Annotated in this window: 51 protein-coding genes and 1 pseudogene (2 of these 52 cut by a window edge); 21 read left to right on the top strand and 31 right to left on the bottom strand. The window is 50.4% G+C overall.

The window, feature by feature from the left end:
- Window positions 1-167 carry the 3' portion of a molecular chaperone DnaJ gene (dnaJ, locus tag ACJJI4_RS16870; RefSeq protein ID WP_282931314.1) on the top strand. It extends 958 nt beyond the left edge of the window, so the window shows 167 of its 1,125 coding nt (coding positions 959-1,125); its start codon lies off the left edge, out of view; its stop codon occupies window positions 165-167.
- A gap of 125 nt (window positions 168-292) precedes the next feature.
- Here dnaJ and ACJJI4_RS16865 read toward each other — a convergent pair whose 3' ends face one another.
- Window positions 293-742, bottom strand: a complete 450-nt coding sequence (locus ACJJI4_RS16865; protein ID WP_282931315.1) for a hypothetical protein — start codon at window positions 740-742, stop codon at window positions 293-295.
- Window positions 743-974: 232 nt separating this feature from the next.
- Here ACJJI4_RS16865 and dapB point away from each other — a divergent pair, with 232 nt between their 5' ends.
- The 7 genes and pseudogenes from dapB (at window position 975) to greA (ending at window position 9,464) form a co-directional block, all read left to right on the top strand.
- Complete coding sequence (dapB, locus tag ACJJI4_RS16860) at window positions 975-1,790, top strand: 4-hydroxy-tetrahydrodipicolinate reductase (protein WP_444891981.1); 816 nt, start codon at window positions 975-977, stop codon at window positions 1,788-1,790.
- A gap of 224 nt (window positions 1,791-2,014) precedes the next feature.
- A pseudogene (locus ACJJI4_RS16855) lies at window positions 2,015-2,299 on the top strand (ATP-dependent zinc protease family protein); the annotation flags it as partial.
- A gap of 129 nt (window positions 2,300-2,428) precedes the next feature.
- Window positions 2,429-3,337 carry a 30S ribosomal protein S6--L-glutamate ligase gene (gene rimK, locus ACJJI4_RS16850; RefSeq protein WP_413665891.1) on the top strand — a complete coding sequence of 303 codons (909 nt, stop codon included), beginning with the start codon at window positions 2,429-2,431 and terminating at the stop codon, window positions 3,335-3,337.
- A 168-nt stretch (window positions 3,338-3,505) separates the two neighbouring features.
- Window positions 3,506-4,081 (top strand): YfiR family protein, encoded by a 576-nt coding sequence (locus ACJJI4_RS16845; protein WP_444925863.1) that lies wholly within the window; start codon window positions 3,506-3,508, stop codon window positions 4,079-4,081.
- A gap of 330 nt (window positions 4,082-4,411) precedes the next feature.
- The gene (gene carA, locus ACJJI4_RS16840; RefSeq protein WP_444891979.1) at window positions 4,412-5,560 is read left to right on the top strand and encodes a glutamine-hydrolyzing carbamoyl-phosphate synthase small subunit; all 1,149 of its coding nucleotides are present in this window, start codon (window positions 4,412-4,414) and stop codon (window positions 5,558-5,560) included.
- Window positions 5,561-5,672: 112 nt separating this feature from the next.
- Window positions 5,673-8,900, top strand: coding sequence for a carbamoyl-phosphate synthase large subunit (carB, locus tag ACJJI4_RS16835; RefSeq protein ID WP_444925862.1), 3,228 nt, complete (start codon window positions 5,673-5,675; stop codon window positions 8,898-8,900).
- An 87-nt stretch (window positions 8,901-8,987) separates the two neighbouring features.
- Window positions 8,988-9,464, top strand: a complete 477-nt coding sequence (greA, locus tag ACJJI4_RS16830) for a transcription elongation factor GreA (RefSeq protein WP_282931320.1) — start codon at window positions 8,988-8,990, stop codon at window positions 9,462-9,464.
- 50 nt (window positions 9,465-9,514) lie between these two features.
- Here greA and ACJJI4_RS16825 read toward each other — a convergent pair whose 3' ends face one another.
- The 12 genes from ACJJI4_RS16825 to ACJJI4_RS16770 all read right to left on the bottom strand — a co-directional run bounded on the left by ACJJI4_RS16825 (window position 9,515) and on the right by ACJJI4_RS16770 (window position 21,394).
- A complete protein-coding gene (locus ACJJI4_RS16825) occupies window positions 9,515-10,390 on the bottom strand; it encodes a hypothetical protein (protein ID WP_413663268.1) in 876 nt (291 codons plus the stop codon).
- A 447-nt stretch (window positions 10,391-10,837) separates the two neighbouring features.
- On the bottom strand, window positions 10,838-11,719 hold the full coding sequence (locus ACJJI4_RS16820; RefSeq protein WP_444925861.1) for a hypothetical protein: 882 nt from the start codon (window positions 11,717-11,719) through the stop codon (window positions 10,838-10,840).
- 295 nt (window positions 11,720-12,014) lie between these two features.
- Window positions 12,015-12,905, bottom strand: a complete 891-nt coding sequence (locus ACJJI4_RS16815) for a hypothetical protein (RefSeq protein ID WP_444925860.1) — start codon at window positions 12,903-12,905, stop codon at window positions 12,015-12,017.
- A 306-nt stretch (window positions 12,906-13,211) separates the two neighbouring features.
- Window positions 13,212-14,096 carry a hypothetical protein gene (locus ACJJI4_RS16810; RefSeq protein ID WP_444925859.1) on the bottom strand — a complete coding sequence of 295 codons (885 nt, stop codon included), beginning with the start codon at window positions 14,094-14,096 and terminating at the stop codon, window positions 13,212-13,214.
- A gap of 410 nt (window positions 14,097-14,506) precedes the next feature.
- Window positions 14,507-15,388, bottom strand: coding sequence for a hypothetical protein (locus ACJJI4_RS16805; protein ID WP_444925858.1), 882 nt, complete (start codon window positions 15,386-15,388; stop codon window positions 14,507-14,509).
- Window positions 15,389-15,632: 244 nt separating this feature from the next.
- Window positions 15,633-16,652 (bottom strand): hypothetical protein, encoded by a 1,020-nt coding sequence (locus tag ACJJI4_RS16800; protein ID WP_444925857.1) that lies wholly within the window; start codon window positions 16,650-16,652, stop codon window positions 15,633-15,635.
- A gap of 448 nt (window positions 16,653-17,100) precedes the next feature.
- Window positions 17,101-18,123 (bottom strand): hypothetical protein, encoded by a 1,023-nt coding sequence (locus ACJJI4_RS16795; RefSeq protein ID WP_444925856.1) that lies wholly within the window; start codon window positions 18,121-18,123, stop codon window positions 17,101-17,103.
- A gap of 489 nt (window positions 18,124-18,612) precedes the next feature.
- A complete protein-coding gene (locus ACJJI4_RS16790) occupies window positions 18,613-19,155 on the bottom strand; it encodes a hypothetical protein (RefSeq protein WP_282931328.1) in 543 nt (180 codons plus the stop codon).
- Window positions 19,156-19,213: 58 nt separating this feature from the next.
- Window positions 19,214-20,086 (bottom strand): CsgG/HfaB family protein, encoded by an 873-nt coding sequence (locus ACJJI4_RS16785; protein WP_444925855.1) that lies wholly within the window; start codon window positions 20,084-20,086, stop codon window positions 19,214-19,216.
- A 32-nt stretch (window positions 20,087-20,118) separates the two neighbouring features.
- Window positions 20,119-20,538: a curli assembly protein CsgF gene (locus ACJJI4_RS16780; protein ID WP_282931330.1), complete on the bottom strand. Its 420-nt coding sequence runs from the start codon at window positions 20,536-20,538 to the stop codon at window positions 20,119-20,121.
- Complete coding sequence (locus tag ACJJI4_RS16775; protein WP_282931331.1) at window positions 20,538-20,966, bottom strand: CsgE family curli-type amyloid fiber assembly protein; 429 nt, start codon at window positions 20,964-20,966, stop codon at window positions 20,538-20,540. The genes ACJJI4_RS16780 and ACJJI4_RS16775 overlap by 1 nt, the downstream gene beginning before the upstream one ends.
- Complete coding sequence (locus tag ACJJI4_RS16770; protein WP_282931332.1) at window positions 20,963-21,394, bottom strand: response regulator transcription factor; 432 nt, start codon at window positions 21,392-21,394, stop codon at window positions 20,963-20,965. Before ACJJI4_RS16770 ends, ACJJI4_RS16775 begins: the two co-directional genes overlap by 4 nt.
- Before the next feature lie 869 nt (window positions 21,395-22,263).
- Here ACJJI4_RS16770 and ACJJI4_RS16765 point away from each other — a divergent pair.
- The 4 genes from ACJJI4_RS16765 to ACJJI4_RS16750 all read left to right on the top strand — a co-directional run bounded on the left by ACJJI4_RS16765 (window position 22,264) and on the right by ACJJI4_RS16750 (window position 26,040).
- On the top strand, window positions 22,264-23,700 hold the full coding sequence (locus tag ACJJI4_RS16765; RefSeq protein WP_444925854.1) for a hypothetical protein: 1,437 nt from the start codon (window positions 22,264-22,266) through the stop codon (window positions 23,698-23,700).
- 163 nt (window positions 23,701-23,863) lie between these two features.
- Window positions 23,864-24,655, top strand: coding sequence for a glycerophosphodiester phosphodiesterase family protein (locus tag ACJJI4_RS16760; RefSeq protein WP_444925853.1), 792 nt, complete (start codon window positions 23,864-23,866; stop codon window positions 24,653-24,655).
- Between the two features lie 29 nt (window positions 24,656-24,684).
- A complete protein-coding gene (locus ACJJI4_RS16755; RefSeq protein WP_444925852.1) occupies window positions 24,685-24,993 on the top strand; it encodes a hypothetical protein in 309 nt (102 codons plus the stop codon).
- 144 nt (window positions 24,994-25,137) lie between these two features.
- Window positions 25,138-26,040 (top strand): MBL fold metallo-hydrolase, encoded by a 903-nt coding sequence (locus tag ACJJI4_RS16750; RefSeq protein WP_444915581.1) that lies wholly within the window; start codon window positions 25,138-25,140, stop codon window positions 26,038-26,040.
- A gap of 64 nt (window positions 26,041-26,104) precedes the next feature.
- On the opposite strand, the gene ACJJI4_RS16745 is transcribed toward ACJJI4_RS16750, so the two are convergent.
- Together ACJJI4_RS16745 and ACJJI4_RS16740 are read right to left on the bottom strand one after the other, a co-directional pair.
- Complete coding sequence (locus ACJJI4_RS16745) at window positions 26,105-29,224, bottom strand: efflux RND transporter permease subunit (RefSeq protein ID WP_444925851.1); 3,120 nt, start codon at window positions 29,222-29,224, stop codon at window positions 26,105-26,107.
- A 120-nt stretch (window positions 29,225-29,344) separates the two neighbouring features.
- The gene (locus ACJJI4_RS16740; RefSeq protein ID WP_444925850.1) at window positions 29,345-30,463 is read right to left on the bottom strand and encodes an efflux RND transporter periplasmic adaptor subunit; all 1,119 of its coding nucleotides are present in this window, start codon (window positions 30,461-30,463) and stop codon (window positions 29,345-29,347) included.
- A gap of 134 nt (window positions 30,464-30,597) precedes the next feature.
- On the opposite strand from ACJJI4_RS16740, the gene ACJJI4_RS16735 reads away from it, so the two are divergent.
- Window positions 30,598-31,230 carry a TetR/AcrR family transcriptional regulator gene (locus ACJJI4_RS16735; protein ID WP_413663250.1) on the top strand — a complete coding sequence of 211 codons (633 nt, stop codon included), beginning with the start codon at window positions 30,598-30,600 and terminating at the stop codon, window positions 31,228-31,230.
- On the opposite strand, the gene ACJJI4_RS16730 is transcribed toward ACJJI4_RS16735, so the two are convergent.
- The 5 genes from ACJJI4_RS16730 to ACJJI4_RS16710 all read right to left on the bottom strand — a co-directional run bounded on the left by ACJJI4_RS16730 (window position 31,211) and on the right by ACJJI4_RS16710 (window position 34,947).
- Entirely contained in the window at window positions 31,211-31,675 is a 465-nt protein-coding gene (locus tag ACJJI4_RS16730) for a GFA family protein (RefSeq protein WP_444925849.1), read from the bottom strand. The two genes, ACJJI4_RS16735 and ACJJI4_RS16730, sit on opposite strands and share 20 nt — an antisense overlap.
- A 58-nt stretch (window positions 31,676-31,733) precedes the next feature.
- Window positions 31,734-32,495, bottom strand: a complete 762-nt coding sequence (locus tag ACJJI4_RS16725) for an ABC transporter permease (RefSeq protein ID WP_413663248.1) — start codon at window positions 32,493-32,495, stop codon at window positions 31,734-31,736.
- Window positions 32,492-33,457: an ABC transporter ATP-binding protein gene (locus tag ACJJI4_RS16720; protein ID WP_444925848.1), complete on the bottom strand. Its 966-nt coding sequence runs from the start codon at window positions 33,455-33,457 to the stop codon at window positions 32,492-32,494. Before ACJJI4_RS16720 ends, ACJJI4_RS16725 begins: the two co-directional genes overlap by 4 nt.
- Window positions 33,458-33,549: 92 nt before the next feature.
- Complete coding sequence (locus ACJJI4_RS16715) at window positions 33,550-34,773, bottom strand: MFS transporter (RefSeq protein WP_444925847.1); 1,224 nt, start codon at window positions 34,771-34,773, stop codon at window positions 33,550-33,552.
- An 18-nt stretch (window positions 34,774-34,791) separates the two neighbouring features.
- Window positions 34,792-34,947 carry a hypothetical protein gene (locus ACJJI4_RS16710; RefSeq protein WP_444915586.1) on the bottom strand — a complete coding sequence of 52 codons (156 nt, stop codon included), beginning with the start codon at window positions 34,945-34,947 and terminating at the stop codon, window positions 34,792-34,794.
- Window positions 34,948-35,031: 84 nt separating this feature from the next.
- Between ACJJI4_RS16710 and soxR the strand changes: the two genes are divergently transcribed.
- Window positions 35,032-35,520: a redox-sensitive transcriptional activator SoxR gene (gene soxR / locus ACJJI4_RS16705; RefSeq protein WP_282931344.1), complete on the top strand. Its 489-nt coding sequence runs from the start codon at window positions 35,032-35,034 to the stop codon at window positions 35,518-35,520.
- Window positions 35,521-35,612: 92 nt separating this feature from the next.
- Here soxR and ACJJI4_RS16700 read toward each other — a convergent pair whose 3' ends face one another.
- From ACJJI4_RS16700 to ACJJI4_RS16690, 3 genes are all read right to left on the bottom strand, one after another.
- The gene (locus ACJJI4_RS16700; RefSeq protein WP_413663244.1) at window positions 35,613-36,338 is read right to left on the bottom strand and encodes a dienelactone hydrolase family protein; all 726 of its coding nucleotides are present in this window, start codon (window positions 36,336-36,338) and stop codon (window positions 35,613-35,615) included.
- Between the two features lie 80 nt (window positions 36,339-36,418).
- The gene (locus tag ACJJI4_RS16695; RefSeq protein WP_282931346.1) at window positions 36,419-36,832 is read right to left on the bottom strand and encodes a VOC family protein; all 414 of its coding nucleotides are present in this window, start codon (window positions 36,830-36,832) and stop codon (window positions 36,419-36,421) included.
- Window positions 36,833-36,915: 83 nt separating this feature from the next.
- Window positions 36,916-37,518 (bottom strand): LysE family translocator, encoded by a 603-nt coding sequence (locus ACJJI4_RS16690; RefSeq protein WP_444925846.1) that lies wholly within the window; start codon window positions 37,516-37,518, stop codon window positions 36,916-36,918.
- A 375-nt stretch (window positions 37,519-37,893) separates the two neighbouring features.
- On the opposite strand from ACJJI4_RS16690, the gene ACJJI4_RS16685 reads away from it, so the two are divergent.
- Window positions 37,894-38,853 carry a LysR family transcriptional regulator gene (locus ACJJI4_RS16685; protein WP_444925845.1) on the top strand — a complete coding sequence of 320 codons (960 nt, stop codon included), beginning with the start codon at window positions 37,894-37,896 and terminating at the stop codon, window positions 38,851-38,853.
- Between the two features lie 68 nt (window positions 38,854-38,921).
- Here the strand turns inward: ACJJI4_RS16685 and ACJJI4_RS16680 are convergent, their stop codons facing one another.
- The 7 genes from ACJJI4_RS16680 to ACJJI4_RS16650 all read right to left on the bottom strand — a co-directional run bounded on the left by ACJJI4_RS16680 (window position 38,922) and on the right by ACJJI4_RS16650 (window position 50,100).
- Window positions 38,922-41,684 carry a nitrate reductase gene (locus tag ACJJI4_RS16680; RefSeq protein WP_444925844.1) on the bottom strand — a complete coding sequence of 921 codons (2,763 nt, stop codon included), beginning with the start codon at window positions 41,682-41,684 and terminating at the stop codon, window positions 38,922-38,924.
- Window positions 41,684-42,130, bottom strand: coding sequence for a nitrite reductase small subunit NirD (gene nirD, locus ACJJI4_RS16675; protein ID WP_444925843.1), 447 nt, complete (start codon window positions 42,128-42,130; stop codon window positions 41,684-41,686). Before nirD ends, ACJJI4_RS16680 begins: the two co-directional genes overlap by 1 nt.
- A gap of 87 nt (window positions 42,131-42,217) precedes the next feature.
- Window positions 42,218-44,755 (bottom strand): nitrite reductase large subunit NirB, encoded by a 2,538-nt coding sequence (gene nirB / locus ACJJI4_RS16670; protein WP_444925842.1) that lies wholly within the window; start codon window positions 44,753-44,755, stop codon window positions 42,218-42,220.
- Between the two features lie 270 nt (window positions 44,756-45,025).
- Complete coding sequence (locus ACJJI4_RS16665) at window positions 45,026-46,807, bottom strand: bifunctional protein-serine/threonine kinase/phosphatase (RefSeq protein WP_444925841.1); 1,782 nt, start codon at window positions 46,805-46,807, stop codon at window positions 45,026-45,028.
- The gene (locus ACJJI4_RS16660; RefSeq protein WP_444907336.1) at window positions 46,797-48,260 is read right to left on the bottom strand and encodes a NarK family nitrate/nitrite MFS transporter; all 1,464 of its coding nucleotides are present in this window, start codon (window positions 48,258-48,260) and stop codon (window positions 46,797-46,799) included. The genes ACJJI4_RS16665 and ACJJI4_RS16660 overlap by 11 nt, the downstream gene beginning before the upstream one ends.
- 180 nt (window positions 48,261-48,440) lie before the next feature.
- Window positions 48,441-49,505: a CmpA/NrtA family ABC transporter substrate-binding protein gene (locus ACJJI4_RS16655; RefSeq protein ID WP_444925840.1), complete on the bottom strand. Its 1,065-nt coding sequence runs from the start codon at window positions 49,503-49,505 to the stop codon at window positions 48,441-48,443.
- 7 nt (window positions 49,506-49,512) lie between these two features.
- Window positions 49,513-50,100 carry an ANTAR domain-containing response regulator gene (locus tag ACJJI4_RS16650; protein WP_413663235.1) on the bottom strand — a complete coding sequence of 196 codons (588 nt, stop codon included), beginning with the start codon at window positions 50,098-50,100 and terminating at the stop codon, window positions 49,513-49,515.
- Between the two features lie 774 nt (window positions 50,101-50,874).
- Here ACJJI4_RS16650 and ACJJI4_RS16645 point away from each other — a divergent pair.
- From ACJJI4_RS16645 to ACJJI4_RS16630, 4 genes are all read left to right on the top strand, one after another.
- On the top strand, window positions 50,875-52,422 hold the full coding sequence (locus ACJJI4_RS16645; RefSeq protein ID WP_444925839.1) for a Re/Si-specific NAD(P)(+) transhydrogenase subunit alpha: 1,548 nt from the start codon (window positions 50,875-50,877) through the stop codon (window positions 52,420-52,422).
- Window positions 52,423-52,437: 15 nt separating this feature from the next.
- Entirely contained in the window at window positions 52,438-53,829 is a 1,392-nt protein-coding gene (pntB, locus tag ACJJI4_RS16640; RefSeq protein ID WP_444925838.1) for a Re/Si-specific NAD(P)(+) transhydrogenase subunit beta, read from the top strand.
- A 213-nt stretch (window positions 53,830-54,042) separates the two neighbouring features.
- On the top strand, window positions 54,043-55,650 hold the full coding sequence (locus ACJJI4_RS16635) for a S41 family peptidase (protein ID WP_444925837.1): 1,608 nt from the start codon (window positions 54,043-54,045) through the stop codon (window positions 55,648-55,650).
- 1 nt (window position 55,651) lies between these two features.
- Window positions 55,652-56,026: a hypothetical protein gene (locus tag ACJJI4_RS16630; RefSeq protein ID WP_444925836.1), complete on the top strand. Its 375-nt coding sequence runs from the start codon at window positions 55,652-55,654 to the stop codon at window positions 56,024-56,026.
- A 34-nt stretch (window positions 56,027-56,060) separates the two neighbouring features.
- Here ACJJI4_RS16630 and yhbY read toward each other — a convergent pair whose 3' ends face one another.
- Window positions 56,061-56,363, bottom strand: a complete 303-nt coding sequence (gene yhbY, locus ACJJI4_RS16625; protein WP_108734403.1) for a ribosome assembly RNA-binding protein YhbY — start codon at window positions 56,361-56,363, stop codon at window positions 56,061-56,063.
- A gap of 143 nt (window positions 56,364-56,506) precedes the next feature.
- Between yhbY and rlmE the strand changes: the two genes are divergently transcribed.
- Together rlmE and ftsH are read left to right on the top strand one after the other, a co-directional pair.
- Window positions 56,507-57,127, top strand: a complete 621-nt coding sequence (gene rlmE / locus ACJJI4_RS16620) for a 23S rRNA (uridine(2552)-2'-O)-methyltransferase RlmE (RefSeq protein ID WP_108734402.1) — start codon at window positions 56,507-56,509, stop codon at window positions 57,125-57,127.
- Window positions 57,128-57,314: 187 nt separating this feature from the next.
- Window positions 57,315-57,671: the beginning of an ATP-dependent zinc metalloprotease FtsH gene (gene ftsH / locus ACJJI4_RS16615; protein WP_444896163.1), read on the top strand. 1,563 nt of this gene lie beyond the right edge of the window; the window shows 357 of its 1,920 coding nt (coding positions 1-357); its start codon is at window positions 57,315-57,317; the stop codon falls past the right edge of the window.

Genomic DNA, 57,671 nt, shown 5'->3' with positions numbered 1-57,671 from the left:
GCGACCTGCTGTGTCGCGTTGTGGTAGAAACTCCAGTGAACCTGTCCGGCAAGCAAAAAGACTTGCTGCAAGAGTTCTCTAATACCCTCAGCGAAAAGAAAAATTCACCGCGTCAGACCGGTTGGTTTGAAGGGGTGAAAAACTTCTTTGGTGATATGAAGCTTTAATCGCTGTTAGCACCGGCAAAACTTTAAATTGTTTTGCGGGTTGCCTATTTAAAAAGGCTCGGGAGCATTAGCTTTCGAGCCTTTTTTATTTCCAGGCGAGTATTATTCCTTCAATAGAACGCCTTCTATTGGGAAGTTTTGGTTCTCAAGCGGGCTGCGAATTCACTCAGGAATTCCTGTTGGATTTTTTGCGCTTTGCGCAGTTGCTCCTTATTTAAAATACCTTCCAATTCTTTGTGTGTTTCCAGACTGATAGCTGCGAATTGAGCGCCAATTTCGCCGCGTTGCTTGGGGGTTAGGGCGACCTTTTCACCACTGAGTAAACCGTATTTTTCCAGCACCGCTTTTTTCTCTGCGAAGCTTTTTTGCATAATGGGTAATACGGTTTTTTCCTGTCCCGGGGTGAGCTGCAAACGCAGCGTCACCCAATCGGTAATATCATCATATTTCTCCCAAAAGTCTGGATTGGCATTTTGCTGCTGGGCAGATGCCGGCGTGCTGCCAAAAGCCAGGCTCAGAGAGATCACTACCACCATGATGTGTGGTAGATGGTTGGACAGGATCATCAGTCGCATATTGGCGCTCCATTTACCCCTCACAGTAAAGCGTAGCAGTGGCCGCTGATATCGCGTTTTGCGCAAGTATCCTCTTGGCAATTTAAAAATATGTGGATATTTCTTTTTGTTTTACTTTTGCGGAGTGACTAGCGATTTTTAGACACGCTAATACTGGCTTACTGGTATCTATGCGCTCTACCGGGTGCGTTGTAGAATCCAGAACCTTATAGATTTGGACTGGAGTACTGTGATGGCGGTAAAAGTGGCGGTGACGGGATTTGGTGGTCGAATGGGGCGAGCGTTGGCGGAGGCTTTGTCCCTGTCTGATAAGGCCGAACTGTCAGCGGCTATAGTGCGGCCTGGCTCCAGCTTGGTCGGCGCCGATGCCGGCGAAGTTGCCGGTCTGGGCCGCAGCGGCCTCGCTATTGTGGACAGCCTCGATAAGGCAGACTTTGATGTACTTATTGATTTCACTGCTCCTAAAGCGACCGTGGAAAATACTGCCTATTGTGCGGAGAAAAACCTCCCCATTGTAATCGGCACCACGGGCTTCGATAGCGAGCAAAAAAATAAAGTATTGGCTTATGCGGATCAGGTGCCGCTGTGCCTCGCCAGTAATTTTTCCACCGGGGTAAACCTGTGCTTTAAATTGTTGGAAACTGCTGCGCGGGTAATGGCGGAAGAGGCTGATATCGAGATTGTCGAAGCCCATCATCGCCACAAAGTGGATGCACCTTCCGGCACGGCACTGAGTATGGGAGAAGTGATCGCGGAAACTCTGGGGCGCGACCTGGATAAAGTGGCAGTTTACGGCCGCGAAGGTCAAACCGGTGCCCGCGATCGGGATACTATCGGTTTTGCCACAGTGCGCGGTGGTGATGTGGTAGGTGAACATTCGGTGATGTTCCTGGCGGAAGGTGAGCGGGTCGAAATTAGTCATCGAGCCAGCAGCAGGCTCTCTTTTGCTCGCGGTGCTGTGCGCGCGGCACTGTGGATGATGGGAGAGGAAGGGAGTGCGCGGGCACCGGGGCACTACGATATGCGCGATGTGCTCGGCCTTAACTAATCTTACTTAGAGTAAATAAATTCAGCGCCTGCAGGGGCGCTGTGAAAGAAATTTTCGATTTTCATTTGCCCGCCATTTTTGCGGGTAAAACTAAAAGGCCGGCAACATTCGTTCGACCGGTCACCCTGTAACCTTCCTTTGAGGAATCTCGATTGGAAAGAAAGTTGATTGTCGGCAGCGAAGAGTGGTGCGGACTTCCCGCACTCGGCGTCCCGGCGATTAAGGTGCGTGTGGACTCCGGGGCTAAAACTTCCTGTTTGCACGCTTACAACATCCATACCTTCAAGCGCGATGGCGAACCCTGGGTGAGTTTTGAGGCGCATCCATTGCAGCACCAGCGCCGCCCTTCAGTGCGCTGTGAGGCGCGGCTTTTGGATAAAAGGCTGGTGCGTAGCTCCTCCGGAGAAAGCGAAAAACGCCCGGTAATTCGTACCTCTATTTCCATTGGTGGCAGTGTCTGGGATATCGAACTGACCCTGACCAATCGGGACAGCATGGGCTATCGCATGTTGTTGGGGCGCGAAGCCATGATTGGGCGAATGCTGGTGGATCCGGCTGAGAGCTTCTGTATTGGCGATATCCCGAAAAGCCAGTTGGATGAATATTATCGGGATGAGCACCATATTGCCGGTACCGGTCTGCGCATCGGGCTGCTGGCATCGAACCCGGATCTCTATAGCAACCGGCGCATTATGGAAGCGGGGGCCGAGCGCGGACATCGCATGAGTTTTCTCGATATCCGCCAGTGCTACATGAAGCTCGACCCTGATGAGCCGGAAGTACACTACCGGGATGGCCGCATACTCAATAGCCTGGATGCGGTGATTCCCCGTATTCGCCCCAGCCAGACTTTTTACGGTTGTGCGCTGACGCGGCACTTTGAGAGCCTGGATATTTTTGCCCTGAATGGCTCTGCCGCTATCAGTCAGTCGCGGGATAAATTATTTTCCCTGCAGTTGCTGCAACAAAGTGGACTAAATATCCCAACCTCTGGGTTTGCCAATTCCCCAGTGGATACCAATGAGCTGATCGAAATGGTGGGCGGTGCGCCACTGGTGGTGAAGTTGCTGGAGGGAACCCAGGGGCGCGGTGTCGTTCTGGCGGAAACCCGTAAGGCTGGGGAATCGGTGATTAATGCGTTTAAGTCCCTCAAGGCCAATCTTCTGGTGCAGGAGTTTATTCGCGAGGCGGAGGGTAAGGATCTTCGCCTATTTGTTATCGACGGTCGTGTGGTGGCCTCGATCCAGCGTGAGGCGGCACCGGGGGAATTTCGTGCCAATATTCACCAGGGCGGTACGGCTTCAGTAGTGAAGGTCACCGCCGAGGAGAAGCGCCTGGCGGTCAAGGCTGCCAAGGTGTTGGGGCTCAAAGTGGCGGGTGTGGATATTATTCGCTCCCGCAAGGGGCCGCTGTTATTGGAGGTCAATTCCTCGCCGGGGCTTGAAGGCATCGAGAGCGCTACGCGCAAGGATGTGGCTGGGGCCATGATCATATCTATCGAAAAGGCGTTGAAGTGGCGCCCGATATTGCCGGGGGAGGATCTTTAGGCGCTGTAACTCTGGTCCCGGCGGGGGCCTTTGCGTTGGGCTAACCTGAGTAGGTGGCCGGGCTTTTCGCTGGCGCGCAAATAGAGCCGCAGCGAGCTTTGGCCGCTGCGGGTAACAGCCCACCGCAGCTTCCTTTCGGGAGATGCAAACCGCAGGGTTTGAGCTTCTATGACGATATCCAGCCCAGGTTCATTTCGCATTTTCCCCGCCCTTTTACTTTTCCTGTTAGTACTTTTCACCGGTGTGGGTGCCCAGGCTGCGGTGCAGCTGTCCGATACGCCTTTGGGGCGGCGGGTAATGGTGGATTACATAGTGCACTTCGCCTACCACCTACAGTGGCCGGTCAATGCCTTTGCCAACAGCAGCGCCCCGTTCAAGGTGTGCCTGATGGGTGGGGACTCTCTCGGTGAGCCACTGGCGGCCCGGTTCAAGAATCAGCGTATTGATGGGCGGGATGTGGAGCTTGAGAAGATCGAGGTCAAGGAGATGCTGCGGGCGCGCAAGTGCCAGATTGTGGTGCTGAGTACCCTGGATCGCCCCACACTGCTAAAGGCGTTGGTGGCACTGGAGTTTTTCCCGGTACTGACGGTTAGCGATGCCGAGCGCTTTGCCGCCACTGGCGGTATGATCGAGTTTGCCGACAGCGGCCGGGAGGTGGCCCTGCGTATGAATAAGACCATGCTGGAGAAGGCGGAGCTGAAAATGGGCAGCAGTCTTTTCCGGTTGGGACGCAAGCCGGAGTGAGATTTTCAGGGAAAGTAGCCTGGCGTATTTTTGCACTAGCGTCCAGAGGTGAATTCGCGTAGAATCTGCGCCCGATTTGGGCCGGTGCCGCGAAGCTGAATCGCGCAGCGTGAGCCTACTAAAAAGCTGGCGGCAACCGTCGGCCACTTTGTGAGAATCACGCGTGAACAGATTTTTAAAGCGAGATGAAGCTGCGATGTTTCATCTCGCTTTTTTATGCGCGCACCAGTCAGGAGCCCGCGTGCTCCGAAGCCCGCAAACCCCGCCCGGAAGCAGTTCTGAAGATTGGAGTTCAATTTGACTAAAGCTGTCCCTACGTCGGAGGCTTTCATGCCCCACAACTTTATGCAGAGTACAACTCCCGCGCTGCTGGTGCTCGCAGATGGTAGTGTCTTTGAAGGACGCGCAATCGGTGCCCATGGCAGTTCTGTTGGCGAGGTCGTGTTCAACACATCCATGACCGGCTACCAGGAGATCCTCACCGATCCCTCCTACGCCCGCCAGATTGTGACTCTGACCTACCCGCACATCGGCAATACTGGCACCAACCAGGAAGACGAAGAGTGCGCTGATATCTGGGCCGCCGGCCTGGTAATCCGCGACCTGCCGCTGCTGGCCAGCAGCTTCCGCAACGAGCAGTCCCTGGAGGACTACCTGCGCGAGCGCAATATCGTTGGTATCGCCGATATCGATACTCGTCGCCTGACCCGCCTGCTGCGCGACAAAGGTGCACAGAGCGGTTGCATCGTTGCCGGTGATAATATCGACCGCGAAGAAGCCCTGGCCAAGGCCAAGGAATTTGCCGGTCTAAAAGGGATGGACCTGGCCAAGGTAGTGAGCACCAAGGAAGCCTACCCCTTTAGCGAAGGTACCTGGGAACTGGGCGAAGGCCATAAGGCCGCGCCGGAACAGCCCTTCAAAGTGGTAGCTTACGACTTCGGTGTGAAGCGCAATATCCTGCGCATGCTGGTGGATCGCGGCTGTGACATCACGGTAGTACCGGCAGAGACTCCGGCTTCCGAAGTACTGGCGATGAATCCCAACGGTGTATTCCTGTCCAATGGCCCCGGCGACCCCGAGCCCTGTGAATACGCGATCGCCGCTATTCGCGAAATCCTGGACGCTGGCATCCCCACCTACGGCATCTGCCTGGGCCACCAGTTGTTGGGCCTGGCGGTGGGCGGTAAAACTGCCAAGATGAAGTTCGGTCACCACGGTGGTAACCACCCGGTACAAGACCTGAACAGCACCAAGGTGATGATCACCGCGCAGAACCACGGTTTCGAAGTGGATGCCGACAGCCTGCCGGACAATGTGGAAGTTACCCACAAGTCCCTGTTCGACGGTACCTTGCAGGGTATTCACCTGAAGGACAAGCCGGCCTTCAGCTTCCAGGGGCACCCGGAAGCGAGCCCGGGCCCACACGATGTGGCGCCGTTGTTCGACCACTTTATCGATTTGATGAAAGAGCGCGCCTAAGGGCGTAGCCGCCCAGGGTAGGGCAATTAACCGCCGCTTTTGCGGCGGTTTTAACAAGAAACGAATGAAATTTAGCGCAGCCGGCCTTTGCCGGTAGTAGAACGGAAGAAAGATGCCAAAACGCACAGATATCCAAAGCATTCTGATTATCGGCGCAGGCCCCATCGTGATCGGCCAGGCGTGCGAATTTGACTACTCCGGCGCCCAGGCCTGTAAGGCGCTGCGCGAAGAGGGTTACCGGGTGATCCTGGTGAACTCCAACCCGGCCACTATCATGACCGACCCGGCCATGGCCGATGCCACCTACATCGAGCCGGTGGAGTGGCGCACCGTTGCCAAGATTATTGAGCAGGAGCGCCCCGACGCTATCCTGCCCACCATGGGTGGCCAGACAGCACTGAACTGCGCCCTGGACCTGGATAAGCACGGTGTCCTGAAGGAGTTCAATGTCGAGCTGATCGGTGCGGACAAAGACGCTATCGAGAAAGCGGAAGACCGCGACCTGTTCGACAAGGCGATGAAGGCCATCGGCCTGGAAACTCCGCGCGCCAAGATCGTCCACTCCATGGAAGAGGCGAAGAAAGTGCCGGAAGAGTTCGGCTTCCCGGTGATTATCCGTCCGTCCTTCACCATGGGTGGTTCCGGTGGCGGTGTGGCCTACAACTGGCCGGAGTTTGAAGAGATCTGTAAGCGCGGTCTCGACCTCTCCCCCACCAACGAATTGCTGATCGACGAATCCCTGCTCGGCTGGAAAGAGTACGAGATGGAAGTGGTTCGCGATAAGAACGACAACTGCATCATCGTATGTTCCATCGAGAACTTCGACCCGATGGGCGTACACACCGGTGACTCCATCACCGTTGCCCCGGCGCAGACGCTGACCGACAAGGAATACCAGCTGATGCGTAACGCCTCTATCGCGGTATTGCGCGAGATCGGCGTTGAAACCGGCGGCTCCAACGTACAGTTCGGCGTTTGCCCGAAGACTGGCCGCGTAGTTGTGATCGAGATGAACCCCCGCGTATCCCGCTCCTCCGCACTGGCCTCCAAGGCCACTGGCTTCCCGATCGCCAAGGTCGCGGCCAAGCTGGCAGTGGGTTACACCCTGGATGAGCTGCAGAACGATATCACTGGTGGTGCTACCCCGGCGTCCTTCGAGCCGTCTATCGATTACGTTGTCACTAAGATCCCGCGCTTCACCTTTGAGAAATTCGGTGAAGCCGATGCGCGCCTGACCACCCAAATGAAGTCTGTGGGTGAAGTGATGGCGATCGGCCGCACATTCCAGGAGTCCATGCAGAAAGCCCTGCGTGGTCTGGAAGTGGGCAGCTTCGGCCTGGAAAGCAAGATTGACCCGAGCAAAGACGGCGCTGAGACCCGTCTGCGCAGCGAACTCTCCGTTCCGGGTGCCGAGCGCATCTGGTATGTGGGCGACGCCTTCCGTATGGGCATGAGCGTCGGCGAAGTTTACGACCTGTCCGGTATCGATCCCTGGTTCCTGGTACAGATCGAAGAGCTGATCAAAATCGAAGAGCCGCTCAAGTCACTGCCTACTTCGGCGCTGACTACTGAGCAAATGCGCTTCCTCAAGCGCAAAGGCTTCTCCGATCGCCGCTTGGCGGACCTGCTGGGGGTGAGCCAGAAGACTGTGCGCGAATTCCGCCACAAGCTGGGCGTATTCCCGTCTTACAAGCGCGTGGACACCTGTGCTGCTGAGTTCAGCACCTCCACTGCTTACATGTACTCCACCTACGATGAGGAGTGCGAAGCGCAGCCGTCCGACAAGAAGAAAATCATGGTACTCGGCGGTGGCCCCAACCGTATCGGCCAGGGCATCGAATTCGATTACTGCTGTGTACACGCCGCTCTGGCGATGCGCGAAGACGGTTACGAGACCATCATGGTCAACTGTAACCCCGAGACAGTTTCCACCGACTACGACACTTCCGACCGCCTCTACTTCGAGCCGGTAACCCTGGAAGACGTGCTGGAAATTGTTGCCAAAGAGAAGCCGGAAGGCGTGATCGTACAGTTCGGCGGCCAGACTCCTCTGAACCTGGCGCGCTACCTGGCCAACGAAGGTGTGCCGATTATTGGTACCACCCCAGAGCAGATCGACCGCGCGGAAGACCGCGAGCGCTTCCAGCAGATGATCATGCGTCTCGGCCTCAAGCAGCCGAAGAATGCCATCGTGCGCTCTGTCTCCGAAGCCATCCAGGCGGCGAAAGACGTGGGCTACCCGCTGGTTGTGCGCCCGTCATACGTACTGGGCGGCCGCGCCATGGAGATCGTCTACAAAGAGGACGAGCTACTCACCTACATGAAAGAAGCGGTACAGGTTTCTGACGAAGCACCGGTACTGCTGGATCACTTCCTCAACGCCGCCATTGAGGTGGATATCGATGCGGTATCCGATGGCCAGGACGTTGTGATCGGCGCCATCATGCAGCACATTGAACAGTGTGGTGTTCACTCCGGTGACTCCGCCTGCTCCCTGCCGCCTTACAGCCTTCCGGCGGATGTGCAGGACCGTATGCGCGAAGAAGTGAAAGCCATGGCCCGCGAGCTGGGCGTAGTTGGTCTGATGAATACCCAGCTGGCCTACCAGGACGGCGAGATCTACGTGATCGAGGTGAACCCGCGCGCTTCCCGTACTGTGCCTTTCGTCTCCAAATGCATCGGCACTTCACTGGCGAAAGTGGCTGCGCGCTGTCAGGCCGGCATCAGCCTGCAGGAACAGGGCTTTACCGAAGAGATCGTACCGGACTACTACTCCGTTAAAGAGTCAGTATTCCCCTTCAACAAGTTCCCGAAAGTGGACCCGATCCTCGGCCCCGAGATGAAATCCACCGGTGAAGTGATGGGCGTAGGCGCTACCTTCGCAGAGGCCTTCGACAAAGGTCTGGTTGCCGCTGGCGACCGCCTGCCGGAGTCCGGACGCGCATTTATCTCTGTGCGTGACTTCGACAAGGCCGACGCAGTGGGCGTAGCTCGCGATCTGGTAGAGCTTGGCTTCGAAGTAATTGCCAGCCGCGGCACCGCCAAGGTCTTGCAAGAAAACAATATTCCCGTTACAACCGTCAACAAGATGAGTGAAGGTCGCCCGCATATCGTCGATATGATTAAGAACGACGAGATTGCACTGGTAGTGAACACTACCGAAGGGCGCCAGGCGATTCGCGACTCTGCGGATATCCGTCGCAGTGCCGAGAACCACCAGGTGTGTTACACCACCACCCTGGCGGCGGCCCAGGCCATGGCGATGGCCATGCGTCAGGAGCAGCCGCTACAGGTTCGCCGCCTGCAAGACCTTCACCAGCGTGTCGTAAAGCTGTCTTAATAGCTTTAAAACCAACTTGTGAAATCCAACCGGGCCCCGTGATCTCACTGGGCCCGGTTTCGTCGTAACAATAATGGAGGTCCCACATTGAACCGGGTACCAATGACCGTTGAAGGCGCAGAAGCGCTGCGCTCAGAGCTGGACAATCTGAAAAAAGTTGAACGCCCTACCGTTGTACAGGCGATTGCTGAAGCGCGCGAACACGGTGATTTGAAGGAAAATGCCGAATACCACGCGGCGCGGGAAAAGCAGGGCTTTATCGAAGGCCGTATCCAGGAAATTGAAAGCAAGCTTTCCCACTCTCTGGTCATTGATGTGAAAAGCATTGAGCCCAGTGACAAGGTAATTTTCGGCACTACGGTAACGATTATTCACCTGGATGATGAGAAGGAAGTCACATACAAAATTGTGGGTGACGACGAAGCCGATGTGAAAAAGCACAAGATCTCGGTGAACTCCCCGATTGCCCGTGCGCTGATCGGCAAGGAAGTGGGTGATGTGGTGGTGGTCCAAACACCTTCCGGTGCGGTGGAGTACGAAATCGATGCGGTTGAACACCTGTAAATTACAGGCGATAAAAAAAGGGCGGCCATGGGCCGCCCTTTTTTTTCTTGTTATTGCCAAACGTAACTTTGGTTAGCGTGGCCAGACTGCATCACCGTGGCAGTTTCATAAAGGCCGAACTGCCCCACCAGGCTATTGTTGTTGTGCCCTGATTGGCGTGCCGAAGCGGTGTGTCCAGAACCGATCTGTCCCAGGTACACATCATTGTGGTGGCCTCTCTGGCGGGCGCGTGCACTGTGGTCATACCCAGCCTGGGAAATATCCGCTTCCTGGTTGTGGCCACGCTGACGCATACGGGCGTAGTGATCACCACCCACCTGACGAATATCACCATCATTGGATTCACCGGACTGGCGCATGCTGGCATCGTGGCCAAAGCCGCTCTGGAAGGTATCTGCGTTGTGCAGTTCTCCTCTCTGACGGATAACGGTTTCAGAACCAACGCTCAGAACCTGGGTGGCGGTTGCCGTGTTGTGGCTGTCCATCTGGCTAATCATCACCATGTTGCCAGCACCTGCAAATTGATAGGTGAGAGCGTAGTGGTTGTCGCCAGATTGCTGATGGGCGGAGTAGCTGCCCAGCTGTCCAATCTGGTAGGTCTCAGACACGTTGGTGCTGCCGGACTGGAAGCTGAACGACTCGTTGCCGGCACCACCGCTTTGCAGCAACTCCGCTGAATGGTGATCACCTTCCTGATACTGGTACCCATAGCTGCCGAGTTCAATGCTATGAGTGATCTCCGCATCATTGCTATGGCCATGCTGTTCCTGCATAGCGTTGTTATCCCAGGTCAGCGGCCCGGTCTGATCGATAGTGGCATTGTTGTGGCCGCCATTCTGGTCCTGAGTGGCAGTGTTGCCGCCCGCATAAGCGGTTCCACTGATGGCCAGGGTTAGGGCTACAGCGATAGGGGTCAAAGTCTTCATGAGTGTCTCCATTACTACAAACTTCAATGAGCATCACATGGTGAAATACCAGCCTAAATGGCTGAAAGGGGGTGGCACGTCATCCTGCGCCGAGGGTTTTACAGCAGGTGCACCTAGCCTGGGGGGTAGGTATCACTGTAAAGAGGGGGAGCAGCGTTGCCGCAAAGGCATTGCCGCCAGTCAAACCGGTAAGTGGGAGAGTAGGACTGATACATTTTGATGGCTTCCCTGATACTGCTTAGGAGTCCAAAATTTCGTTCCGTCCTCAATATTCTTGCTGGGAATTGAGGCAGTCGCTATAGGAGAGAAGTTGTAAATCCTTGAGAAGAAAGTTCTATTGCAGAGTTCTAATTTCACTTTTCTCTCTCTATAGCTTTTGCCTGTTGCTATGAATAGCGCGGGGATTTAAGTCGGATTTTTTGATTGGCAATTTTGCTGCGAGCCTATTTACTGGGAAATATGGCCGCTGTTGGAAATGCCGACCTGTAGGGTGTTGCTGGATGCTCCCGCTCTCACCTGACTGGTTTGGACCTGGTTAAATAAGCCAATCTGGGTGCTACTGGCCATTTGATTCAGACCTAGTTGAGAAAATGAAACGTTATTTTCCAGCCCAATTTGGTTTGATTGGTTGATATTGCCAATACCAGCTTGTAAAGAATTTGCTGAATTTAACAACCCTTCCTGTGAAGCTGACGATGAATTCCCCGTGCCCAGCTGCTCCATTTCGGAAAAGTTAAGTGCGCCTGCCTGGGTAATTGAAGATTCATGAGCGATGCCGGTTTGCTCACTGACACCTAAATTAAGCAAACCCGCCTGTGAGATTGAGGCATTACCCGTAAAACTGAATACTTGTGCCACGGCGGCGGCATTGGCTCTATCTGTCTGCTCAATATTGACGCTGTTATTGGCCCCGGAAATTTGTATCGTAGTGGCAACCTGTCCCTGGCCATCCTGAGTATGCAGGGAGAAACCGTTTATTTGGTTAACTTGCCGGGTGAGTGATCTGCTATTAGAGCCAATTTGTACGCTCTGTCCTGCATTGTCGCTTCCTGTAGATTGGGAGACTCTGGAAAAATGATTGCGGCCAGTTTGAAATTGGGAAATTGTGCTGTTGATTTCTATGGATTGAATGCCGGTGGCGTCATTAAAAAAGCCAATTTGCTCTTGCAGGATTAAGTTGCCCTCATTAAATGGAAACCTCTGGTTGGCAACGGCATTGTTGCCAATACCAATTTGTATCTGCTCTACGGTTTGGTCATTCCCAAAAACGGAATTGGCAGAAAGAAATGCGACAAATGTGACTACCGGCGAATAAATAACTTTTTTCACGAATACCTCCACGACTACATAACAAGGAGCATGAAAATTACGGCTTTTAAGTGCGGTATCGGCAAGCAAGCATAGGGAAATTACAATCGGAAATTAAATCCAGGACAGTAATTTTTAAGAGTGCTAAAAGCGAATTGACCCAATTACCGCTATTTTCATTGTTGATGGCGGTATAGTAAGTTTCTATAGGGCTTTATTCTCAATTTAATGAGAAATAAGTATCAAGAAATGAGTGCTTTTACTTCAGGGTTCCAGTCGGAATAAGTTGATCTTACTCCGACTGGTAATAACTCCGTTACTGTAAAACCACTGCTGTATTACCGGTACCGGTTTGGGTAATATTGGCGGATTGGGAGAAACCGTTTTGAATCACAGTTGCGTCATTCATACTGCCAGACTGATTAACGATCACCATATGGCCACCGCCTAATCCACCATTGCCGGCCTGCATAATATTGGCGGAATTTAAGTAGCCATCTTGAGTGACGTAGGCACTGTTATACCAGGACACTTGCACGATGGTGGCTATGTTGCCCTCGCCATCCTGATAGAGGTCCAATTCGTTATACATATCGGACTGGGCGACATCTGCGCTGTTGGCGGCGCCGATCTGTTGGATACTGGCGTAGTGCCCGGTGCCTTCCTGGCTGATTATGGCCTCATGGCTTGAGCCTTGCTGGAATATCAACGCATCGGAATTAAAACTCGCGTATTGACCAATCAAGGCGCCATGCAACTCACCCATTTGCTCTATAACAGAGACATTATCGCTACCGAGATGTTGTTGGATTTCTGCTTCATTACCCGATCCCACCTGCCGTATTGTTGATTGCCCATGCTGTGTGGCCAATTGGTAACTATTGGCACGATTATTAGAGCCCGACTGGAATATTTCTACGCTATTTGCGATCCCATCCATTTGCAGGCTATAGGCGTCGTTAAGACTGCCTTCTTGTATTTGGATAATTGAGCTTTCAATTTCGTTTTGCTGTACGGCCTCTGCAATATGAGCAGAGCCGTCCTGACTGATCTCCAGGTGATTATCGATAGCGCTTGGGTCAGTTTGATCCGCTACAGCTGAGTTACTGGAGCCACTTTGGGTGATTAATGTAGTATTTTCTGCAGCATAACCCAAGCTGGTGGCAGATATCGCCAATACCAGTGGAATTACGGTAATCTTCTGCACGGTTAACTCCTGTGTATTACCGTCTAGTGGTAAATCCGGTCGTTAAAACTTTTGCCTGTGTTACCTGTGAACTGAGTAACGTCAAAATGTGAGAAATCGTTTACATGGAAAACTGTAGACGAAGAATTTTGAAACCACTGCTACGTAAGAAAATATTGATGCAGTATTTTTATCAGGTAAGGAAAGAATGCCATTCTTTGGGTATCTTTGTGAGTGACTCATAAATTAAAGTTGGCATTGAAAAATGCATTCTTTCCTCTATCTATATTGGAAATATAAAAACTTTCAACCGGAACGAATATGCCGCTACTGCATAATAAATCCTTGGTTTAACACGCCATTCTGAATGCCAATAGCCGTTTGATTGTCGACGCTTTGGGTAATAGTATGAAGGTTAGTTGTTCCTATTTGGGTGCTACTTGCAGTTTGCATTGCTCCAGCTTGATCCACGATGGACATATTGCCAGTACCATCTTGTAGCGTAGAAACCAACAAAATATCTCCCGTCTGGGTCTGGGTACTAATGTTACTATCTCCTATCTGGGTACTTGTTGCTACTAGGATGTCACCCGTTTGTATAGAAAAGTAAGTATTCAGATTGCCCGTTTGCGAGGTGGTCAACAGATTATCAAACCCTGTTTGTTCGGCATCTGCGCTATTTTGATCACCCGTTTGAGACACATTTAGGCTGTTAAACGTGGTGGTAGTTTGAGTCACTAACATCTGGTTATCAAAGCCAGACTGATAGAGGTTGACTGTATCGAAACTACTGTCTGTTTGAGAGAAAATGACGTCATTTGCAGAGCCGAACTGAGAAATGTCAACAAAGCTGGAAGAAGTACTGTCCTGTAAAGTAGAGGCGAAATTTCCAGTGCCCTCCTGATAGATATTTACCTCTGCATCATCTGAAAAATTAGTTTGAGTCGAGTCAGCTTCATTCCCCAGCGTTACCTGTTCATGCCTGATGATACTCAAGTTGGTTGAAGTGTCTTGCAGGCTATTGCTAACCTGTGCTTCATCTGCCTGAATAACCTCAATAAAGTTGTTAGTTGCTGTTGGGTCTACTTGGTTTGCAGTCACCTGGTGATTGTTACCCGTTTGTTCCACGGTAGTTGTATTTCCATCCGCATAAGCAATTGACCCGACAAGGCATAAACTGATGCCCACGGAAATTGGTGTATGGATTCGCATCGATATCTCCGATTGAAGGTAAGGTGGATTTTTCTTATCCCCATGATTTCAGTTGCGGTGAAGCATCAAGCCTAGGAAGGACAAAAGACTCCATAGATAGGGTATGGCATTTATTGCGCAAGGAGTTTGGCACACCTTGTTTTATTGCTATCCCTAATAGGTATCATCACTGGAGTACCTGATAATACCCTGATGCTGGTATGAGTTTTATCGTAAGCCTCAAGTATTGCTATGGGAAGTTAGTGCCTAAAAAATAGGAAAAACTTCTTTGTTGTTGTTTTTTGCGTTACCTGGATGTGCCTGTAAAGGGATACGATAAACGGATTTAAGCGATAGGTTTGTAGAGCTATAGTGAGGTTTAGATTGGGCTACCTGTTAGAGTAGCCCGTTAATAAACAACTAAACAGATGTTATTGAAAAATAAAGCCCATATTATTACTGCCATTTTGAGTGGCATTGGCTGTTTGGCTGATGCCGTTCTGGCCGGTCTGGTGCGAGTTGTTTGTACCTATTTGCAAAGTGGTTGCCAAATTATTACTACCTCCTTGATTCATATTAATCATATTCATAGAGCCTATTTGAGTCGATAATCCAGTTGCGAATGTCCCAAATTGTCCATGAAAAGAGGTGTTGTTATCACCATCCTGCATAATGGTGATTGAGCCCTGCTGACTACTTTGTACAGCACTGATTGTATTGGAGGTACCAATCTGAGTGGCATCAATCAAGTGGGCCAGGCCTGTCTGCGTATATCCAGCACCATTTGAATCTCCAGATTGTGAAGATATGGTGGTACTTGAGTCGCTATTTGCTTGGGTAACTGTAGCTAGGTTTTGAGTGCCAAATTGCTCAAAGTCGGCATTGTCAGAAACACTATTAACCTGGCTGATGGTGGCAGATTGAAGGGTTCCGAATTGCTCAACACTACCGCTGCTGGTTGTTGTATTAGTTTGGCTTGTAGTTACGCTGTGACTAACGCCGTCTTGGTAGACAGTCGCTGTTGTATCAGTAGCTGCCGTTTGAGTTGAAAAAATGGAGTTGCTGTCTCCGAGTTGTTCCTGATCAATTTCATTAGAGGTGCTGTTTGTTATCTGCGTAGCATTAGCAGTATTTAGATTCCCGGTCTGAATTTGAGTAACTAAATTTCCAATAGCAGTAGGATCGCCCTGATCCACAGTGGCACTATTGGTTAATCCACTTTGTGAAATGGTAGCGGTATTATTGGATGCGATAGCACTGTAGCTTGGGAAACACAGTAAGAATCCAATGGCTAACGTTTGGTAACGTATCATTTTATCTCCGTGGAATTTTAATTTTGAATATAAAATATTTTGAACAGCTTGAATTAAATGAGGAAGCTGATTATCTGGTAGATATAGTGATTTTTACTTCTTAAACACTATATATGCAGAACTATTGTAGAGTGTTCTCTTATGGTAGCTATGAGAACTTAGTATGGATAAATTGAGATTAAAGTTTGTGAGATAATTTTTTCGTTAAAAAAAGGCCGACTTTAACAGTCGGCCTTTATCTTGATTACTGAATAATTACTGCCACATTGCCATCGCCCACCTGGGCGGGTGCGGCTGCGTTGAAGTCACCTACTTGGGTCACAGTTATGGTGTTGAAGTTGCCAACTTGTGATGATGTAGCGCTATTGAAATCGCCAGGTTGTGTCACGGTCAGGTTATTGAAAGTACCATCCTGAGCCGCCTGGGAGAAGTTATCGAAACCACTTTGGGTAACGACAGCAACATTAGTGAGTCCCACTTGTTCTGTGTATGCCCAGTGGTCACCGCCACTTTGATTGTGGACCAAAGTCTGGGTAGTACCGTCTTGGAAACCTTCACTGTAGTTTCCGTCATCAGTCTGGCTGAAGAAGATGGTGTTGAAAGAACCATCCTGGAAGGAGAAGGTTGAGCTGTTGCTCGCAGATATTTGCTGGTGAGCGACAGTGTTAGTATCACCCGCCTGGATCATATTCATGGTGTTCTGCGTGCTATTACTTTGCGTTGCAGAAGCGGTACCATTGGTGCCGGTTTGAGTAATAATTGCGCTATTCAATGAGGTCAGGGTTTGAATGGCGACTGCCACATTACCGTCACCGGATTGATTAACTACAGCGGTGTCATTTGCACTGGTAGTCTGGGCAATAGTTGCATCTTGCGGGCCACCGCTTTGATTTATCACGGCAACACTGGTATCTACAAAGCTCTGAGTAGTCGATGCAAACTGGCCGTCATTTATCTGGGTGATAGTAGCCACTGGCACATTGGAATCGTTTTGGAATGATTCCGCGTAATTCATATCTCCTACTTGAGTTTGAGTAATTACGCCTGAATCGTTATTGCTGGATTGCTCAGCATAAACTTCATTCGTATCACCAGTTTGAGTCTGGGTGATAACGTTGTTGGTTACCGTTGGATCACTCTGATCAGCGGTTGCCATGTTACCAGTACCGTTCTGATTGAGAATGGCGGTATTGTTCGTGGCGAGGGCTCCGGTGCTGGCGATCGCCAGAAGAACACTGGCGGCAATAGGTGTGTACTTGGTCATCTGTAACTCCATATAGATGTCAAATATCGCTGTACAGCTTTTACAAACAAAGGAAAACAGCATCATTTGATATTGGAAGAGTCTCATCCTCAGGCAAATTACAACTGTGTCTGAAGTATGTGAGGAAACTGGGATGAACCCGACTGCTTAATAACCTTCACATTCCTTGTGAAAACCTAGCAATATCATTTAAACAGCAGCTTGATGCTGATTAGAGTTTTGTCGTCTTCTGGGGTTACAGCCATAGGACGGAAGTGCCGAAACCTTAGGAATAAAGTTCTTTTTTGAACTAGCTATGGCAAATAATGTCAGCTGATTTAGAGGGTGGCATTAAATACATGAAATGATTGTTTCATGAGAATTTAGGGCTAGTAATAATAATTGAAGCTTGCACTTAGCCCACCAAGTTGAAAATAGGCCGGCATGTTAAGCCGGCCTATTCCCTTAATTACTGAATAATAATTGCATTGTTGAAATCACCTACTTGAGTAGGTGTGGCCGTATTGAGATCGGTTGATTGGGTTACGGCAATAACGTTGTTATTACCGGTCTGCGAGGCGACAGTGGTATTGAAATCGCCAGGCTGGGTAACGGTCAAGCTATTGAATGTCCCAACCTGGTAGCCTTCAGAATAGTTATCAAAGCCTGTCTGGGAGATCACGCCAATATTGGTGGTGCCCACTTGCTCAGTATAAGCCCAGTGATCATCTCCAACTTGAATGTGAGTCAGGCCCTGAGTAGTACCATTTTGGAAGCCCTCGCTGTAGTTCCCATCACCTGCTGTCTGTGATGTGGTGAATGTATTGGAAGTGCCATCCTGGAAGGAAACAGAGGTACTGTTAGTGGCCATAGTTTGAATGTGTATTACAGAGTTTGTGGTACCTGCCTGGATAGCGTTAACAGTGCTCGAGGTACTGGAAGTTTGAGTAGAAGTTGCAGTATTGGTGGTTCCTGTTTGGGTTAAGATTGCGGTGTTAAATGAACCATTAGTTTGGATAACATTACCTACATTACCGTCGCCGGACTGAGTCACTACAGCATTATCATTTGTACTGGAAACTTGGGTTACTGCTGCTACTTGCGGACTACCACTTTGGGTGACAGTTGCAACGCTGGTATCTACAAAACTTTGTGTAGTTGTTGCAAAGTGACCGTCGTTGATTTGGGTGATAGTAACAATCGCAGTGCTGGAATCATTCTGGAAGGACTCTGCGTCATTCATATCCCCGACTTGAGTTTGGGTAATTACACCGGAATCATTAAAGCTGGTTTGCTCTGCATAAACTACGTTGTTGTCACCGGTTTGGTTTTGTGTGATCAGGTTGTTGGATACAGTGGCATCACTCTGATCAGCCGTGGCCATGTTGCCAGTGCCATTTTGGTTGAGAATGGCGGTATTGTTGGTAGCTAAGGCTCCGGTACTGGCGATCGCCAGAAGAACACTGGCGGCAATAGGTGTGTACTTAGTCATCAGTAACTCCATAGGGATGTCAAATATAGCTGTACAGCTTTTTACAAATAAAAAGAATTCAGCACCATTAGATATTGGGAGTGTTTTGTCTCAGGACACGATACGGCTGTGCCAGGCGTATGTGAGTTATCTGGAGTGAAACCGACTGCTTCTAACCTTCACATTCCTTGTGAAACATCTAGCAATATCATTTTTAACAGCAGCTTGATGCTGACTAGAGTTTTGTCGGCTTCGGGAGTTGCGGCTATAGGACGGAAGTGTCGAAATTTTAGGAATAAAGTTCTTTTTTAAGCCTTTGATGACAAATGTGAGCAGCTGGTTTTTTGAAATGACACAAAATTTGAGGAATTGTTGCTGCAGGCGATCCGGCTACTCAAATGGATAATTTAACTTTTGTAGTTGTGACTGTTGATAAATTAATCAGTAAAAATGTAGGACTGAATAAGTCGAGGTAATCGGTTTTTGGAGAATTGATATATGCTTTAAATATTAGTCATACTGACTTATTTGTGTTGTTATGGCAGTTCCGACAACGGTGACTGAAGTATGTAAGCCGTTCCCACTTTGGTAAATATTTACGTTATGAAAGCTGCCGATTTCTTCCACTTGTGCACTATTTTGTATTCCAATTTGAGATATGCCTGCTGTGTTTCCAACTCCATACTGATCGATATCTATAAAATTCTCAAAGCCCACCTGTATTAATAATGCAAAGTTGTAATCTCCGACTTGGCTGGATGAGACTATATTGTCTTTGCCGGATTGGGTGACAGCTAAGTTATTTCTATTGCCGTCCTGATGGGCAGAAGTGTAGTTGCTGCTACCTGTTTGGTAGGTGTGGACTCTATTTCCCCCGCCCTCCTGATTTATGACGCTTAAATTTGAGATCGAATAAAGATTGGCTGCGCTCAATTCGCTGGCGACAGCCAATTCACTACTGCTATCCAAGTCTGAACAAAATCCTGTGCCTGGGAAGATTGCTACTGCCAGCAAAAAGGTGGCAGGGTAAGTGCTACTGATTTTATGGTACATCTTTTCAACCTTTCGAATTTCAGGATAGGCACAAAGTAAATTTTGAAGGCTTTAATTTCTACATAATGACGGTGCTGTCATTTAAGTAGTACTGCAATATTGGATTCTCAATTTCATCCGGGTTGGCGAGTGCCCAGGAGTTGTGGACAATGCCTTCACTGATCAAGTGAATTACAGCGGATTCCATCGCTGAAAGCATAGCAAGCTGTGCCGGTTCGTTATAGGTAGTACCTGCTTCCAATTCCAATAGGCGTCGATATTTAACATAGCGGAATACATCGGCACTAATTGCTTTTGAATAGACCGTTTTGGAGGTTAATACTGAGTGTAATACCCGCCCGGAGCGAATATCAATGGCTCTCAAGTTAACTGTTACCTGGTCCACACGGTATTGCTCATCAGCGCCAATACCAAAGTATCGAGCGCCTGCGCCACCGGTTTGAATATTTTGGTCGTAGGCAACAATGCCACCTTCCAATAAGACGTTTGCAGCTACGAGAGTGGGAAGTGGCACACTGTTATTGACGGGAATATCCGGCTTGGTTAATCCTGCACGGATAATTTTCCGTTCAGTTAACAGATTTTGTAAGCCCTCACGCTCTAGCGGGATAAACCAGCCAGATTCATTGAGCACGTCCATCAGCATAGCCGCGCCACCCTGAGTAACCGCAGTCGAGAAACTACTATTCGGTGCGGGCTTATACTGACCGGTTTGGTCGCGGAAGCCATAAACCGCTACCAATATTTTACCTTTTGGTTCAGGAAGATTGATTAGGTCCCGGTAGGTATTTTTCCTAGGGGTGAGCATTGCATCTGTGATGCCCGGACCAAAAAGTGCATCGCCCACATCTTTGACTGCAGAGCAGCTGCTTAGCGTCATTAATGTTGTTACGATGGGCAAAGCTATCACTTTTCTTATTGCATTACGCATTGCCAAAGAATCCTTTGAAATTTAAAGGTTCATTAGTTTGTCGGGTTTAATCCGCTTACAACGATTTCGCTTTTATCTCCGGTACTTCGATCGGTGATAAGTACTGTTAGGACACCATCGTTATCAACAATTTGTACGATAAAGTCGTCGGTAATCAGCTCTCCACTATTGCCGTCACCAACATCGGTAAGGAGTTGGTTTAGTAGACGGGTTTCCAGTGAATCGCTGAATCTATCCAGGGCACTGGGCTGCTCATAGAGGCTGTCAACCTTGTCAGGGTCTTCGTGGGTATCTTGGGACTGTGCATTTTGCAGTAAGTAGGTGCCGTTGAGTGGGTTGCCACCAAAGTTAGGGTTTACCGGTTCATAGATTAATTCGGTGGCGGAGATATGGTGGTAGGAGACCGCTGCCAGAGAAAAGACGGCGGTTCCTAGTAATGACTTGATTTTCATTAGAATTCATCCTTACCCAAATCAAAGGTGTCTGTGAGTGAGCTGCGAACACGCGATTGCAGTACTTCCTGGTGAATATACTGAGCGGCCTCATCGGCCAAGCGATGTATATTGTTGGTGCTTGGGCTGATAAAACGCCTGAAAACAATTTTGTCGTTATAGGTAACCCAAATTAGATTTCCCCATCGGGCCGACGGCCTTTCATAAATTGTTAAGTTGTACGTAGCATCTGGGTAATTGAGGTTTCTGTATTCGCTCATGAAGCGAGCAAAATCATGCCCGGTGCGAGTTATTGTTCGATCTATATTAAATCCGCTGATTTCATCTTCGAGTTTTCCAGAATCGGTATCTGCTGGAGGAACCTCTGTGTCATCCTGGCCAAAGGCCAGGGATGCACACAGTGTCAACATCAACAGGGTTAGTCTCATATCCTCTCTTCCTGGAGATTGAGCTTGGCCCAATTACTGGCCTGCAGCCGGTTTTTAACTCCAATTTTTCGGAAAATGTTGTACATGTGATTTTTCACAGTGTGTTCGCTAAGGTGCAATTTTGTTGCGATCACACTGTTGGGTTCACCGGTAGTGAGTTGTCCGAGTATTTCCTGTTCCCTGCGGGTAAGAGGGAGGGAGTTTTGTGGGCTGATATGTTGTCGCCCCTCGGCACTGTGAATCGCGGTATCCAATTTGTGAATAAGGTTTTCCTGACTGGTATTGCTGTCACAAAGTAGGTGAAAACCTTTCTGGCGTAATTTTTCCGATATATGAATGGGTAGGTTGGCTGGGAGATTAATCAGTAAAGCTTTTGCATGACTAATCTTCTTTAGATCTGAAAGAAACTGTTTTGAGTCAGAGCTCACACCAATTTGCCAGCAATCTATCACGATAGCCTGATAATGCTGCAGGCAGTTTTTTTGTTTTCCAATGCTGGATTTTTCCCAGGGTATGGGAATAGCTTGTGAAAACAGTGAAAATAATAGATCGCCTTGAAGGCCGGAGTTGCTAAAAAAAAGAACCGGCATATACCTCGTACCTCTCCTTGATACAGATAGATCTCTCTCGAAATAAGAGTTTGACCTTCCATCGACTCCTGTCGTTTAGGTTCCCAAAATTACCCCACGTTATCTGCCATGACGACGTGGGAGTCAGCGTAAAATCGTTTCTGCCATGTTAGGGAAAAACACTCACTCAATGAGAATTTAGTTTGGAGTGTAGACGTAGGATGGGGGAGGCTTAGGAAAAAATGTGCCTTATTTATTTTTTGCGGATATTTTTAGCGTTTTTTGGTTGTGGTTTTAGAGTGATAAATGGTTTGTTTTGTTCGGACGGAATATTTAAAAATAAGCGTACAATTTATTTTTTTGGCATTTTCTATCTTATATTTTGTGTTGTTTTTTCACCTGGCAAGTATTGCATTTAATTGCTACTTGGCTGTATTCGGTAAAGGCGTTTATTGGTTTCTCTCTTTCGCTGGGGAGAAATTAATTTGGAGCAGGGAAATAGGTTTTCAGCTGCCCATTACTAATGTCACCTCTTATACCGTTTTTTTGTTGGGTTGTCCTAACCGCCTGATGCCTACGTCAGTTTTCCCTGTTTTTCCTATGATTGGAGCCGATTACAATGGTGAAACTGTCGTCACACTCCTGTACAAATTGTGAACTTTTGGGCGAATGTGCTGTCGGCAGCTGTTAGGATAGAGACCAATTGGGTCTGGTAAGAGGGGGTAGATATGAGTCAACTAATGCAAAGTTTACCACTTTGGCTTTGGGGTATCCTGGGCTTGATTGTTTTGTTCCTGGCCCGAGAGCCTGTACACCGCACGGTATATGCTCTGGCGCGCCTGGGACATCGGGCTTTGCGGTTTATCGCCAGTAATATCGGTGTTGTGGAACAGAGGTTGGTCGAGCGCAATCGGGAAGTGCTTTTTGCCGAGGGTAGAGACACAGCCGAGCGCCATATTGAAAGAGAGTTTGAACGTATTGAGCAAACAGTACAGCGGGACTTGGCGTTGTATCCAACATTGCACCGAAAGCTCTGTGAGCAGCTCAGCAGCCTGGATGAAGACTATGTACGCAGTGCTGAAATAGCTCCGGAACCATCAAACTGGGCCCGGGCGATTCGCGCCGTTTCGGAAATTCCCGGCAAAGAAGACCCGGTGGTAGCTGATGTTCTCGACACTATTAACCAGTCAATGCGTAAAGCTGAGTCCAAAGCTCTGGAGTCTTATCGCGAGTCGACGCGGGAAAGGCATCAATTACTAAAACGTATGCTGCCTAGTTGGCGTGCAATGCTTTCAACTTTGGGGCGCATTAACAAAAATGTAGAGTCGGTTATTCGGCGGGCCAAAGCGCTGGATGGCCATATGGAGCGCTATGAAGAGATTCTTCAGGAATCGGATAAGAGTCTTCATTTGCTATCTTCTTCCTCTTTCAGCCGTTTTCTGACGGCTTCTTTGGTGTTAATGGTTGCCTTGGCTGGGGCCATGGTGAATTTTCAGTTACTGGCACAACCTATGGCGGCAGTACTGGGCGCTGAAGCTTCACTTGGCAGTTATAGCCTCGCCAGTATTTCAGCCGCAGTGGTAATCTTTTTGCAGATTACTGTCGGATTGTTGATTATGGAATGCTTGCAGGTTACTCGAATGTTTCCTGCGGTAGGTTCCCTAGGTGAGAGTACGCGCAGGTTATTGCTGGGAGTGGCTTTGGCACTCTTATTGGTTTTGGCTGTAGTCGGTGGAAACCTGGCTTTCTCCCGTGAGTTGATTCTGCAACAGCAGTTATTAGGTTCTGAGCAGCTTTGGCCAATTCCTCTGGCACAGATGGGACTTGGGTTTGTGCTTCCCTTAATTCTGGCTTTTCTGGCAATTCCTTTGGAGCAGTTTATCCGTTCAGCGCGAACGGTGATTGGTATTGGGGTGGGCTTATCCCTGCGGGGAATGACCTTAATACTGCGGTTTTTGGCGATGGCTTCACTGCACTTAGGTGTTTTGGTTAATCGTTTTTACGACATCGTTATTTTTGTTCCCCTCTGGTTACAGGCTTTGTATGTGCGTCAGAAACAAGGAACTGGAAGTGAGGATAAAGAACCGGCGGGGAAAGAAGAATCCAAAAAGAGTGCCGTGCTTGCTGACACTGATTCTGTTGCCAAATTAGCGGAAGAGGCGTGATCGAAGCTAACACTATCCAGCTTGAAAACTGACAAAATAATAAGTGTGGTGAAGCATGTTTTGGTTGTCGTTCTTTTTAATTGCCCTAGTCGTTCTATTTCTTTATGCCCGGTCTGCACCGGGCAAACCTTGCCCCCTGTGGTTTCCTCAGGGGGAGGGGCCGATGGTGATCGCACATGGTAATGACTGCGGCAATGGCCTCTACCCAGGAAACACGGCGATTTACCTTGAAAAAATGGTGCAACTGGGCGTGGATGCTATTGAAGTGGATCTGTGGCTCACCGCCGATGGCCATTTAGTGTTGATTCACGACAGGGAGCTGGAAATGTTCTCTGATGGAGCGGGGTTTGTAGAGGATAAAACCTTAGAGCAGCTGCGTCAGTTAAATGTTGCCTATCTCTGGACTCGGGATGGAGAGCATTACCCCTATAGAGAAAAGCCCCTGCGAGTGTTGACTCTGGAAGAGGCGCTGGCAATGGTGGGGGATATGCCAATGATACTGGAGATCAAAAGCCGTCAGTATCGCGCTGCAAAAGTGTTGAAGGATGTGCTGGCAAAGTGTGGAAAAGGCGAGCAGGTCGTTGTTTCCTCTTTTCACCAAGGGGTGATTAATGAGTTTCGTCGACTCTGTCCGCAAGTGGCGACGGGTACGCCTACCGTAGAGGCGGTAGTATTTTATATTGCACAGTTACTCCGAGCAGAGAAACTGCTGCGTCCAAGCTATAGCGCGATGCAGCTACCGATGGAACAAAAAGGTATTCCCGTAGTTACTGAAAGTATGGTGCGCGCTGCTAATAAAAAGAAAGTCCACTTGGCGGTATGGACCGTGAATGGCACGGAAAACTACCGGCGCTATATTGATCTGGGCGTACACGGCATTGTGACTGACCGACCGGATCTGCTGTTGGAGATGTTGGCGCAGCAGCGAGAAACTTTATTGAAGCAGGCAGCCTGACTCGATTGATATAAGGAATAAGTCAACTGATGGAGATCGTAGTTTTTCTATTTACGACTATTTGTATTATTGGCTTCATTTCAGGTCTTACTGCTGCCATTAGTATCTCTGTTTTGAGCAAGTATGCTGTTGGCGCGCCACGACTTCTTAAGTTGTCAGGGGTTTCGTTACTCTTTAAAAAGTACTATCCAAACCACAATAAACAGAGAAAAGTGACTCTCGCTCTAGAGGTTATTTGCGTGGCTTGTATCTTGCTTGCGTTTTTGGTGCTAATTATCTGTATTCCAGAGATGAGAGATCTGGTTTTTAAATCCATTGGTAGCCACAGTAATTTATAGGAGTAGGCAAGAACGTCTAGCCTTTCAGTTTGATTGGAGGGCTGACCAAAATATTTGGCATACTAAAAGCAACAGGCGCATTTTATGTTGTCAGATCAACTTCTGATAATTTTCGGAAAGAAATAATAACAACTGGGAGTTTTTATGAAGAACGTAGTAGGTTCCGTCGCCCTGGCGGTTTCTGTATTGACTGCATCTTTTACCTCTGCGCAGGATCGGTTTGCCAATGTGGAAATTAGTAGTGAAGCCGTGTCTGGCAATGTTTATATGCTCAAAGGAGCTGGGGGCAATATTGCAGTACTGGTGGGAGAGGACGGCACCTTTATGGTGGATGACCAATACGCGCCTTTGACCGCAAAAATTCAACAGGCAGTAGCTGAGTTAGCCAAGCAACCTTTGCGTTTTGTCATTAATACCCACTGGCATGGAGATCATACCGGCGGTAACGAAAATCTGGGTAAAAGCGGCGCCCTGATTGTGGCTCACGAGAATGTACGCAAACGGGTAAGTACCGAGCAGTTTATTGAGGCATTTAAGCGCAAGGTTGAGCCGTCTCCCCCAGAAGCATTACCGGTGATAACCTTTACCGATGCCACTACCTTTTACTGGAATGGCGATAGGGTAAAGGTCCAACATGTGGGGCCGGCGCACACGGATGGTGACTCCATCGTGCATTTTGCCGAAGCCGATGTGATTCATATGGGGGATATTTATTTTAACGGCAACTATCCCTTTATCGATCTCTCTTCCGGCGGCTCGGTGGATGGCATGATCGCAGCTATGGACACCGCTTTGGCGATGGCGGGGGAAGAGACCAAAATTATTCCCGGTCACGGTCCTCTCAGTAATCGGGCAGAACTGCAACAGCAGCGCAATATATTGGCAGGGCTTAGGGACAAAGTGAAAGCGATGGTGGATGAGGGTAAAACCCGGCAGGAAGTGATTTCTGCAAAGCCCACAGCGGAATTTGATGCGCAGTATGGCCAGGGTTTTATGACACCGGATATTTGGACCGGGATTGTTTACGACTCCCTGACACAATCTTAGAAAATAAAAAAAGGCGGCGCAGTGAAAACCTGCGCCGCCTTTTTTGTTGGATTACCCAGTGATTTTATTCTGTAGTGGCGTTCGGGGTCATGGGCCCGCCAAATTCAGGGCTATTTTCCACCGCCTCTTCATTGTGTTCTTCTCGCACTCGGAACCAAGCGGCATAGAGTGCTGGCAGGAACAGTAGGGTGAGTCCGGTTGCGACAATCAATCCGCCCATAATGGCGACCGCCATAGGGCCAAAGAAGTCACTGCGGGACAGTGGAATCATCGCCAATACCGCAGTCAGCGCTGTCAAAACAATCGGCCTGAAGCGTCTTACCGTCGACTCGACAATTGCATCCCAGGGGCTGAGGCCCTGGCTGATATCCTGCTGTATCTGGTCCACCAAAATCACCGAGTTACGCATAATCATTCCCGCCAGGGCGATGGTGCCCAGCATGGCGACAAAACCAAAGGGCTTGCCAAACAACAGCAGGAACAGGGTAACGCCGATCAGGCCCAGGGGAGCCGTGAGGAATACCATGGTGGATAGGGACATACTGCGCAATTGCAGCATTAGTAGGGTAAAGACCACCAGCACAAATAGCGGCATACCGGCATTGACCGATTTTTGCCCCCGTGCAGATTCTTCCACGGTACCACCCACTTCCAGCAAGTAGCCCGGCGGTAATTTATCGCGAATGGATTGAAGCTGAGGCCACACGGCATTGACGACGGTCGCCGGTAACTCTTCCCCATAAATATCAGCGCGCACGGTAACGGTGGGCAGGCGGTCCCGGTGCCAGATAATACCTTCCTCAAAACCGTATTCCAGGGTGGCAATCTGGTTCAACGGTACACTGCGGCCGCTGTCGGTTTGTACCGCGAGGTTACCCAACTGGCGCAGGGCATAGCGATCGTCTTCATTACCGCGCACACGCACGTCGATCAGCTCGTTATCCTCCCGGTATTGGCTCACAGTGATACCGGTCAAGGAGCTTTGCAGAGCCTGGGACAAGGTTGCACTGTTGACGCCCATGGCGCGAGCGCGGTCCTGGTCGATATTGAGGTTGATAGATTTACTGGGTTCTTCCCAATCCAGGTGCACGTTGGTCACTTGTGGATTGTCCCGCAGGCGCTCGGCCACTTCCCGGGCCAATCCGCGCACTTCGCGAATATGTTCGCCGGACAAGCGGAATTGCACCGGGTAACCCACGGGCGGGCCGTTCTCGAGGCGGGACACACGGCTGCGCAGGGTGGGGAACTCCTCATTCATCGTATTGATCAACCAGCTGCGCACTTGCTCGCGTTCTTCGACACTGCGGGTCATCACAACAAACTGGGCGAAGCTGGCAGCGGGCAGTTGCTGGTCCAAAGGCAGGTAGAAGCGCGGGGAGCCGGTGCCCACATAAGCCACGTAATTTTCCACCTGATCGTTTTGTGCCAGCAGGGTTTCCAATCTTTTGGCCTGGTGCTCGGTGGATTTCAGCGAGGCACCTTCGGCCAGCTTCAGGTCCACCATCAATTCGAGGCGTCCGGAAGAGGGGAAGAACTGTTGCGGAACCAGTTTGAACAGAGCGAGCGAGCCGACGAAAATTGCCAGGGTGGCCGCGATCACTGTTTTGCGATTGCGCAGGCACCAGGTAATAAAGCGGCGGAAGCGCTGGTAAAAGGGTTTCTGGTAGGGGTCTTTGACTTCACCGCCGTGGCCATGTCGCGCCAGGTTTGGCAGCAGGTAGTGGCCCAGATAGGGTACGAAGACCACGGCGGCAATCCAGGAAACGATTAGCGACAGGGTGACCACCTGGAAAATAGATCGGGTGTATTCACCGGTACCGGACTGGGCGGTGGCAATCGGTAAAAAACCGGCGGCGGTAATCAGTGTACCGGTGAGCATGGGAAAAGCGGTGCTGGTCCAGGCGAAGCCGGCGGCTTTTAGCCGGCTGAGCCCCTGCTCCATTTTTATCGCCATCATCTCCACCGCGATAATGGCATCGTCCACCATCAAGCCCAGGGCGAGTACCAGTGCCCCCAGCGAGATCTTGTGCAGTCCGATATTGAAGTAGTGCATCAGCGCGAAGGTCATCGCCAATACCAATGGGATAGACAGCGCCACAATTAATCCCGGGCGGCTGCCGAGGGAGAAAAAACTCACCAGCAGTACGATACCCAGGGCTTCGGCCAGCACTTGCAGGAATTCGCCGACGCCGCGTTTTACTGCCGCCGGTTGGTCGGAGACCTTGCGCAGTTCCATACCTATGGGCAGATCTTCCTGTAGTCGGGCAAAGGTTTCGTCGAGGGCTTTACCCAACTTTAAAATATCTCCCCCTTCCTTCATGGACACGGCGAGGCCGATGGCATCCTCTCCCATAAAGCGCATGCGGGGCTGGGCCGGATCGCTAAAGCCGCGGTGGACCTGGGCGATATCTCCCAGGCGCTGGGTGCGGCCATCTGCGGTAATAGGAAACTGGCGTATTTCATTGACGGAGGTGAATTGTCCGCTCACACGGATGCGCACCCGGTCGCTGACGGTATCCACAAAGCCGCCATCGGTGACCTGGTTTTGCGCTTGCAGGGCGTTTTGAACCGCAGACAGTGGAATGCCCATGGAAGCTAATTTGGTATTGGATATCTCCACCCAAATTTTTTCGTCCTGCAATCCCAGTAACTCGACCTTGCCTACATCCTTAACTCGCTGAAGGGCCAGTTGCAGTCGCTCAGCGTAGTCCTTCATCAGTGCGTAATCGAAGCCACTGCCGGTGAGGGCATAAATATTGCCGAAGGTGGTGCCAAACTCGTCGTTAAAAAATGGGCCCTGGATATCCGGCGGCAGGGTGTGGCGAATATCCACCACCTTTTTGCGCACTTCATACCAGAGATCGGGAATGTCACGGGAGTGCATATCGTCCCGGGCAACAAACAATACCTGGGATTGCCCCGGACGCGAAAAAGAGGAGATACGCTGGTAATCGCCGGTCTCCAGTAATTTCTTTTCTACCCGTTCGGTAATCTGGCGGGACACATCTTCGGCACTGGCGCCGGGCCAGACGGTGTTGATCACCATCACCTTAAAAGTAAAGGGTGGATCTTCACTTTGCCCCAATTGGGTATAGGAAAAGGTTCCCAGCAGTCCCAGGACGATCATTGCGTAAAGCACCAGCGGGCGGTTTTTTAAGGCCCACTCGGAGAGGTTAAAACCCATGGCAGTTTCTCTGTTTCAAGGGCGGCTCTGCTTTTCGCGGCCGCACTTTGGAAATTGTTATCGAGGCTTTATTGGGAATTAATTTTCGCGGGCAGGCGTTATTGTTCCCGCGTCTTTAATTTATTCCTGATGGGCGAGAGACGGCCCCTGTTCGATGGGGCGGTTCATACGGTCCACAGGGCGCACCACCATACCTTCCTGCAACAAATGGGTACCTGCGGCCACGACCCAGTCATTGCGTTCCAACCCGGAAAATACCGAGACAAATTCCTCACCGTAGGGGCCCAGGCTGACCGGGGTTTTATGCAGCGTTTTTGTCTCTGGATTTAATACCCATACAAATGCGGCGCCATCGTCGGCACTGACTGCTGACATCGGAACTTGCAGTACATCAGTTGTTTCCGCCCTGGGGACAAATGCCCGTGCACTCTGGCCGATTTCTACACCGCTCACTTTATTTTCGAAAGCGACCCTGGCTTCAAAGGTGCGGGATATGGGATCGGCTGCCGGCGATAGTTCGCGGATGCGCGCGGGGAAAGATTGGCCCGGTTGGGACCACAGCTCGACAGTTAGCGGTTGGCCCACTTTAAAGCGGCTGATGGACTGCTCCGGCAGGTCGATACGCACTTCTCGCTCGCCATCGGCTGCCAGCTCAAAAATGCCTTGACCTGCGGCAACGACCTGCCCAGCCTCGGCCATGCGGCGGGCAATCACGCCACTTTCCGGCGCCTTAAGTACGGCGTAGGCAGCCTGGTTGCGAGCAACATCCAGCTGTGCTTTGGCCTGCTGTAGTCGCGCTTCACTGGCTTCGAATTGGGTTTCTACGGTATCGAATTGGGAGAGGCTCACCAGCTGCTTTTCCAATAGCTTGCGGTGGCGCGAGAGTTCACTGCTAGCCAGGCGTTGGTCTGCCTCGGCGGAAGTATGGCTGGCGCGGGCTGAATCCAGTTGTAGCAGCAGGTCTTCAGTGTCCAGTTCCGCCAGGGGCTGGCCCTGTTCCACACGGTCGCCGACATTTACCAGGCGCCGCTGGATTTTCCCGCCGATACGGAAGGCCAGTGCCGGCTCGAAGCGGGCTCTTACCTCACCGGGATACACATCGGTTTGGGCGCTGGCCAGGGTGGGGCGCACCATAACAGCGGGGCGCGGTTTGGTTTCTTGTTCCTGGGATTCAGAGGGGGCACAAGCGCTCAGCAAAAGGCTGAGTGAGAGCGCAGCGAGGATTAGCATTCGGTACATATTGGCTTCCTTCCCCGGCGCTGGCGCGTCGAGGCAGATCCGTGACTGGGTCAAGCATGGCCGGGCGGCCATCAATGTTATACTGGCGAGTATAGTATATTTAATGAACTAACGAGTCTAGTATATGGAGAGCTATGTCTGAGCAGACCCAGACGGCCGCCCAGCGCGGTCGCCCCAAGGATCCGGTGAAACGCCAAGCCATTCTGGATGCCGCCCGGGACCTGTTTTTATCCCACGGTTTTGCCGCTACCAGCGTGGATGCGGTGGCCTCGGCCGCGGGAGTATCCAAACTTACGGTCTACAGCCACTTCTCCGATAAGGAGACGCTCTTTAGCGCCGCTATTGCCTCTCGCTGCGAAATGATGATGCCCCTGCCCATCTTTGCTTTAGAAGAGGGGGAATCGGTAGAGCAGGTCCTGGAGCGTATTGGCGACGCTTTTATGGGGATGGTGGAGAGCGAGGATAGCGTGCGTCTGTTACGTCTTTTGTGTGCCCTGGCATCCCAGGAGTCGGAAATGGCCCAGCTATTTTTTGATGCAGGTCCCCAGCGGATTTTGGGGGAGATAGAGCAGCTATTGCGCAGAGCCAATCAGTTACAGATGTTGAAGGTGGATAATCCCGCCGTAGCGGCGGAAGATTTTATCGGTTTGTTGCTGGGTTGCCACCATATGCAGGTCTTGATCGGCTGCCGACAAATGTCGACACAGGAAGAGCGTCGTGAGCGCGTACAAAAGGCGGTGAGAACCTTTATGTGTGCCCACCACTAGTGCTGGGATTATTGCCTGTATTCTTGGGCTGCTCCGCCATCGCGGGGCATAGGACAATATCACTGGCGACCTGGAGCCACTCAGGTTTGTTGCGGCTGTAAACATAGCGCTCGGGATAAATAAATTCCGGTGCATCAAAGGCGCCGCCACCAAAGCCCCGATATTCGGGTAGGAATTCCAGTGTCCAGGTGAGCGTGCTGCCGCAATCGGGGCAGAACTGGCTCTTTATCCAGCGACCGGCATCGGAGTAAAGAGTGTAGGTTTGCAAATGGCCCTGAAGAAAGGCTATTTGTTTCTTTTTGAAGTAGACCGATAAGCCGATGGGACTACCGCTGCGCTTTCTACACCACTGACAAGAGCACAGGCTGACCCGGCTAGGGGAGCCGAGGGCGCGAAAGCGCAGTTGCCCGCAAACGCAGCCCCCTTCGTGATATTCCTCCACCATGCTAAGTCCACCGCTGTACCGCCTTTACTAAGGTTGGCACAGCGGCGTGGGGGAGGAATCAGGTTTTGATGCGGTATCCGGTGCGGAAAATCCACCAGACGGTGGTGAGACACAGCACCAGAAAGAGCAAAGTCATGCCGATACTCAGCCCCAGGTTAACATCGGCTACGCCGTAAAAAGCCCAGCGGAAGCCGCTGATCAAATAAACTACTGGGTTGAACAAGGTAATTTTTTGCCACATTTCTGGCAGCATACTGATCGAATAAAATGCACCGCCGAGAAAAGTGAGCGGCGTAATAATCATCAGCGGAATAACTTGCAGCTTCTGAAAGTCATCGGCCCAAACTCCGATAATAAATCCGAACAGGCTAAAAGTGACGGCAGTCAGCGCGAGGAATGTCAGCATCCACCAGGGGTGTACAATTTCGTAATCCACAAAAAAGCGAGCGGTCAGTAATATCAACAGCCCCAATAAAATGGACTTTGTCGCTGCGGCACCCACATATCCTGTGACGATTTCGAAGGAGGATATGGGAGCGGACAGTACTTCATAAATGGTGCCGGAAAACTTAGGGAAAAATATTCCGAAAGAGGCGTTGGATATACTCTCGCTGAGCAGTGCCAGCATAACCAATCCTGGAATAATAAAGGCCCCGTAACTGACCCCGTCGATATCCCCCATACGCGATCCAATCGCCGCACCAAAGACAATAAAATAGAGAGATGTGGAGAGCACCGGTGAGGCGATGCTCTGCATCAGGGTGCGCCAGGTGCGGGCCATCTCAAACTTATAGATGGCGCCAATTCCATACCAATTCATGCCTGTGCCTCCTTACTGAGCTGCTCTTCCCGTTCAAGGCGGGCACCGTGAACCAAGTTGACGAAAATTTCCTCCAGGGAGCTTTCCCGGGTGTGTAAATCGCGGAATTCAATATCGGCGGCATTTAAACGGCGCAGAAATTCCGCAAGACCAGTGTCTTCGCTTTTGATATCAAAGCGATAAACCAGCTGGCTGCCATCGCTGCTGAGACTGAGTGGTAGGTCAGCAAGACTCTCTGGAATTTGTTGCAGTGGTGTGGGCAATTGCAGGCTGAGTTCTTTCTCCCCCATTTTCTTCATCAGTGCATTTTTCTCCTCAACCAGAACCAGTTGGCCGTGATTGATAACACCGACACGATCGGCCATTTCCTCGGCCTCTTCGATATAGTGGGTGGTGAGGATAACGGTTACCCCCGACTCTTTCAGTTCGCGCACCATTTGCCACATATCCTGGCGCAGCTCCACATCGACTCCGGCGGTGGGTTCGTCGAGGAAGAGCACATTGGGCTCGTGGGATAGCGCTTTGGCGATCATCAGGCGGCGTTTCATTCCTCCTGAAAGCGTAATAATTTTGTTATCTTTTTTCTCCCATAGGGAGAGCTGCCGTAGAATTTTCTCCAGATAGGCGGGATTGGGAGCCTTGCCGAATAGACCGCGGCTGAATTTCACTGCCGCCCAAACGGTTTCAAAGGCATCGGTGGATATCTCCTGGGGCACCAGACCAATCTCATTGCGGGCATTGCGATAGTCCCGCTGAATATTGTAACCATTGACAGTGACCTCACCGCAGCTCGGATTTACGATGCCGCAGATAATGCTGATCATGGTTGTCTTGCCCGCGCCATTGGGGCCGAGCAAGGCAAAGAGTTCTCCCCGCTGAATTTCCAGGTCGATATTCTTCAGGGCGGTAAACCCCTCGGCATAGGTTTTTCCCAAGCCTTTTATGGAAATAATCGATTCCACTTTTTCTCCTTGCCAAAATTACCGTACGGCTTTGGCTGTGTGTTGTCAGGTGGATTTATCGGGCAGAAAGGAGGAATACCTTTCCTGTCGGATCAGTTTCCCGATCCCAGCCCGGAAGTATATGCCAATGAGAATTCTTTTTTAATTTTAATGATGTATATCAAAGCTGCGCTGGAGGCGGCGAACATCAAAATTAAAGCCATGGATGAGAATGCACTGGAATATCCCATTTTATCAATCCAGGGCTGGCTGATGAAAGGCGAAATAAATTGCCCAAGAAAAATTCCAGTCGTCAGAAATCCCGCAGTTTTCCCTCTTTTTGACTCCGGAGCAGACTCGAGAGCCGTAGAAAAGATATGTGGTATCAGGGTACCCATTCCAAGTCCGTAGAGGGCAATAAAAGCAACTATTTCTGTCAGGTTTTGAGCGCCGGCGAGCAGCCCAAAGCTGGCGGCCATAATAGTGAAGCTTGCGATAAAAACGCCGAGCACTCCCAGTCGATTCCGGGCTCGCCGGTAAATCAATAATGAGGCGATGGCTCCCATAACATTACTGGAGGCGATAGCCATAGCAATAAGGCTGGGTGAGGAGATTTCTATCTCGCGCAAGTAAAAAGGGATCTGAGTTGGAATCAGGGTAAAAGCCAGGCTATTTAAAGTTGCGGCCGCCAGTAGTGCATAAAATGCAAGCGGGTTATCCTGCTTTTCTTTTTTGGGGTCTCTGTGCTTGAAAGGCCTTACTCGCATGGGCTCCCAAAGGAAAATTTTAACTGCTGGAACTAGTAGTAAGGCCAACAAGTAAATTGCGAAGGGGGCGCGCCAATGTAAGCTGGCCAGTAGTCCGCCCAGGGTTAGAAATACGACCCCACCGATACTGATAAAAGTACTCTGCTGGCTCAAATAAGTTAGGCGTTGCTCCCGGCTGAAATAATCCCCCACCAGGGCTGTTACCGAGGTCATTGTTCCGGCCACGGCAACTCCCAATAGTAAGCGGCTAGTCAGGATACCTGCGAGACTATCCTGAAATAGGGCTAGTAGACCGGATAGTCCATAGAGTACCAGGGCTGCTTTCAATAATTGCAGGCGGCCATGGCGATCAGCAATCCAGCCTGCTAATGGAGCGCAGAGGGCGATGCTCAAAGCGGGCAGGGTCACTACCAGTCGGCTCCACAAATCACTATTGGGTGTCCCTGAGAAATACTGCTGCAGTGCAGGTAGTGACGGGGCTACAGTGGCCCCCGACATGATAGTGAGTGCTGCCAGGCACAGTAATGTGATACGGCTCTGAGACGGTATCCCGCTGGTCGTGTGCTTCATGATTATTAGTCGCTGCTTCTAGGTCCCAGGGTTTCTCTTCGCGGTATGTCCAGACTCGCGTATCTCAGTAGCAAATTTGGGGTTCAGGCTTGCAGCTGCCACTAGTAGTAAGAACAGGTTGGGGTTGGCTTGACCGGCTGGTTGCGCAACGCCGTTTGCTTGGTGCTTTTCCATCACTTTTCTCCCTCGCTTGCATTAGGTTGCGCAGCAGTGTAAAACCTCAACCAATGTTTAGGTCAATGGTTGGTGGGCGTTTTTATGGCAGCTGAAGAATCGGCCGAAAAAGGAGCGGTTAAGTCAAAGCAAATCAAGCGGGAGCTGACTGTTGGCGAAGTGGCCGAGCGCAGCGGCGTGGCAGTCAGCGCCCTGCATTTCTATGAAAGCAAAGGCCTGATTGCCAGCTGGCGGACCTCGGGAAATCAAAGGCGTTACTCGCGGGATGTGTTGCGCCGAGTGGCCATTATCAAGGTGGCACAGAGCACCGGTATTCCCCTGTCAGAAATACGCGAGGCCTTCGGGGAACTTCCTAATAAGCGCACTCCCAATGCGGGGGATTGGTCATCACTCTCTTCTCACTGGCGTGAAGAGTTGGATCAGCGTATCCAGCAGTTAACCAAGTTGCGCGATGACCTTGAGGGATGTATTGGCTGTGGTTGTTTGTCTATGCAGAAATGCCCTTTACGGAATCCCGGGGATGAAGCTGCGGAGCAGGGAGGGGGAGCTCGCTATTTGGATTTGACCGAGTAGGAAAGTGGTAGCAATACACGAGTACTGCTACCAACTCCCAAGGCGTACTTTTATCGCGCTAAAAGGTTGCTAGCAGTTTTCCGGCGTTCACTTCAGGAGAAAATCTTCTCGTAAAATGCCAGTGTTCCCCGCCAAGCGTCCTCAGCGGCTTCACGGTTATAGGCCAGCGGCAGGCCGAACTTTTCTCCCCGGTCTGTTGCACAGGGGTTGGTAAATCCATGTAGAACCCCCGGGTAACTGACCAGAGTTAATTTGGCTTTGGATTCCTGCATCTCAGTAACAAACTGGCCGACCTGGTCCGGTGGAACCATCACATCGGCGCCGCCGGTGTAGACCTGTATTTCAGCATTAATAGGTTTGTTTTGTGCGGGGGTACTTCTTGCCAGTGCCCCGTGGTAACTGACTACGCCGCGCAAGTCCACGCCGACTCGAGCCATAGCGAGTACGACTCCGCCGCCAAAACAATAGCCCTGCGCTGCGACCTGGTCCGGGTCTGCCTGGGGCCGCTGCTGGAGCAGTGATAATGCTGTGCGGAAGCGCGCTTCAAGGGCCACCGGGTCCTTCAGGGCTTCATCCCTGAACTGTTGTGCCTCTTGTGGATCATCGGTCTGTTTGCCTGCGCCAAACATATCCACTGCAAAAGCGAGGTAGCCGCAGTTGGCCAGTTTCTCCGCCTGCTCGCGAACAAAGGCATTGTGCCCCCACCATTCGTGTACCAGTAAAACCCCCGGCCGTTTGTCACTGATATTTTCATCCCATGCGAGATATCCGCAAAAAGTATCCCCGTTTACGGTGTAGTCAATTACTTCCGCTTCCATAGTGAGTCGCCTGGCTGATCGAGAAAGAGTCGTTGGGAAACCGGTAAGGGCCCGGCTACTCCGCAAGCGTGGCACAAACTTCAGTTGTTGCCAGTGGGTGGTCCTTTCAGCTCAATCACATTGTCCTCGGGATCTGAGATGTAAATTGACAGGCCAATTCCATCGGCACCAAAGCGCTCTTCTGCTGGCGAAAACTTTACCTGTTCCTGCGCTAAAAAGGCTTGAATACTCTCCGGATTAAAGGGTTCAACCCGGAAGCAAAAATGATCCAGGTTCCGCCCTTCCTTTCCTGGTGCTGCTCCCCCTCTCTGGCCTATAGGTTTATCAACTGGCACTAAATCTATCATGCAAGTGCCTGCGCGGAGTTGGTAGAGGCCAATATCGTCCCGTTGGCGCACAATGCTGCATCCAAGAATATTTTGGTAAAAGTCGAGCATGGGTTTTAGAGATTGGACACGCAATACAATATGGTCAATATGGTGGAGCTTAATCATAGGCGGCCCAAGCTTAGTTTTTACTAAGACTAGGTGGACCCCAAGGTAGTTGTCGAGTGAATTAAATGTTAGAGATTTTTTAGTTAATCTGTAAAAGCCTGGCTGTAGAGAAGGTAGGTAGCGCAAATAATCAGAAGGCTCCCCATGGATCTGTTAAATATTTTGCGCCGGTATTGACTCTCTAATAGTAAGCGAGCCCGATCCCCGGCAATAGCCCAAATACTTAATGAGATGTAGCAAACCAGAAAGTAAATCAGGGTGAATGAGAGTAAATTGCTGTGGTTATCGCTGCTGGAGAAAATAGCCACTCCAGAAAGGCAGGCGATCCAGGCCTTTGGGTTAAGCCATTGCAATAAAAATCCTTGATAGAAACGTGGCTCCTGAATCCGCTCAATACCCGCATGATCAGTAGGTGCAACCGCTGTTTGGTAGCCGATATAGGCCACAAAAATTGATCCTGGTATCGCAACATATCGTAGTAACTGGGGATAAATTTCTATTACCTGATAGAGCCCAAGGCCTATAGCTGCAAGTAACAGTGTAAAGCCTATTGTGGCTCCTGATACAAAGGGCAAAGTGCGGATAAATCCATAATTCACCCCAGAGGAAATGATAACCATATTCACCGGCCCCGGTGTAATGGACATAGCCAGGGAAAACCCAAACATAGCAAGAAGTAGTGACATTCGCTGCTCCTGGCAGTTATCAATTGTTTGGAGACTTTAATGGCCTGGTAGGAAAATGATTAGATACTTAAAACTGAAATATATTGTTTATAAAAATTTACTTACTAAAAAGGGAGAAGGAAAGAATACACTGCGCTCGGGACCCTATGAGGCATGGATGCCGATTAGGAGCTTACAGGGATGTATTTACTGCGTGTCTCGAGTGCGGTGTATTCTTTCCTTCCACCCCAATAGTAAGTATGGACGAGTGTGCTGCATGAGACTGGATGCCGATTAGGCGCTAACAACAATATATTCACAGATCTTCGCGAGAGCGGTGTATCCTTTCCTGTTGACCCAGAAGTACCTTTAGAGAATTCATAGGGAGTTGCTATTGTGCTAAAGGATATTCGCTATTTACTGGTGTTTGCCAAGGTTGTGGAAAGCGGCTCTTTTAGAGGCGCTTCTTCGGAACTGGATATTTCTGTCGCCAGCGTTAGTTCCTATGTGGCGAGGTTGGAGGAAAGTCTTGGCGTTGCACTCTTGTATCGCAATACCCGCAAGTTGCCCCTGACCGAAGATGGGGAAAAGATTTATAAAACGGCACAGAAGATATTGGATTTGTACGCCGATGGTCTCGGAGAATACAAAGCGCGAGAGGAACGCAGTATCAGTCGGCTTAAAATTGCAATCCCCGCCGTTTTGATCCACAGCCGCTTGCTGAGCAAAATAGTGGGCTTTGTCCGGCGGGATCTGGGTATTCATTTACAAATTCAATGCAGCGACCAGCACGAGGATGTAATTGGCGGTGGTTTCGACTTGGCAATTCGTCTGGGTAATATGCCTGACAGCAATTTGAAAGCGCGTAAGATATTTGAACTAGAGCGGGTGTTAATTGCCAGTGGCGATATGCTGGATCGTTATGGTTTTCCGAGTCATCCTCGCGACCTTGCAGTTTGGCCCTGGATTGGGCTGAAAATGCGGCCCAATCACCGGCGATTTCTGCATCGGCAGCAGGGCGAATATGAAGTTAGCTACGCTCCGGTAGCGACTGTCGACAGTGTTGAAGCGGCTTATCGATTAACGAGCTGCGGCCTGGGACTATCGGCGCCACCTAGATTTCTAATAAGTGCACAGGATGATGTACAAGAATTATTGCCAGACTGGCAGCTTCCGAATTTACCCGCCTATGCAGTTAGACCTTCAAACGGAGTCTCCGAAGGTCCTATACAGAAACTGATTGATTATTTGGCCGATAGTGATACCCAGCTTGCTGCCTGCCATCCTCGCGATTTAACGCAAAAGCTAGCTGCAGAAGCGGTTGATTGTCCCGGAAGGTTCTCAATAGCTCGGTAGAGGCCTCTGCCGTCAAGGTTGGTCACTTGCGGGCAGAGGTTCTTTTATTCATGGGGGAATTTAAAACCTTACTGCGGAATAAATTCCTGAACCATATTTATTCGGGCATTACTGCTTATTTCTACCGGATCTTGCTTTACCGGAGTTGACTCCATGGATGTGTCTTCAGAGGCGTTAACTGTGCGAATAATGCTGGAAATTTCTGGTTTGCAGGAACCGCAGCTGGTACCGCAGCCAAGGGTTTCTCCCAGTGCTTCGACGGTGTTAATGCCTTGGGCGATGGCCTCCTCTATCTGTGGCCGGGAAACCTGGAGGCAGGTACAAATCATCTTCACACCGGGCTTTATGGGATGAAGCAGTTGCCCCGGTGATTCAGGCAGGGGAGTGGCCAGGTAGTTTTCCAGGTGCTGTCGGCTGGGTAATTGGTGCCAGTTTCTACCAGAGAAAATCAGCAGCTTTAAGCTATTATCGTAGGCGATCCAGCGCTGACTTTTAGGGGTAACCAATTCCTGCCAGAACAATTGGGGCTGGTCGTTCATTATCTTGGATGCCAGATCCCGCCCGTGGATAAGTTGGTTCGCGGCAATTTCATAGCGAAAGCCATTTTCCAAGGGGACTCGATACCAGTGCAGGATACTGCTGTCGTTGGACTGCTGTAACCAATCCCATACTCTATCGGCAGTCTCTTCGGCACAGATCATTGTGGCAAAGTATTCAGCTGCCAGGGGACTGACATTGACGGGAACCTGTTTGAATTCAGGTTGACCGGAATAGGGATCAATACTGGAGTCCGCCAGGGCACTGGGCTTGGAATCCTGTGAGAAGGTTTCACTCCAGTGAATGGGGGCAAAGATCTCCCCTCTTTTTTGCCCGCCGTTGAGAGCGGCGCGGCCGACCATTTTAGATGAGGCGCTGTTTAACCGAACTAATTCCCCATCTTTAACCTGGAAGCGAGCGGCATCCTTGGGGTTTATTTGTATTTCCGGCAGTTCGCTGTGATCGAGTAATTTTCTTACCCGCCCGGTTCGGGTCATGGTATGCCACTGGTCGCGCATACGGCCGGTATTGAGCCATATAGGATACTCGCCACTGATCTGCTGTTCCGGAGGCTGCGGCGCTATGGGGATAAAGCGAGCACGCTTGTCCGGGGTAAAAAACTGTCCACTGGTGAATAAGCGTTTGCACCCGGCTGGATGCTCCTGGTTGACCGGCCACTGTACCGGGGCCAGTGCATCGTATTCACTGCGATTGATATTGGCGAGTGCGGAGATATCAAAAGCCCTGGAGCCGTGGTTTTCGAAGCCGGAAAGCTGGGCGTGCTCACGAAAAATATCGGCGGGGTGTGAATAATTAAACTGATCTCCATAACCCAGATGCTGGGCCAGTCCGCACAGGGCTTGCCAGTCGTGGCGAGCTTCTCCCGCTGGGGATAAAAATCCACGTTGCCGAGAGATACGTCGTTCTGCATTGGTGACAGTGCCGTTTTTTTCTCCCCAGCCCGTTGCGGGAAGTAGCAAATCGGCACAGCGAGCGGTATCGGTATTGGCAATGCAGTCGGAGACAATAACCAACGGGCATTTCTGTAGTGCGGCTTTGACTCTATCGGCTTCGGGCATACTGACGGCGGGGTTGGTAGCCATAATCCAAATGGCTTTAATTTTTCCGCTTTCTACCGCGCGGAACATATCCACAGCCTTCATTCCCGGCTTGGTAGCAATTTGATCGGAATTCCAGAATCGTGATACCCGGTCAATATCCTGCTCGTTAAACTCCATATGCGCGGCGAGGGTATTGGCAAGTCCGCCTACCTCGCGTCCACCCATCGCGTTGGGTTGGCCGGTAATAGAAAATGGTCCTGCACCAATTTTGCCCACGCGTCCGGTGGCTAAATGGCAGTTTATGATTGCGTTGTTTTTATCAGTGCCGCTGCTGGACTGATTGATTCCCATGGAATAAAAACTAATGGTCTTTTCTGTTGCTGCAAATGCCTGAAAAAATTCCAATAGTTTTTCGATAGATATGCCACAGGTGGCCGCAGTTAATTCTGGTGACCAGTCTTGAGCCGCAGCTAAGGTATCGGCAAATCCCTGTGTATGATTTTTTATGTAGTCGGTATCTAGATAATAGTGCCGGCTGAGAAAACGCAGAAGTCCATTGAATAGTGCCGCATCAGTGCCGGGTTTAATTGCCAGGTGCAGATCTGCCATTTCACTGGTAGCGCTGCCACGGGGGTCGATAACGACAAGCTTTGCAGCACCTGCCTGCATTCGCTGGAATAAGATCGGATGTGTCCAGGCTGCATTGGAACCGATAAGCACGATAAGTTCAGCCTGTTCCAGATCCTCATAGGAACAGGGTACCGCATCGGCACCAAATGCGCGTTTATATCCCACCACCGCAGAGGCCATACAAAGTCGGGAATTGGTATCAATATTGGCAGAGCCAATAAATCCCTTCATTAACTTGTTGGCTACATAGTAGTCTTCGGTGAGAAGCTGACCGGACAGATAAAAAGCTACCGAGTCAGGGCCATGGTCGTGAATTGTCTGCTTAAAGGCATCGGCCATATAAGACAGTGCGGTATCCCAGTCACAACCTTTTCCGTGTAGGCGAGGGTGCAGGAGACGGCCGTGTTCGCCCAGCGTTTCGCCGAGCGCAGAACCTTTAACGCACAATTTGCCGAAATTTGAAGGGTGCTGGGAATCGCCACTAACAGTAATCGCTGTAGTATTTGCGCGCTCTTCCCTGTTAACCGAAACCCCACAACCGACACCACAATAGGGGCAGGTAGTGCAGGAGCGGTGCGCGCTCAGAAATTCCTGTACTGCCATTACTGTAGCTTATTGTTGCCGATGTAAACCGTGTCCCCACTAAATGCCAGTGGGTAGGTGGCAAGCTTGATATCGCTGTCTTCCATGCAGACTCCATCGCTAAGGCGGAAATGGTTTTTATACAGAGGGGAAGCAATGGTTAATTCCCCTTCCAGTTCCGCAATAATTCCTCTTGCAATCACACCAGCTTGTGCGATTGGGTCCCAGTTGTCAACGGCATAAAGCTGTTGTTCCTGGTCGGGTAAAAAAAACAGGGCGATGCTTCTTTGATAGACAGTTTTAGTCACTGTATTCAAAGCCTCCATTGGGTATATGGAGGTATCGCCCCAAAGCGCACATACCCCAGAGTTGGTGACCAAATCTGATCGCTGACAGATTGGAGACCATTGGGGGTGGGTTATGGCAACTGAATTTGAGGGAGTTTCTTGCAGGGCAGACAGGCTCATAATAATTTCCTCACAATGGATGGAAAGGATTCAAAAGCAATTTATTAATAAAGGTATAACCGACGGCTTGCGCCGCCGGGTGAAGCGTTAGGCGGATTCGGCTGTTTCCATTAGCTCGCCAGTGGTTGCCGGACGCGGTTGTCCACGCTCCTTAACGAAAACAATCTTTTCATCGGTTTCGTTGCTATTGACGAATTGACGGAAGCGCTTGAGTTTTTCCGGATCGTTAATGGCTGTTTTCCATTCGCACTGGTAGGTGTCTACTACTCGGGCCATCTGGGCTTCAAGCTCAGCACAAATCCCCAGCTTGTCATCGATAATGACTTCGCGCAGGTAATCCAGGCCGCCGTCAAGATTTTCCAGCCACACAGATGTACGCTGTAATTTATCGGCGGTGCGCACATAGAACATCAGGAAACGGTCGATATAACGGATAAGAGTTTCGTCATCCAGGTCGGTGGCGAACAAATCTGCATGGCGGGGGCGCATGCCGCCGTTGCCACAAACAAATAGATTCCAACCTTTTTCAGTGGCGATAACCCCGACATCTTTGCTTTGAGCCTCAGCGCATTCACGGGTACAGCCGGAAACAGCCATTTTTATTTTGTGTGGAGAGCGCAGTCCCTTGTAACGGTTTTCTACGTGAAGGGCCATTGAAACACTGTCCTGAACCCCAAAGCGGCACCAGGTGCTGCCAACACAAGACTTAACTGTGCGCAGGGATTTGCCGTAGGCATGGCCGGTTTCAAATCCGGCATCAATCAGCTCTCGCCAAATTTCCGGTAGCTGTTCCAGGCGCGCGCCAAACAAGTCGATACGCTGGCCACCGGTAATTTTGGTATAGAGATTGTAGCGTTTGGCCACTTCACCGATCACTATTAATTTTTCCGGTGTGATCTCGCCGCCGGGAATACGCGGAACTACAGAATAGCTACCGTTTTTCTGCATATTCGCCATAAAAGTATCGTTGGTGTCCTGTAAGCCGACGTGAGTCTGCTCCAGAATATGTTCATTCCACAGGGAGGCAAATATGGATGCGGCCGCAGGTTTACAAATTTCACAGCCGCGCCCTGAACCGTGTTTGCTTAATAATTCACTAAAGGTTTTAATTTCTTCCACCTGGATAATGTGGAATAACTCCTGGCGGGAAAAGGGGAAGTGCACACATAAGTGATTGTTCACTTCCATGCCGAGCGCCGCTAGCTCTTCATCGACAATATTTTTCAGTAGCCCAGCGCAACCACCGCAACCTGTAGATGCTTTTGTTGCATCCTTAACATCAGCCAGTGAGTGGCAGCCTCCGGCAACGGCGTCGATAATTTGGCCTTTGCTTACATTGTGGCAGGAACACACGGTAGCCGAAGCGGGAAGTGCAGCAGCACCCAGCCCGGGAGCGGCGCCATCGGTTGCCGGTAAAATTAATTGTTCCGGGTGTTCGGGCAGATCAATATCGTTGAGGTGATATTGCAGCAGGGTATCGTAGTCATCCGTATCTCCTACCATTACCGCGCCCAGGAGCTTTTTTCCCTCGCTATCGGTGATCATACGTTTGTAAACGCCGCTCTGCTCGTCTACAAAAGTAATAGCGGCAGCGCCGTCGGTGCGACCATGGGCGTCGCCAATAGAACCGACCTGTACGCCCAGGAGTTTCAGTTTGGTGCTCATGTCAGCACCGTTAAAGCTTTCCTCTCCACCGGTCAGTTGAGCGACAGCAGTACGCGCCATGCTGTAACCGGGAGCGACCAGGCCAAAAATTTTCTGATCGTAAAGCGCGCATTCGCCGATAGCGAAAATATTCGGGTCTGAAGTACGGCAGTTGCTGTCAATTATGATCCCGCCGCGTTCGCCAACTTCCAGCCCGCTGGATTTTGCCAGTTCATCCTGGGGGCGAATGCCTGCGGAGAAAACAATCATATCGGTAAGCAGTTCTTTATCTCCCTTGAACTGCATACGCAGGCGGCCGTCTACTTCTTCAATCAATTCCGTGGCGGTACTGGTGTGTACCTGAACCCCGAGTGCTTCAATTTTTGTTCTTAATAGGGCTGAACCACCTTCATCCAGTTGAGTGGCCATAAGGCCTGGGGCGAACTCGACAACGTGGGCTTCAAGTCCCAGGGCTCTCAGGGCATTGGCGGCTTCCAGGCCCAGTAGGCCACCACCGACAACTACACCACTTTTTGCGTTGGCGGCAATCGAGCGAATGGAGTCGAGATCTTCCAGGGTTCGATATACAAAGCAGCTCGGGTGTTGGTGTCCGGGTATTGGTGGGACAAATGGGTAGGAGCCAGTGGCGAGTATTAATTGATCGTAAGAGTGGCAGGCTCCACTTGCCGCAGTAATTGTTTTATTGTCTCGATCAATTTGCACCACCTTGTCATTGAGCAGGATATTAAAACCCCACTGCTGATACTGCTCCAGGTCTCCCATGGACAGGTCTTCAGCTGTGCGCCCGGCAAAGTATTCGGAAAGGTGGACCCGGTCATAAGCGGGACGGGGCTCTGCACAGAATATGGTGATATCAAACTGGTTGGCATGTTGATGGTTGGCGAGCTGTTCCAGGAAATGGTGCCCGACCATACCGTTGCCAATCACAATCAGCTTTTGAGGTTTAACATTTGCCTTCATTTACAATCCTGCCGTCTCAATTCGTTTTACTCGGCAGGAAGAGGGCCCATCTGAAATGGCAAGGGCGTCTCCTCTTCTGCCGAAGAGTACAGGCGCCGTTGCCTCGTAATGGGGGGATAAATTGTTGGTAATTAAATACATTCAATCTCTATGCCAATTTTATTTTTAGTAATAAAGGGGGTTTGGCCTGATTGTCCACAATTTTTGCGACAAAGTGGTGCATTTAATTAATTTTCTGCGCTGTAAATGTGCTTATTCAAATCTTATGTATTAGCGCCAAAAGAAGTAGAGCAGATGAGAGAGCAGTAGAATTAAAGTTAGTAGCTGCCAGACAAGAACCGGATTTCTTTCTAGCAGGGGGCGGCTTTGGGGGGCTTTAAAATCTGGGCTGGGAGATTGCAGATCCTGGATAAATTCTGACAATGCGTTGTAGCGCTTTTTAGGATCAGGAGCACAAGCCTTTTGTAGGGCGCTATCAATCCAGTAGGGAATATCTTTGCGGTGTGCGGATGCGCGAGTAAAGCGCATTTGGCTATAGCTCTTTAAACGGTAGTGGTAGCTGCCAAAGCGCTCGGGATAGGGATATTTGCCCGTGAGCAACTCATAAGCAATGACTCCCAGGGAAAAGATGTCTGATCGATGGCTGGCGCTATCCCCAAAAAAGAATTCCGGGGCTGCGTAATTTTTACTACCGGGTGCAGTTTCACCAGAGAGATGTAATTGCTCTCGGAGCCCTGGGCCATCGGCACCACCGAGATCAATGATTACCAAGCGCCCGTCATTGCGCATCATAATATTCTCCGGCTTGAGATCGCCGTGAACGATCTCCAACCGCTGTAAACTTCGCAACGCACTAACCAGTTGTCCCATTAGCTCCCGCACTTGGGGAATTTGAGGTTGTGGATGTAATTGCATCCACTGACGTAAAGTCTGTCCTTCGATGTATTCGAGAATATGATAGAGGCAGTGCCTTTCAGAGGTCGGAGCGAAAACCCTAATAATTCCTGGGTGGGAGATTCGTCGCCCGGTCCACTCCTCAGCAACAAATCGTTCGATGTAGTGGGGGTCATCACAGAAATTAACCGAGGGAGTTTTTATCACTCGCAATGCTTCGGTATTGAGGTCCCGGGCAAGATAGAGATGGCTGCGACTGCTGGCATGTAATTCCTGTAAAACAAGGAAGTTGTCGAGCTTTTGGCCTGGGCACAGATCAGGTGCGAACGGGAGTTCGCGATTGCGCATGGCCAATTCATCGCACTGGGGCAGCCCTACATAATTTACTCGGCAAGTGACAGCAGTCAGGTTATCGGTGGAGCCCGCTTTCAGAGCAGCATCAATAAGCCCTTGTGGTGTTGAGCTGGAAAAGTTAAGCAATCGCTCAATCATCTCCGTCTCAGGCAGAAAATCGTGAATACCATCGCTACTCACCAGGAATATATCCCCGGGCTGTAATTCCTCACAGCGGTAGTCCACCTCAATATGGGCATCCATTCCCAGGGCGCGACTCAAAAACGTGCGTCCAGGTCCAAGGCTGTGGCTGTGATCGCTACTCAGGCACTCTAATTTCCTGTCGCGGAGCCGGTAGATCCGGGAATCGCCGATGTGGACCAGATGTGCGCTGGTGCCTTTGAAAATAACGGCAGAAAAAGTGGTCAACCAACCTCGTTTAATTTCGGCACTTCCACCACTTTGTCGAAACAGCCAGCTATTGAGCGAGTGCAAAACCCGCGCAACAGCGTGCTTTGTCGACCAGGTTTGCGGGGTGCTGTAATAATCGGAAAAGAATCCATTGATGGCAGCGCGGGCTGCTTCACCGCCGGCTTCTGCATTGGCAACACCGTCGGCTACTGCGGCAAGGCTGCCGTGGCGCTGTAATTCAGCGCCTTCGGGAAGCCGCACTGCGCAGGCGTCGTCATTGTGTTGGCGAAGTCCGGTGCAGGAGGCAGTGAACAGTTGCAGGGCATCTTCTTTATTGCCCTGCGAACTGTCACTGGCAGCGAGCCCGGATTCTTTGGTGCTCGCTGCAGTGGGTAGATCGTTATTAGGCAACATCGATCATGGATACGCTGCCATCGGGGTGTACTTCTGCCATTTGTCCCTCCGGTTCTTCCAGTAGAAGCAGGGCGGCAAAGCCGAGCAATGCGGTAGCGCAGATTACCAGGAAAAAGGTCTGGTAAGACACCATGCTGAGAACGGTGAGATAGAAAACGGCTCCGACATTGCCGTAGGCGCCAGTCATGCCGGCAATCTGCCCGGTTAGGCGGCGTTTGATCAAGGGCACCACTGCGAATACAGCGCCTTCACCAGCTTGCACAAAGAAGGAACAGGCCATGGCAGCGGCGACCGCCAGGTACAGGGGCCACTCGGCATCGATCATGCTCATAGTGAAGTAACCCAGAGCCAGGCCAGCGGTGAGGATCAGCAGGGTAGGTTTGCGGCCCCAGCGGTCGCTAATCAATCCGCCGGCAGGGCGTGACATGAGGTTCATAAAGGCATAGGCGGAGGCCAGCAAGCCAGCTTTTACCGGGTCTAGTGTAAAGGTCTCGGAGAAGAATAAGGGCAGCATAGAAACCACAGCCAATTCGGAACCGAAAGTCGCGAAGTAGAGCAGGTTCAAAACAGCTACTTGCTTAAACTTATAGCGGTGTACCGGTGCGGGTGGGTTGCTGAGCACTTCGCGGTTAATACTGTAGGTTTTATACGCGTCCAGAAGGTACAGTAGTACCAGGCCTGCATAGATCAGGTTGGCGGTAAGGTTGGATATTAATGCAACGCCGCTGGATAATTTCCAGGTTAGCAGAGCCAGTGCCGCATACATGGGCACTTTCATCACTAGAAGCAGGATAAAATCCCCGGGGCTGGTGACTTCCATAGCGCCAATTTTTTTGGGTTTGAAATAGGTTGATCCCTTGGGCGTATCAGTCACAGAGAAGTAATAAACTACGCTGTAAACCAGTGCGATTGCGCCGGTGAGGCCAATGGCATAGCGCCAGCCGTCGTCACCGCCAAAAAACAGGGCGATAGTGGGCAGGGACATGGCTGCTGCAGCTGAGCCAAAATTTCCCCATCCCCCGTAAATACCCTCTGCGGTACCCAGCTGTCGAGCCGGGAACCATTCGGATACCATGCGGATACCTACGACAAAACCTGCACCAATAAAGCCCAAAAGGAATCGGCCAATGGCTGCCTGCACAAAATTGTCTGCCAGGGCAAAAATAAAGCAAGGCACACTGCCGATTGCCAGTAATAGCGAATAGGTGAGTCTGGGGCCATATTTATCAGTGAGCATCCCTATCACAATACGCGCGGGAATTGTCAGGGCCACATTTAAAATAAGTAGGGTTTTGACCTGGTCTGGTGTTAATGAAAGGCTTTTCGCAATTGCCATTAACAATGGTGCGTGGTTAAACCAGGCAAAGAAAGTGATAAAGAAAGCCACCCAGGTTAGGTGGAGCACTTTTATCTTCCCGCGGAACGAGAATAGATTGAGTGAGTCACTGGACATGCGCATTTCCTTTGTTTGCTAATTCCGCAGGCACAAAAAAAGCCCAAAGCTGCAGCCGCTTGACTGCAGACGATGGACTTCGTTGCCCGTTATATTCGGCGAACAACCGCTTCACCGCGCTGATGCGCCTGAGGGAAGGCAATTGCATCATCGAATTATTTCCATTCAATTAATGTGCCACTATTTTTTTGCGAGCAGGAAATCCACCGTTTGCCGGTAGAGGTCTGGACGATAGGCTTCTGCTGCACGAAGTGTCGAGCTCCCCAGATCTGAATACATCTCCAGTAGCTGCCGTGCTTTTTCCTGAGTTGGACGCCCACAGTCGTTATCAATATGGGCAAAGAGGTGCCAGCCGGGATTGGCGAGGATTTCCCGGTCTCGGTGGTAGAGAATCTGGTCATTGAGAGAGCGTTGAATCAGATCCTCAGGCAGGTTGAGGTATTGCCCCAGGGACAAGAGCTTGGCAGCTTCGGCTCTGTTTGCGCGTGCGGCAAGCCAAGTGCAGGCTTTGAGAAGAGCGGCCCTTAGGGCCAAGTGGGTTGCAGGGTTGGCTTGGTGCCAGCTTTCAGTGACTGTCAGCACTTTTTCCGGCATAGCTGGCAGCAGTGTATTACAGGCTGCAATGACCACTCCGGACCCTTTGTGGGCGGCCAGGGAGTTCCAGGGTTCGCCTACACAATAGCCATCGATAACGCCACTGTGGAGGTTTTCCAGCATTTGTTCAGGCGGTAATACCACCAGTTTTATATCCCGATCCGGGTCGATATCGACGGAGCGCAACCAGTACCTTAATTGCAAGCTATGGCTTGAAAATGGATAAACTGTGGCGAGTCTGACAGTAGGAGGGTGTTTATTGCCGTGCAGATAGCGCTTAAGTGCCAAGGCGATATCACTTTGAGAGTCACCTTCGCAGTAATTTTGCAGGCGTTCAAATAATTCTGCGGAAAGGGTAATAGCGTTACCGTTGCAGCTGAGAATTAACCCACTCAATAACCGTTCGCGGCAATTGGGCAAAGCTTGTTCCAGTGTCAGGGGCATAGGAGCGAGCATTGCTGCAGCATCTGCCTTGCGCGCAATTAACTTGTCTCGCAGGGTGGCCCAGCTTGTTTCTTTTTGCAGCTGTACTTTTAATCCATATTCTTGGAAGTAGCCTAGTTCCTTGGCGACAATCAGCGGTGCGCTGTCGGTCAGGCGCAGGTAAAGCAGTTTGATGGTCTTTTTTTCCGGGCACAGAAGGGCTGACATCGGTACTCTAATGCTCTTTCTGAAAATATTGGATAACTTGCTCGGCAACTGTATGGATGGTTGAGTTGCTGTTCATCGCGAGATTGCGCAAGGTCTTATGGGCATCCTCTTCACTGAGGTTCTTCTTGGCCATTAATAGCCCTTTGGCCCGCTCGATAGCTTTTCGCTCTGTGAGTTGCTGCTGGGTACGCTCGAGAGACTGACGCAATTGCTGGAAATGTTTAAATTGTGCCATAGCGATTTCTATCGCTGGTGCCACGCGCTCAGGGGTCATTCCCTCGGCCATATAAGCGCTTACCCCGGAGTCGACTGCGCGGCTAATGAAGTCTGCGTTGCCGCTACTTGAAAACATGGCCACCGGAGTCGGCGCCTCACGATTAACTATGGCCAGGCTTTCCAGGATATCCCTGTCTGGGGATTCGATATCTATCAACACAATATCCGGACGGTATTTTTCCACCTGGAAAAGAAGTCCCTCAGCACTGTTGATCTGGGCAAGAATACTGTAGCCAGCAGCACGTAATCGCTCACAAACCAAGTGAGCTCGCTCGGGATTGTCATCGACCAGCATGATTCCAGGGCTTGGATTAGTCACAATTTACTGCGGCACTCATCTAATAATTTTTATTGGGCTTTACCAACTTTTAATCAATAGTTGTGCCAAATACGCAGGAGTGGGGGAGTGGGTGTATGTCTCTAATTCCATGAGATAAATCTGGTGTTATTGCTTTTTCCTGGTGCGACATTCTGCGGATATTGTTTTTTTTGCACAAGTAGGGGGCCAGTGCATATTTTTAAGGCGGAAAAGTGTGACTTGGTACTATGAAGGCAAAATCATCTGCACAATTATGGTTTGCGTGAATAGACTGTCATATGGCGCGTTATTTTTTATTATAGATGTAATGTGATAACTGTCTTTGTCGATAATATTCCGCTAGCATGATGTGTTTGGTGATCTATTTGTGGGTATTAAAAATAGTCGGTAATACCTAAATTTTTGTAGCTTTCTGTTTGTTTGTAGGTGCTCGCTCCGCTGTGGGGATTTTTTTGGATTGAAAATTCATAGTGAATTGAGCGGTAAGGCCATTCAAAAAGGGAAGTTTATATATTTTGGACGAGCAAGTAGCAATTTGGCTTCAGGGAAAAAGGTTTCGAGCGAGACTGATTCTTACTTATTTCTCTCAGGTCTATATAGCCATTTCAGGATATATAGTCTTATAAATTTCACCAATTACGGCTATCAGGTTATCCCTCTTTTCATCCCCTTTGACGACGTTTACACTCGATCTGTTTATAAATTGGGCAATCCAATACTTTTTGAGGTAGATGTAGCTGTAAGTTCATAAAATCAACTAAGAGGGGCACGGCGGTGATTATAGCCATACCTAGAGAGACCGCAGAGGGAGAAGCACGTGTTGCAGCAACTCCCGATAGCGTAAGACGATTACGCGATTTGGGTTTTTCCGTTGCGGTGGAGAAGGGGGCTGGTAATAGGGCCAGTTTTACTGATGAAGCTTATGCTGAAGCCGGTGCAGAAATCCGTGAGGATATGCAACAGTGCCTGGCTGATGCGAGCATAGTATTAAAAGTACAAGCACCAACTGATCAAGAGTTGGCCCTGATTCCCAAAGGGGCTACGCTGATCGCCTTTCTGAAGCCGGCACAAAATGCCGAATTCCTACAGAAGCTCGCCGAACGCGATATCAATGCGCTAGCGGTCGAGTCGATTCCAAGAATTTCCCGCGCGCAAAAAATGGATGCGCTCAGCTCCATGGCAAACATTGCCGGCTATCGTGCGGTTGTGGAGGCTGCCCATAATTTCGGTCGCTTCTTTACCGGGCAGATCACAGCTGCAGGAAAAATTCCCCCGGCAAAAGTACTCGTTATTGGCGCTGGTGTAGCGGGGCTCTCAGCGATAGGGACGGCAAAAAGTATGGGCGCCATAGTGCGGGCCTTTGATACCCGTGCTGAAGTGCGAGAGCAAGTGGAATCCATGGGAGCTGAATTCCTTACCGTAGAAATTGAAGAAGAAGGCTCGGGCTCCGGTGGTTATGCCAAGGAGATGTCCAAGGAATTTATCGAAGCTGAAATGGCGCTGTTCCGCGAGCAGGCCAAAGAAGTGGATATTGTGATCACTACTGCCCTAATTCCGGGAAAACCCGCTCCGAAATTATGGCTTGCTGATATGGTTGACAGTATGCCTAAGGGTTCTGTCGTTGTGGATTTAGCGGCAGAAATGGGCGGTAACTGTGACTATACAGTGCCCCATGAAAAAGTGGAGCAGAACGGCGTCACTATTCTTGGTTATACCAATCTTCCCAGTCGAGCAGCGGCACAATCCTCGCGCCTGTATTCAACCAACCTTGCTCACCTGCTTGGGGAGCTGACTCCAGAGAAAGATGGTGAGATTAATCTCAATTTTGATGATGAAGTGATTCGTGGAGCCACAGTAGTTAAATCCGGTGAGATTACCTGGCCTCCACCCGCACCAAAAATTTCTGCTCAACCCAAGCCATCGGCGAAAGCTACTGAAGAAGTGAAAATTGTTGAGGAGAAAGCTGAGAAACGAAAATCTCCCGTATCTATTTTTGCATTTTGGGCGATTGCGGCAATCTTATTGTTGTGGTTGGGGCGTGTGGCACCTCCTGATTTCGTCTCGCACTTTACCGTATTTGTCCTGGCAATATTTGTTGGCTGGCAAGTGATTTGGAATGTTACCCATGCGCTACACACTCCGCTAATGAGTGTTACTAATGCAATTTCCGGCATTGTGGTTGTTGGTGCATTAGTACAGCTTGGGATTGCCAATTCGGGTTTGGTGAGCCTGCTTGCTTTCATTGGCGTATTGGTGGCCAGTATTAATATATTCGGTGGTTTCTTTGTGACCTACCGTATGCTGAAAATGTTTCGCCGGTAAGGGGGGGAGAGAGTGATGAACGGTATGATTGCAATGGCTTATCTCTTCTCCGCAGTGATGTTTATCTTGAGCCTGGGAGGTTTATCCAGTCACGAAACTGCGCGCAGGGGAAATATTTACGGCATGGTGGGAATGGCAGTTGCCATTATCGCCACTATTGCTGGAGTGGCCGCCGGGGCTTACTGGATGGTCGCTATCGCCATGATCGTCGGTGCGGTGATTGGTTTGGCTCTGGCCAAGCGTGTGGCTATGACTCAAATGCCACAAATGGTGGCTTTGCTACATAGCTTCGTCGGCTTGGCTGCGGTATTAATTGGTTGGGGCGGTTTCCTCGATCCGGTTGTGGAGTTACACGGGGCTGCTCATGTTGTCCACAGCACTGAGATATACCTGGGTGTATTTATTGGGGCAATTACCCTGACCGGTTCTTTGGTTGCTTTTTGTAAGTTGCAGGGATTGGTTTCCGGGAAACCATTAATGCTACCGGCCCGGCACTGGCTTAACTTGATTGCCATTTTGGCCTGTATTGTTCTGGGTGTGTTGTTTGTACCGGCAGATGTGCATGCGGGTACGGTTATTAACTTGCTGATAATGACCTCAATTGCATTGCTGTTAGGTATTCACCTTGTGGCGGCTATTGGCGGCGCTGATATGCCGGTGGTTATATCCATGTTGAACAGCTACTCCGGTTGGGCCGCTGCCGCTACCGGATTTATGCTGGGCAATGACCTGTTAATTGTAGTGGGCGCCCTGGTGGGTTCTTCCGGTGCCATCCTGAGTTACATCATGTGCCGGGGAATGAATCGCTCTTTTATCAGCGTTATTCTCGGTGGATTTGGCTCTGATGGTGGTGAAGTTTCCGATGAGGAAGTCGATGGTGAAGTAATTGCCATTGATCAGCAGGAGCTTGCGGATGAACTGGATGCGGCGGACAGTATCATTATTGTTCCCGGATTCGGAATGGCGGTAGCCCATGCCCAGCAGGCTGTTAGTGACTTGACCGATCGCTTGAGAAAGGCAGGTAAAACAGTGCGCTTTGGTATTCACCCGGTAGCGGGGCGTCTCCCCGGACATATGAATGTTCTCTTGGCCGAGGCCAATGTCCCCTACGATATTGTCCTGGAGATGGATGAGATTAATCCGGATTTCCCCACAACGGACTTGGTTTTGGTGATCGGTGCAAACGACACAGTAAACCCGGATGCTGTGGAAAAACCGGGCTCGCCTATTGCGGGTATGCCGGTTTTGGAAGTTTGGAAGGCGGGTAAGGTTGTTATCCTCAAACGCTCTATGGCTTCCGGGTATGCGGGAGTTGCTAACCCGCTGTTTTACAAAGAAAACTCACGTATGCTGTTCGGTGATGCAAAAGATAGTTTGCAGGGGGTTTTGGGTAAAGTCGGCAATTAGTTGCTGACTCGGGTTAATAATAGTAATTAACCTATTTTGTACTGAAAGGCCTGGTGGGGTACAAATTGTGATGTGCCGCTTCAGGCCTTTCTGTATTTTGGTTTAGCAATTTCTTTTGATGAAAAACTTGGTTATCGAACCCTTTTTCAAATAGTGGTAGGCTCCACCGCTTTACATATCTTTACTAATAAAAAGGTTAATAGGAGTTTGGGGATGGAAATCCGTCTACGTAAGCTAGCTTTAGCAGGGGTTGTTACTCTGGGAGCTTTAGGCTTGGCAGCCTGCGGGGGAGGCGGAGGTGCCTCTGACTCTGTTAGTGGTGGTGGCTCTGAGGTGCCGACAGCCGTTGGTGGTACTTGGGAAGAAGGTAATTTCCTGCCCGCCTCAACTTATGCGAGCCGATGTGTTGCTCCTCGCAGTGGTACTAACCCTGCTACGGGCTCTAAATATACAGAAGTAGCGGGTACTCGCGAAGATGAGAATAATTGGCTGCGCTCAATGAGCAATGATCTCTACTTGTGGTACGACGAGATTGATGACCAAAATCCAGCCGACTTTGATGATTCTTTAGCTTATTTCGAAGAGCTAAGAACTTTCGCTCTAACTCCCTCCGGTCGAGAGAAGGACCGCTTCCATTATACGGTTCCGTCAGATGAGTGGTATTCACAAACTGAATCTGGTGTGTATGTAGGTTATGGTGTCCAGTGGGCCCTACTTTCCGATCAGCCGCCACGTAAAGCGGTAGTCGCTTATCTGGATGAGGAAAACGGTGGTAATCTGCCGGATATTATCACCCGCGGTGCAGAAGTTATCAGCGTGGACGGCGTTGATCTGGCTTACGGCGATGATGTTGATACCTTAAATTACGGTATGTGGCCGGAGAGTGCTGGAGAGTCCCACGTATTTGAAATAAGACCTTTGGGTTCCTCGGCGATTGAGACTGTCACTTTGGTAGCATCGCCGGTGCAATCTGATCCTGTTCAATATGTCAAAACTGAAGTGACGGATTCGGGGCGCAAAGTTGGTTATATGTTGTTTAATGATCATATTGCAACAGCGGAAGCGGAGTTGATTAATGCAGTTACTCAGCTCGAATCTGAGTCTGTTGACGATTTGATTCTGGATCTGCGCTATAACGGTGGAGGTTATCTCAGTATCGCTGCGGAATTAGCCTATATGGTTGCCGGTGATATTACTGCGGGACAAATATTTGAAATGTCCCAATTTAATGATCAACACCCGGAAACAAACCCTGTTACCGGGGCGCCGCTGGATGGGACTCCATTTTACTCAACTGGACTGGGTATTATTGATGAATCTTTATTCGGTAAAGAATTGCCGACTTTGAACTTATCGCGACTGTTTGTCCTAACCAGTGAAAATACCTGCTCCGCCAGTGAGGCCATTATCAATGGTTTGCGCGGCATTGATATCGAGGTTATTCAGATTGGTGAGACCACCTGCGGCAAGCCCTATGGTTTTTATCCGCTGGATAACTGCGGCACCACCTATTTTACTATCCAATTCTCCGGTGCAAATGCAAAAGGCTTTGGTGATTACTCCGACGGCTTTGTGCCCAATGGTAATTACGGTACTGATGCTGATTTGCCTGGGTGTGTGATCGGTGACGACTTTGATAATTCCCTGGGCGATGTGAATGAGGCGCGCTTTGCCACTGCATTGAATTACATTGAGACTGGCGAATGTGGAGATATTGCCGTTAGCGCATTCTCCATTTCCGATGAAAGCGAGGGTGCCCCCGCTTTCAATGCACGAGTGACCAAGGAAGTCTCTCGCAGTAACCGCATAATGGTGAAATAAAATGAAAAAGGCAGCTTTGACTAAACTTTGTGGTTTTGCATTAGTGTGTCTTGGCTGCTCCTCCCAGCAAAATATTGAAACTGCACAACCGGCACTGTTACAGGAAACGAGCCCGGAGATTCAGGGCAAGTTGCAGGTGGCAGTTTCGCAAGCGCTGGGCGGGGTTAATGTGACCCTGGGCCCGAGGGTGTTTGTGGACGATACTATTTTGGTGATTGAGAATGATCCCAAAAAGATGGCTCTGATTGGCCGGGATATGGGGCGGCCGATCAAGTTTCAATTAGTCGGCAATGGTGAGAAATGCTGGTTGAGGCGACTGTCCAATGGAGAATCCTGGGAGTTGCCTGTGATGTGTAAGCCAGTTTCCACTGGTTGAGAAAAGAAAGGGGAGCATTAGCTCCCCTTTTTGTTTAACGCAGCAGGTTGGACTTGCGAATATCCGGCTTCTGCGCTGCGCGGAAAATCAGGGCAATCTTGCCAATTTCCTGTACCAACTCGGATGAGGATTTTTCGCAAAGCTCACCAACGATTTGGTGGCGTACTTCCCGGTCGGCGATCATCAGTTTGACCTTGATCAGCTCGTGGTCTTCGAGTGCCCGGTTCAGTTCTTCCATCACCCCCTCGCTCAGCCCATTGCCGGCTACGGTCACGACAGGTTTCAGATTGTGACCCAGAGAGCGAAGAGCTTTTTTGCGGTCGGCGGTTAAAGGCATACAATACTCCATTACCACTTTGTGGAATTCGATGTGGGAGCGGCCACAGACCGCGATCGTCGCCAGCGTTTGTTCGGCGGACCCGATCGCGGCCAGTGGCCGCTCTTACAATTAAGCTGTAGTGATTGTAGGCATTGTACCCGATGGGCCGATCTAAGAGCAGCCACCGTTGGCTGCGTGAACATTTTAATGACCATTACGTCAAACAGTCCCAAAAAGAGGGCTACCGCTCCCGTGCCAGCTACAAGCTGCAGGAGCTGCAAAATAAGGACCGCTTATTCAAGCCGGGAATGACTGTTGTCGACCTGGGTGCGGCTCCAGGGGGCTGGTCCCAGGTAGCGATGGAGTTGGTAGGGCACAAAGGCAAGGTTTTGGCGTCAGATATATTGCCGATGGACCCGCTGGCCGGTGTGGACTTTGTCCAGGGGGACTTTACCGAGGAGTCGGTGCTCAGTGAACTGTTACAGCGCATGGGCGATGAACTGGCAGACCTTGTGATTTCCGATATGGCCCCCAATATGAGTGGGATACGCGATGTTGATCAGCCCGCCTCCATGTATTTGGTGGAACTGGCGGTCGATATGGCCCGGCAGGTACTTAAGCCCGGTGGTGCATTTGTTGCAAAGGTATTCCAGGGAGAGGGTTTCGACGAGTTGATCCGCGACTTGCGTGGGAGCTACAACAGTGTCGTAACTCGCAAACCTGGTGCTTCCCGCCCCCGTTCACGTGAAGTATACGTGGTGGCGCGAGGATTTAAGGGCTGAGAGCGACTGAGAACATCGGCGTATTTCTAGTCTGACTCCCCATATGGTATAAGCGATACCTGTATCGGGGGCGAAGGCTGTTGACCCCCCGCACCTATACTGGTTTTATCCGGTATTGATGTGGCCGGCATTGCCGGAATGAACGGATTTTGATTGCGAAAGCGAGAGGGCTATCCCTTTGAATGATATGGCAAAGAACCTGGTACTGTGGTTGATCATCGCAGCGGTACTGCTGATGGTTTTTCAAAACTTTAAACCGCAGTCACGGGATGAGGCTCTCAGTTACTCCGACTTTGTTCAGGATGTGCAGTCGGGCCAAGTTAAGAACGTGATCGTAGACGGTCTGGTGATCACCGGCGAAAAAGCCGATGGCAGCCGCTTCAAGACTATCCAGCCACAGATTATCGACGATGAACTCACCAATGAGCTGGTTCGCAGCAATGTGCAATTCGTTGGTCGCGAGCCTGAGTCACCGAGTATCTGGCAGCAGCTTCTGGTAGCCAGCTTCCCGATCCTGATTATTATCGCTGTGTTTATGTTCTTT

This window comes from Microbulbifer maximicatervae (SeqCode) (assembly GCF_052467305.1).
This window is presented reverse-complemented; position numbering and strand designations above follow the sequence as displayed.

Bases quoted from the DNA above. Each gene is read 5' to 3' on its own strand.
- nirB (WP_444925842.1), bottom strand. From the start codon at position 44,755: ATGAAGGCAAATGTTAAACCTCAAAAGCTGATTGTGATTGGCAACGGT.
- ACJJI4_RS16750 (WP_444915581.1), top strand. From the start codon at position 25,138: ATGAAGAACGTAGTAGGTTCCGTCGCCCTGGCGGTTTCTGTATTGACT.
- ACJJI4_RS16825 (WP_413663268.1), bottom strand. From the start codon at position 10,390: ATGAAGACTTTGACCCCTATCGCTGTAGCCCTAACCCTGGCCATCAGT.
- carA (WP_444891979.1), top strand. From the start codon at position 4,412: ATGCCCCACAACTTTATGCAGAGTACAACTCCCGCGCTGCTGGTGCTC.
- soxR (WP_282931344.1), top strand. From the start codon at position 35,032: ATGGCAGCTGAAGAATCGGCCGAAAAAGGAGCGGTTAAGTCAAAGCAA.
- ACJJI4_RS16660 (WP_444907336.1), bottom strand. From the start codon at position 48,260: ATGTCCAGTGACTCACTCAATCTATTCTCGTTCCGCGGGAAGATAAAA.
- ACJJI4_RS16800 (WP_444925857.1), bottom strand. From the start codon at position 16,652: ATGACCAAGTACACACCTATTGCCGCCAGTGTTCTTCTGGCGATCGCC.
- ACJJI4_RS16780 (WP_282931330.1), bottom strand. From the start codon at position 20,538: ATGAAAATCAAGTCATTACTAGGAACCGCCGTCTTTTCTCTGGCAGCG.
- ACJJI4_RS16695 (WP_282931346.1), bottom strand. From the start codon at position 36,832: ATGATTAAGCTCCACCATATTGACCATATTGTATTGCGTGTCCAATCT.
- ACJJI4_RS16745 (WP_444925851.1), bottom strand. From the start codon at position 29,224: ATGGGTTTTAACCTCTCCGAGTGGGCCTTAAAAAACCGCCCGCTGGTG.
- dapB (WP_444891981.1), top strand. From the start codon at position 975: ATGGCGGTAAAAGTGGCGGTGACGGGATTTGGTGGTCGAATGGGGCGA.
- rlmE (WP_108734402.1), top strand. From the start codon at position 56,507: ATGGGCCGATCTAAGAGCAGCCACCGTTGGCTGCGTGAACATTTTAAT.
- ACJJI4_RS16690 (WP_444925846.1), bottom strand. From the start codon at position 37,518: ATGTCACTACTTCTTGCTATGTTTGGGTTTTCCCTGGCTATGTCCATT.
- ACJJI4_RS16630 (WP_444925836.1), top strand. From the start codon at position 55,652: ATGAAAAAGGCAGCTTTGACTAAACTTTGTGGTTTTGCATTAGTGTGT.
- ACJJI4_RS16665 (WP_444925841.1), bottom strand. From the start codon at position 46,807: ATGTTGCCTAATAACGATCTACCCACTGCAGCGAGCACCAAAGAATCC.
- ACJJI4_RS16655 (WP_444925840.1), bottom strand. From the start codon at position 49,505: ATGTCAGCCCTTCTGTGCCCGGAAAAAAAGACCATCAAACTGCTTTAC.
- ACJJI4_RS16805 (WP_444925858.1), bottom strand. From the start codon at position 15,388: ATGATACGTTACCAAACGTTAGCCATTGGATTCTTACTGTGTTTCCCA.
- pntB (WP_444925838.1), top strand. From the start codon at position 52,438: ATGAACGGTATGATTGCAATGGCTTATCTCTTCTCCGCAGTGATGTTT.
- ACJJI4_RS16760 (WP_444925853.1), top strand. From the start codon at position 23,864: ATGGTGATCGCACATGGTAATGACTGCGGCAATGGCCTCTACCCAGGA.
- ACJJI4_RS16865 (WP_282931315.1), bottom strand. From the start codon at position 742: ATGCGACTGATGATCCTGTCCAACCATCTACCACACATCATGGTGGTA.
- ACJJI4_RS16710 (WP_444915586.1), bottom strand. From the start codon at position 34,947: ATGGAAAAGCACCAAGCAAACGGCGTTGCGCAACCAGCCGGTCAAGCC.
- ACJJI4_RS16715 (WP_444925847.1), bottom strand. From the start codon at position 34,773: ATGAAGCACACGACCAGCGGGATACCGTCTCAGAGCCGTATCACATTA.
- ACJJI4_RS16635 (WP_444925837.1), top strand. From the start codon at position 54,043: ATGGAAATCCGTCTACGTAAGCTAGCTTTAGCAGGGGTTGTTACTCTG.
- ACJJI4_RS16775 (WP_282931331.1), bottom strand. From the start codon at position 20,966: ATGAGACTAACCCTGTTGATGTTGACACTGTGTGCATCCCTGGCCTTT.
- ACJJI4_RS16680 (WP_444925844.1), bottom strand. From the start codon at position 41,684: ATGGCAGTACAGGAATTTCTGAGCGCGCACCGCTCCTGCACTACCTGC.
- ACJJI4_RS16810 (WP_444925859.1), bottom strand. From the start codon at position 14,096: ATGCGAATCCATACACCAATTTCCGTGGGCATCAGTTTATGCCTTGTC.
- carB (WP_444925862.1), top strand. From the start codon at position 5,673: ATGCCAAAACGCACAGATATCCAAAGCATTCTGATTATCGGCGCAGGC.
- ACJJI4_RS16845 (WP_444925863.1), top strand. From the start codon at position 3,506: ATGACGATATCCAGCCCAGGTTCATTTCGCATTTTCCCCGCCCTTTTA.
- ACJJI4_RS16740 (WP_444925850.1), bottom strand. From the start codon at position 30,463: ATGTACCGAATGCTAATCCTCGCTGCGCTCTCACTCAGCCTTTTGCTG.
- ACJJI4_RS16795 (WP_444925856.1), bottom strand. From the start codon at position 18,123: ATGACTAAGTACACACCTATTGCCGCCAGTGTTCTTCTGGCGATCGCC.
- ACJJI4_RS16790 (WP_282931328.1), bottom strand. From the start codon at position 19,155: ATGTACCATAAAATCAGTAGCACTTACCCTGCCACCTTTTTGCTGGCA.
- ACJJI4_RS16765 (WP_444925854.1), top strand. From the start codon at position 22,264: ATGAGTCAACTAATGCAAAGTTTACCACTTTGGCTTTGGGGTATCCTG.
- ACJJI4_RS16700 (WP_413663244.1), bottom strand. From the start codon at position 36,338: ATGGAAGCGGAAGTAATTGACTACACCGTAAACGGGGATACTTTTTGC.
- ACJJI4_RS16735 (WP_413663250.1), top strand. From the start codon at position 30,598: ATGTCTGAGCAGACCCAGACGGCCGCCCAGCGCGGTCGCCCCAAGGAT.
- ACJJI4_RS16730 (WP_444925849.1), bottom strand. From the start codon at position 31,675: ATGGTGGAGGAATATCACGAAGGGGGCTGCGTTTGCGGGCAACTGCGC.
- ACJJI4_RS16755 (WP_444925852.1), top strand. From the start codon at position 24,685: ATGGAGATCGTAGTTTTTCTATTTACGACTATTTGTATTATTGGCTTC.
- ACJJI4_RS16725 (WP_413663248.1), bottom strand. From the start codon at position 32,495: ATGAATTGGTATGGAATTGGCGCCATCTATAAGTTTGAGATGGCCCGC.
- ACJJI4_RS16785 (WP_444925855.1), bottom strand. From the start codon at position 20,086: ATGCGTAATGCAATAAGAAAAGTGATAGCTTTGCCCATCGTAACAACA.
- yhbY (WP_108734403.1), bottom strand. From the start codon at position 56,363: ATGCCTTTAACCGCCGACCGCAAAAAAGCTCTTCGCTCTCTGGGTCAC.
- nirD (WP_444925843.1), bottom strand. From the start codon at position 42,130: ATGAGCCTGTCTGCCCTGCAAGAAACTCCCTCAAATTCAGTTGCCATA.